Source organism: Pseudomonas sp. BN102 (assembly GCF_029871245.1).
Classification (GTDB): domain Bacteria; phylum Pseudomonadota; class Gammaproteobacteria; order Pseudomonadales; family Pseudomonadaceae; genus Metapseudomonas.
This window is the reverse complement of sequence record NZ_SSON01000030.1, coordinates 54928-109913: the sequence shown is the minus strand read 5'-3', so window position 1 is coordinate 109913 and position 54986 is coordinate 54928. Positions and strand designations below refer to the sequence as shown.

53 protein-coding genes and 1 pseudogene (2 of these 54 only partly in view) are annotated in these 54986 nt (G+C 65.8%); 29 read left to right on the top strand and 25 right to left on the bottom strand.

Annotation, left to right across the window (positions count from 1 at the left end; translation table 11 throughout):
* The 5 genes from E8F12_RS04865 to E8F12_RS04845 all read left to right on the top strand — a co-directional run.
* Positions 1–228, top strand: the final stretch of a protein-coding gene (locus E8F12_RS04865; RefSeq protein ID WP_280324157.1) for a polyamine ABC transporter substrate-binding protein. The gene continues 873 nt to the left of window position 1, outside the view; the window shows 228 of its 1101 coding nt (coding positions 874–1101); the start codon falls outside the window, past its left edge; the stop codon is at positions 226–228.
* A 158-nt stretch (positions 229–386) separates the two neighbouring features.
* Positions 387–1460 (top strand): polyamine ABC transporter substrate-binding protein, encoded by a 1074-nt coding sequence (locus E8F12_RS04860; protein ID WP_280324176.1) that lies wholly within the window; start codon positions 387–389, stop codon positions 1458–1460.
* Between the two features lie 140 nt (positions 1461–1600).
* Positions 1601–2743, top strand: a complete 1143-nt coding sequence (gene potA, locus E8F12_RS04855) for a polyamine ABC transporter ATP-binding protein (RefSeq protein ID WP_280324156.1) — start codon at positions 1601–1603, stop codon at positions 2741–2743.
* Positions 2744–2766: 23 nt separating this feature from the next.
* Positions 2767–3648 carry an ABC transporter permease subunit gene (locus E8F12_RS04850; protein ID WP_280324175.1) on the top strand — a complete coding sequence of 294 codons (882 nt, stop codon included), beginning with the start codon at positions 2767–2769 and terminating at the stop codon, positions 3646–3648.
* Positions 3645–4529: an ABC transporter permease subunit gene (locus E8F12_RS04845; protein ID WP_280324155.1), complete on the top strand. Its 885-nt coding sequence runs from the start codon at positions 3645–3647 to the stop codon at positions 4527–4529. Before E8F12_RS04850 ends, E8F12_RS04845 begins: the two co-directional genes overlap by 4 nt.
* 282 nt (positions 4530–4811) lie before the next feature.
* Here E8F12_RS04845 and E8F12_RS04840 read toward each other — a convergent pair whose 3' ends face one another.
* The gene (locus E8F12_RS04840; RefSeq protein ID WP_280324154.1) at positions 4812–7193 is read right to left on the bottom strand and encodes a penicillin acylase family protein; all 2382 of its coding nucleotides are present in this window, start codon (positions 7191–7193) and stop codon (positions 4812–4814) included.
* A 110-nt stretch (positions 7194–7303) separates the two neighbouring features.
* Here E8F12_RS04840 and E8F12_RS04835 point away from each other — a divergent pair, with 110 nt between their 5' ends.
* Positions 7304–8344 (top strand): AraC family transcriptional regulator, encoded by a 1041-nt coding sequence (locus tag E8F12_RS04835; RefSeq protein WP_280324153.1) that lies wholly within the window; start codon positions 7304–7306, stop codon positions 8342–8344.
* Here the strand turns inward: E8F12_RS04835 and E8F12_RS04830 are convergent.
* On the bottom strand, positions 8341–8916 hold the full coding sequence (locus E8F12_RS04830; RefSeq protein ID WP_280324152.1) for a DUF6436 domain-containing protein: 576 nt from the start codon (positions 8914–8916) through the stop codon (positions 8341–8343). The two genes, E8F12_RS04835 and E8F12_RS04830, sit on opposite strands and share 4 nt — an antisense overlap.
* A gap of 122 nt (positions 8917–9038) precedes the next feature.
* Between E8F12_RS04830 and E8F12_RS04825 the strand changes: the two genes are divergently transcribed.
* Positions 9039–9980 (top strand): alpha/beta hydrolase, encoded by a 942-nt coding sequence (locus E8F12_RS04825; RefSeq protein ID WP_280324151.1) that lies wholly within the window; start codon positions 9039–9041, stop codon positions 9978–9980.
* Positions 9981–10019: 39 nt separating this feature from the next.
* Here E8F12_RS04825 and E8F12_RS04820 read toward each other — a convergent pair whose 3' ends face one another.
* Positions 10020–10775, bottom strand: a complete 756-nt coding sequence (locus E8F12_RS04820) for a hypothetical protein (RefSeq protein WP_280324150.1) — start codon at positions 10773–10775, stop codon at positions 10020–10022.
* 193 nt (positions 10776–10968) lie between these two features.
* Between E8F12_RS04820 and E8F12_RS04815 the strand changes: the two genes are divergently transcribed.
* The gene (locus tag E8F12_RS04815) at positions 10969–11598 is read left to right on the top strand and encodes a 2OG-Fe(II) oxygenase (protein WP_280324149.1); all 630 of its coding nucleotides are present in this window, start codon (positions 10969–10971) and stop codon (positions 11596–11598) included.
* Between the two features lie 11 nt (positions 11599–11609).
* On the opposite strand, the gene E8F12_RS04810 is transcribed toward E8F12_RS04815, so the two are convergent.
* On the bottom strand, positions 11610–12167 hold the full coding sequence (locus tag E8F12_RS04810; protein WP_280324148.1) for a DUF6160 family protein: 558 nt from the start codon (positions 12165–12167) through the stop codon (positions 11610–11612).
* Between the two features lie 224 nt (positions 12168–12391).
* Between E8F12_RS04810 and E8F12_RS04805 the strand changes: the two genes are divergently transcribed.
* Positions 12392–12883: a DUF523 domain-containing protein gene (locus E8F12_RS04805; RefSeq protein ID WP_280324147.1), complete on the top strand. Its 492-nt coding sequence runs from the start codon at positions 12392–12394 to the stop codon at positions 12881–12883.
* Between the two features lie 4 nt (positions 12884–12887).
* On the opposite strand, the gene E8F12_RS04800 is transcribed toward E8F12_RS04805, so the two are convergent.
* Complete coding sequence (locus E8F12_RS04800; protein WP_280324146.1) at positions 12888–13424, bottom strand: transporter substrate-binding domain-containing protein; 537 nt, start codon at positions 13422–13424, stop codon at positions 12888–12890.
* A 127-nt stretch (positions 13425–13551) separates the two neighbouring features.
* Between E8F12_RS04800 and E8F12_RS04795 the strand changes: the two genes are divergently transcribed.
* The gene (locus E8F12_RS04795; protein ID WP_280324145.1) at positions 13552–13983 is read left to right on the top strand and encodes a DUF4399 domain-containing protein; all 432 of its coding nucleotides are present in this window, start codon (positions 13552–13554) and stop codon (positions 13981–13983) included.
* Between the two features lie 203 nt (positions 13984–14186).
* On the opposite strand, the gene serA is transcribed toward E8F12_RS04795, so the two are convergent.
* On the bottom strand, positions 14187–15416 hold the full coding sequence (serA, locus tag E8F12_RS04790; RefSeq protein ID WP_280289445.1) for a phosphoglycerate dehydrogenase: 1230 nt from the start codon (positions 15414–15416) through the stop codon (positions 14187–14189).
* Positions 15417–15603: 187 nt separating this feature from the next.
* Here serA and E8F12_RS04785 point away from each other — a divergent pair, with 187 nt between their 5' ends.
* The 4 genes from E8F12_RS04785 to E8F12_RS04770 all read left to right on the top strand — a co-directional run bounded on the left by E8F12_RS04785 (position 15604) and on the right by E8F12_RS04770 (position 19227).
* A complete protein-coding gene (locus E8F12_RS04785; RefSeq protein ID WP_280324144.1) occupies positions 15604–16995 on the top strand; it encodes an FAD-binding oxidoreductase in 1392 nt (463 codons plus the stop codon).
* A gap of 61 nt (positions 16996–17056) precedes the next feature.
* Positions 17057–17722, top strand: a complete 666-nt coding sequence (locus E8F12_RS04780) for a fumarylacetoacetate hydrolase family protein (RefSeq protein WP_280324143.1) — start codon at positions 17057–17059, stop codon at positions 17720–17722.
* Positions 17723–17808: 86 nt separating this feature from the next.
* On the top strand, positions 17809–18741 hold the full coding sequence (locus tag E8F12_RS04775; RefSeq protein WP_280324142.1) for an SdiA-regulated domain-containing protein: 933 nt from the start codon (positions 17809–17811) through the stop codon (positions 18739–18741).
* Between the two features lie 138 nt (positions 18742–18879).
* The gene (locus tag E8F12_RS04770; protein WP_280324141.1) at positions 18880–19227 is read left to right on the top strand and encodes a NirD/YgiW/YdeI family stress tolerance protein; all 348 of its coding nucleotides are present in this window, start codon (positions 18880–18882) and stop codon (positions 19225–19227) included.
* 155 nt (positions 19228–19382) lie between these two features.
* Here E8F12_RS04770 and E8F12_RS04765 read toward each other — a convergent pair whose 3' ends face one another.
* The 7 genes from E8F12_RS04765 to E8F12_RS04735 all read right to left on the bottom strand — a co-directional run bounded on the left by E8F12_RS04765 (position 19383) and on the right by E8F12_RS04735 (position 27489).
* Positions 19383–20414: a histone deacetylase family protein gene (locus E8F12_RS04765; RefSeq protein ID WP_280324140.1), complete on the bottom strand. Its 1032-nt coding sequence runs from the start codon at positions 20412–20414 to the stop codon at positions 19383–19385.
* 33 nt (positions 20415–20447) lie between these two features.
* Complete coding sequence (locus E8F12_RS04760) at positions 20448–21839, bottom strand: APC family permease (protein WP_280324139.1); 1392 nt, start codon at positions 21837–21839, stop codon at positions 20448–20450.
* Positions 21840–22349: 510 nt separating this feature from the next.
* The gene (locus tag E8F12_RS04755) at positions 22350–23393 is read right to left on the bottom strand and encodes an extracellular solute-binding protein (protein ID WP_280324138.1); all 1044 of its coding nucleotides are present in this window, start codon (positions 23391–23393) and stop codon (positions 22350–22352) included.
* Between the two features lie 28 nt (positions 23394–23421).
* Positions 23422–24210: an ABC transporter permease gene (locus E8F12_RS04750; protein ID WP_280324137.1), complete on the bottom strand. Its 789-nt coding sequence runs from the start codon at positions 24208–24210 to the stop codon at positions 23422–23424.
* Entirely contained in the window at positions 24207–25121 is a 915-nt protein-coding gene (locus E8F12_RS04745) for an ABC transporter permease (RefSeq protein WP_280324136.1), read from the bottom strand. Before E8F12_RS04745 ends, E8F12_RS04750 begins: the two co-directional genes overlap by 4 nt.
* Positions 25118–26167, bottom strand: a complete 1050-nt coding sequence (locus tag E8F12_RS04740; RefSeq protein ID WP_280324135.1) for an ABC transporter ATP-binding protein — start codon at positions 26165–26167, stop codon at positions 25118–25120. Before E8F12_RS04740 ends, E8F12_RS04745 begins: the two co-directional genes overlap by 4 nt.
* A gap of 305 nt (positions 26168–26472) precedes the next feature.
* The gene (locus E8F12_RS04735; protein WP_280324134.1) at positions 26473–27489 is read right to left on the bottom strand and encodes an AraC family transcriptional regulator; all 1017 of its coding nucleotides are present in this window, start codon (positions 27487–27489) and stop codon (positions 26473–26475) included.
* Between the two features lie 118 nt (positions 27490–27607).
* Between E8F12_RS04735 and E8F12_RS04730 the strand changes: the two genes are divergently transcribed.
* Positions 27608–28531 carry an SdiA-regulated domain-containing protein gene (locus E8F12_RS04730; RefSeq protein ID WP_280324133.1) on the top strand — a complete coding sequence of 308 codons (924 nt, stop codon included), beginning with the start codon at positions 27608–27610 and terminating at the stop codon, positions 28529–28531.
* Here the strand turns inward: E8F12_RS04730 and E8F12_RS04725 are convergent, their stop codons facing one another.
* Together E8F12_RS04725 and rpiA are read right to left on the bottom strand one after the other, a co-directional pair.
* On the bottom strand, positions 28532–28864 hold the full coding sequence (locus tag E8F12_RS04725; RefSeq protein WP_280324132.1) for a YegP family protein: 333 nt from the start codon (positions 28862–28864) through the stop codon (positions 28532–28534).
* 97 nt (positions 28865–28961) lie between these two features.
* Positions 28962–29633: a ribose-5-phosphate isomerase RpiA gene (gene rpiA / locus E8F12_RS04720; protein ID WP_280324131.1), complete on the bottom strand. Its 672-nt coding sequence runs from the start codon at positions 29631–29633 to the stop codon at positions 28962–28964.
* Positions 29634–29765: 132 nt separating this feature from the next.
* Here rpiA and ilvA point away from each other — a divergent pair, with 132 nt between their 5' ends.
* The 3 genes from ilvA to E8F12_RS04705 all read left to right on the top strand — a co-directional run bounded on the left by ilvA (position 29766) and on the right by E8F12_RS04705 (position 32290).
* Positions 29766–31280, top strand: coding sequence for a threonine ammonia-lyase, biosynthetic (ilvA, locus tag E8F12_RS04715; protein ID WP_280324130.1), 1515 nt, complete (start codon positions 29766–29768; stop codon positions 31278–31280).
* A 64-nt stretch (positions 31281–31344) separates the two neighbouring features.
* Positions 31345–31803 carry a DUF2269 family protein gene (locus E8F12_RS04710; protein WP_280324129.1) on the top strand — a complete coding sequence of 153 codons (459 nt, stop codon included), beginning with the start codon at positions 31345–31347 and terminating at the stop codon, positions 31801–31803.
* 19 nt (positions 31804–31822) lie between these two features.
* Positions 31823–32290, top strand: a complete 468-nt coding sequence (locus E8F12_RS04705; RefSeq protein WP_280324128.1) for a DUF2269 family protein — start codon at positions 31823–31825, stop codon at positions 32288–32290.
* An 89-nt stretch (positions 32291–32379) separates the two neighbouring features.
* Here E8F12_RS04705 and E8F12_RS04700 read toward each other — a convergent pair whose 3' ends face one another.
* Entirely contained in the window at positions 32380–33033 is a 654-nt protein-coding gene (locus tag E8F12_RS04700; RefSeq protein ID WP_280324127.1) for an HAD family hydrolase, read from the bottom strand.
* A 144-nt stretch (positions 33034–33177) separates the two neighbouring features.
* Here E8F12_RS04700 and E8F12_RS04695 point away from each other — a divergent pair, with 144 nt between their 5' ends.
* The 3 genes and pseudogenes from E8F12_RS04695 to E8F12_RS04685 form a co-directional block, all read left to right on the top strand.
* Positions 33178–33657 (top strand): RNA pyrophosphohydrolase, encoded by a 480-nt coding sequence (locus E8F12_RS04695; RefSeq protein ID WP_280324126.1) that lies wholly within the window; start codon positions 33178–33180, stop codon positions 33655–33657.
* A gap of 21 nt (positions 33658–33678) precedes the next feature.
* Positions 33679–35958, top strand: coding sequence for a phosphoenolpyruvate--protein phosphotransferase (gene ptsP / locus E8F12_RS04690; RefSeq protein ID WP_280324125.1), 2280 nt, complete (start codon positions 33679–33681; stop codon positions 35956–35958).
* Positions 35959–36303: pseudogene (locus tag E8F12_RS04685) on the top strand (diguanylate cyclase); the annotation flags it as partial.
* 27 nt (positions 36304–36330) lie between these two features.
* Here E8F12_RS04685 and E8F12_RS04680 read toward each other — a convergent pair.
* Positions 36331–37083, bottom strand: coding sequence for an NRDE family protein (locus E8F12_RS04680; RefSeq protein ID WP_280324124.1), 753 nt, complete (start codon positions 37081–37083; stop codon positions 36331–36333).
* Between the two features lie 169 nt (positions 37084–37252).
* Here E8F12_RS04680 and E8F12_RS04675 point away from each other — a divergent pair, with 169 nt between their 5' ends.
* The 3 genes from E8F12_RS04675 to E8F12_RS04665 are packed head-to-tail and all read left to right on the top strand — an operon-like array spanning position 37253 to position 39639.
* A complete protein-coding gene (locus E8F12_RS04675; protein ID WP_280324123.1) occupies positions 37253–38035 on the top strand; it encodes a sulfite exporter TauE/SafE family protein in 783 nt (260 codons plus the stop codon).
* Between the two features lie 9 nt (positions 38036–38044).
* Entirely contained in the window at positions 38045–38845 is an 801-nt protein-coding gene (gene lgt, locus E8F12_RS04670) for a prolipoprotein diacylglyceryl transferase (RefSeq protein WP_280324122.1), read from the top strand.
* The gene (locus tag E8F12_RS04665; protein WP_280324121.1) at positions 38845–39639 is read left to right on the top strand and encodes a thymidylate synthase; all 795 of its coding nucleotides are present in this window, start codon (positions 38845–38847) and stop codon (positions 39637–39639) included. Before lgt ends, E8F12_RS04665 begins: the two co-directional genes overlap by 1 nt.
* A 161-nt stretch (positions 39640–39800) precedes the next feature.
* Here the strand turns inward: E8F12_RS04665 and E8F12_RS04660 are convergent, their stop codons facing one another.
* From E8F12_RS04660 to E8F12_RS04650, 3 genes are all read right to left on the bottom strand, one after another.
* Positions 39801–41171 (bottom strand): GTPase/DUF3482 domain-containing protein, encoded by a 1371-nt coding sequence (locus E8F12_RS04660; RefSeq protein WP_280324120.1) that lies wholly within the window; start codon positions 41169–41171, stop codon positions 39801–39803.
* Positions 41164–42558, bottom strand: coding sequence for a DUF2868 domain-containing protein (locus tag E8F12_RS04655; protein ID WP_280324119.1), 1395 nt, complete (start codon positions 42556–42558; stop codon positions 41164–41166). The genes E8F12_RS04660 and E8F12_RS04655 overlap by 8 nt, the downstream gene beginning before the upstream one ends.
* 96 nt (positions 42559–42654) lie before the next feature.
* Positions 42655–44193, bottom strand: coding sequence for a nucleobase:cation symporter-2 family protein (locus tag E8F12_RS04650; RefSeq protein ID WP_280324118.1), 1539 nt, complete (start codon positions 44191–44193; stop codon positions 42655–42657).
* 343 nt (positions 44194–44536) lie between these two features.
* Here E8F12_RS04650 and E8F12_RS04645 point away from each other — a divergent pair, with 343 nt between their 5' ends.
* Positions 44537–45049 (top strand): dihydrofolate reductase, encoded by a 513-nt coding sequence (locus tag E8F12_RS04645; RefSeq protein WP_280324117.1) that lies wholly within the window; start codon positions 44537–44539, stop codon positions 45047–45049.
* 142 nt (positions 45050–45191) lie between these two features.
* Here the strand turns inward: E8F12_RS04645 and E8F12_RS04640 are convergent, their stop codons facing one another.
* From E8F12_RS04640 to E8F12_RS04625, 4 genes are all read right to left on the bottom strand, one after another.
* Entirely contained in the window at positions 45192–45659 is a 468-nt protein-coding gene (locus E8F12_RS04640) for a metallophosphoesterase family protein (protein WP_280324116.1), read from the bottom strand.
* Positions 45660–45698: 39 nt separating this feature from the next.
* On the bottom strand, positions 45699–47078 hold the full coding sequence (locus E8F12_RS04635) for a nucleobase:cation symporter-2 family protein (protein ID WP_280324115.1): 1380 nt from the start codon (positions 47076–47078) through the stop codon (positions 45699–45701).
* A 238-nt stretch (positions 47079–47316) separates the two neighbouring features.
* Positions 47317–49155, bottom strand: a complete 1839-nt coding sequence (ilvD, locus tag E8F12_RS04630) for a dihydroxy-acid dehydratase (RefSeq protein ID WP_280324114.1) — start codon at positions 49153–49155, stop codon at positions 47317–47319.
* A gap of 268 nt (positions 49156–49423) precedes the next feature.
* Positions 49424–50620: a class I SAM-dependent rRNA methyltransferase gene (locus E8F12_RS04625; protein ID WP_280324113.1), complete on the bottom strand. Its 1197-nt coding sequence runs from the start codon at positions 50618–50620 to the stop codon at positions 49424–49426.
* A gap of 232 nt (positions 50621–50852) precedes the next feature.
* Here E8F12_RS04625 and E8F12_RS04620 point away from each other — a divergent pair, with 232 nt between their 5' ends.
* The 4 genes from E8F12_RS04620 to E8F12_RS04605 all read left to right on the top strand — a co-directional run bounded on the left by E8F12_RS04620 (position 50853) and on the right by E8F12_RS04605 (position 53605).
* A complete protein-coding gene (locus E8F12_RS04620) occupies positions 50853–51665 on the top strand; it encodes an HDOD domain-containing protein (protein WP_280289544.1) in 813 nt (270 codons plus the stop codon).
* Between the two features lie 44 nt (positions 51666–51709).
* Positions 51710–52522: a bifunctional DNA-formamidopyrimidine glycosylase/DNA-(apurinic or apyrimidinic site) lyase gene (gene mutM, locus E8F12_RS04615; RefSeq protein ID WP_280324112.1), complete on the top strand. Its 813-nt coding sequence runs from the start codon at positions 51710–51712 to the stop codon at positions 52520–52522.
* Positions 52523–52597: 75 nt separating this feature from the next.
* Complete coding sequence (locus tag E8F12_RS04610; protein ID WP_280324111.1) at positions 52598–53176, top strand: lysophospholipid acyltransferase family protein; 579 nt, start codon at positions 52598–52600, stop codon at positions 53174–53176.
* A gap of 72 nt (positions 53177–53248) precedes the next feature.
* On the top strand, positions 53249–53605 hold the full coding sequence (locus E8F12_RS04605) for a multidrug transporter (RefSeq protein ID WP_280324110.1): 357 nt from the start codon (positions 53249–53251) through the stop codon (positions 53603–53605).
* A 247-nt stretch (positions 53606–53852) separates the two neighbouring features.
* Here E8F12_RS04605 and ggt read toward each other — a convergent pair whose 3' ends face one another.
* On the bottom strand, positions 53853–54986 hold the 3' portion of the coding sequence (gene ggt / locus E8F12_RS04600) for a gamma-glutamyltransferase (RefSeq protein WP_280324174.1). 525 nt of this gene lie beyond the right edge of the window; 1134 of the gene's 1659 nt are visible here — the last part of the coding sequence; the start codon falls outside the window, past its right edge; it ends in the stop codon at positions 53853–53855.

The following is a 54986-nucleotide window of genomic DNA, read 5'->3' as shown; positions in this document are numbered from 1 at the left end:
ATGAACTTCCTGATGAAGCCGGAAATCATGGCCGAGATCACCAACGAGGTGCAGTTCCCGAACGGCAACGCCGCCGCTACCGAACTGGTCGACGAGGCGATCCGCAAGGACCCGGGCATTTACCCGACCTCGGAGACCATGGCCAAGCTCTATGCCTTCCCGGACCTGCCGGCCAAGGTGCAGCGCGCCATGACTCGTACCTGGACCACCATCAAGTCGGGCAAGTAAGTACGGCTACCGTGCCCGGCGGGGAGCCCCGCCGGTGCCCGGACCGCGCTGCAGCGAACCGCGAGTTCAGTGGCCCGGGTTGCGGGATAGACCCGGGCTCCTTCCGGCAGGGCCGGACACATCAAGAGGACGAATCTGTGCACTTCCCCATCCGCAAGATGATGATCACTGTCGCCGCCACCTTGACCCTGGCCAACCAGGCTCAGGCGGATCAGACGGTGCATATCTACAACTGGTCGGACTACATCGGCGAGACCACCCTGGCGGATTTCCAGAAGGAAACCGGCATCAAGCCGGTGTATGACGTCTTCGACTCCAACGAGACCCTGGAAGGCAAGTTGCTGGCGGGCCACACCGGCTATGACGTCGTGGTGCCGTCCAACCATTTCCTCGGCAAGCAGATCAAGGCGGGCGCGTTCCAGAAACTCGACCGCAGCCAGCTGCCCAACTGGCAGAACCTGGACCCCAACCTGCTCAAGCAGCTCCAGCGCAACGACGCGGACAACCAGTACGCCGTCCCCTACCTGTGGGGCACCAACGGCATCGGCTACAACGTCGAGAAGGTCAAGGCCGTGCTGGGCGTCGACAGCATCGACTCCTGGGCGATGATCTTCGAGCCCGAGAACATCAAGAAGCTCAGCCAGTGCGGCGTGGCCTTCCTCGACTCGGCCGACGAGATGATCCCGGCCGTGCTCAACTACCTGGGCCTGGACCCCAACAGCACCAATCCCGACGACTACAAGAAAGCCGAGGAGAAGCTGCTGGCGGTACGCCCCTACGTCACCTATTTCCACTCTTCCAAGTACATCGGCGACCTGGCCAATGGCGACATCTGCGTCGCGGCCGGCTTCTCCGGTGACATCTTCCAGGCCGCCTCGCGCGCCGAGGAAGCCGGCAAGGGTATCCAGATCGCCTACGCGATTCCGAAAGAGGGCGGCAACCTCTGGTTCGACATGCTGGCCATCCCGGTCGACGCGGCGAACGCCAAGCAAGCCCATACCTTCATCAACTATCTGCTCGAGCCCAAGGTGATCGCCAAGGTCAGCGACTACGTTGGCTACGCGAACCCCAACCTCAAGGCTGGAGAGTTCATGGATCAGGAAGTACGCACCGACGAGTCCGTCTACCCGCCACAAGCGGTGCTGGACAAGCTCTACGTTTCGGCGGAGCTGCCGCCGAAGGTCCAGCGGCTGATGACCCGCAGCTGGACCAAGGTCAAGTCGGGCAAATGACGCAAGGCCGGTGGCGCCCGCCGTGTGGCGGGCCCGCCGGATCAACCAGGCGGAAGCAGGCAGGATGCCCAGCTCGCGCCCATGCTGTATTAACGCGCCCGTCCGCGGTGGTCGGGTAGCAAATTCTGGGAGTTGTGGTAATGGCAATAGCCTCCGGTGCCTACAAGAAAGCCCTCGAGGGCAACCAGCAACCCAAAGAGGTGCTGGTGAAAATCGACCGGGTGACCAAGAAGTTCGACGAGACGGTGGCCGTGGACAGCGTGTCCCTGGACATCAAGAAGGGTGAGATCTTCGCCCTGCTCGGCGGCTCCGGTTCGGGTAAATCAACCTTGCTGCGGATGCTCGCGGGCTTCGAGCGGCCGTCCGAGGGACGCATCTTCCTCGATGGCGTCGATATCACCGACATGCCCCCCTACGAGCGCCCGATCAACATGATGTTCCAGTCCTATGCGCTCTTCCCGCATATGACTGTTGCGCAGAACATCGCCTTCGGACTTAAACAAGACAGGCTGCCAGCCGCGGAAGTCGACGCGCGCGTCAACGAAATGCTCAAGCTGGTGCAGATGACCCAGTTCGCCAAGCGCAAGCCGCACCAGCTGTCCGGTGGCCAGCGCCAGCGCGTCGCCCTGGCTCGTTCCCTGGCCAAGCGTCCGAAGCTGCTGCTGCTCGACGAGCCCATGGGCGCCCTGGACAAGAAGCTGCGCTCGCAGATGCAGCTGGAACTGGTGGAGATCATCGAGCGCGTGGGTGTGACCTGCGTGATGGTGACCCACGACCAGGAAGAGGCCATGACCATGGCCCAGCGCATCGCCATCATGCACCTGGGCTGCATCGAGCAGATTGGCAGCCCGGTGGATATCTACGAGACCCCCATCAGTCGCCTGGTGTGCGAGTTCATCGGCAACGTCAACCTGTTCGACGGCGAAGTGGTGGAGGACGCCGAGGCCCACGCACTGATCGCCTGCCCGCAGCTCGAGCGTCCGATCTACGTCGGCCACGGTGTGACCACCTCGGTGCAGGACAAGCGCATCACCTATGCCCTGCGTCCCGAGAAGTTGCTGGTGACCAGCGAGCAACCCACCTGCGAATACAACTGGTCGCGCGGCAAGGTCCACGACATCGCCTACCTGGGCGGTCACTCGGTGTTCTACGTCAAGCTGCCGAACGGCACCGTCGTCCAGTCCTTCGTCGCCAATGCCGAGCGCCGTGGCGCCCGTCCGACCTGGGATGACGAAGTCTTCGTCTGGTGGGAAGACGACAGCGGAGTGGTGCTGCGGTCATGAGAATCCCCAACCTGAAAAACCTGATACCGACCGGCCGGCACCTCGTGATCGGGGTCCCGTTCTTCTGGCTGTTCCTGTTCTTCCTGCTGCCCTTCGCCATCGTGCTGAAGATCAGCTTCGCCGAAGCCGATGTGGCGATCCCGCCCTACACGGATATCTACACCTGGGCGGACAACCAGCTGCAACTCATCCTCAACCTGGGCAACTACCTGCTGCTCAACGAGGACGAACTGTACCTGGCGGCCTATTTCGGCTCGCTGAAGATCGCCTTCTTCAGCACCCTGATATGCCTGCTGATCGGCTACCCGATGGCCTATGCCATCGCCCGCGCCAGCAAGGAAGCCCAGACCGTGCTACTGCTGCTGATCATGATGCCGACCTGGACCGCGATCCTGATCCGCGTCTACGCCTGGATGGGCATCCTCAGCAACAACGGCCTGCTCAACAGTTTCCTGATGGGCATGGGGCTGATCGACGAACCGCTGCAGATCCTCAACACCAACCTGGCGGTGTACATCGGCGTCGTCTATTCGTACCTGCCGTTCATGATCCTGCCGCTCTACGCCAACCTCGTGAAGCATGACCTGAGCCTGCTGGAGGCTGCATCGGACCTCGGTTCGAGCAACTTCAACAACTTCTGGAAGATCACCGTGCCGCTCTCGAAGAACGGCATCATCGCCGGCTCCATGCTGGTGTTCATCCCGGTGGTGGGCGAGTTCGTGATCCCGGAACTGCTCGGCGGCCCGGAGACCCTGATGATCGGCAAGGTGCTCTGGCAGGAGTTCTTCAACAACCGCGACTGGCCGGTGGCGTCCGCCCTGGCGGTGGTGATGCTGGTGATCCTGCTCGTCCCGATCATCCTGTTCAACCGTAACCAGGCGAAAGAGCTGGAGGGCAAGGTATGAAGCGCTTCAGTTTCTCTTCCGTGATGCTATGGGTGGGTCTGCTGTTCATCTACCTGCCGATGCTCATCCTGGTCATCTACTCCTTCAACGCCTCCAAGCTGGTGACCGTCTGGGGCGGCTGGTCGGTGAAGTGGTACGTGGGCCTCCTGGACAACACCCAGCTGATGAACTCGGTGGGCCGTTCCCTGGAGATCGCCTGCTACACCGCGATCGCCGCGGTGGCCCTGGGCACCCTGGCCGCCTTCGTGCTGACCCGCATCCCGCGCTTCCGTGGCCGTACCGTGTTCGGCGGCATGGTCACCGCGCCGCTGGTCATGCCCGAGGTGATCACCGGTCTGTCGCTGCTGCTGCTCTTCGTGGCCATGGCCCAACTGATCGGCTGGCCCCAGGAGCGTGGCATCGTCACCATCTGGATCGCCCACACCACCTTCTGCTCGGCCTACGTGGCCATCGTGGTGTCGGCGCGCTTGCGCGAGCTGGACCTGTCCATCGAAGAGGCGGCCATGGACCTGGGCGCGCGGCCGTGGAAGGTGTTCCTGCTGATCACCATCCCGATGATCGCACCGTCGCTGGCAGCGGGCGGCATGATGTCCTTCGCCCTGTCCCTGGACGACCTGGTACTGGCCAGCTTCGTGTCCGGCCCCGGGTCCACCACCCTGCCGATGGAGGTCTTCTCCGCCGTGCGCCTGGGCGTGAAGCCGGAGATCAACGCTGTGGCCAGCCTGATCCTGCTGACTGTCTCGCTGTTCACCTTCTTCGCCTGGTTCTTCACCCGCCAGGCCGAGGAGCGCCGCAAGCGGGCCATCCAGCAGGCGATGGAAACCATGGCCGAGGAAGCCTCCGCCTCCAGCTGGAAGCCGACCTCCACCCAGGCCGCCTGATCCAGCGCTGCCAACGACAAAGGCCACCTTCGGGTGGCCTTTGTCGTTGGTGCTTTTCCGTAGGGTGGACCACGCTTCACTGGTCCACCAATCGCGGCACAGCCGGACGCCGAATGGTGGAAATGAAAAGCGATTTCCACCCTGCGCAGGTCGCCTCGCCGGTTATGTAGGGTGGACCACGCTCCACCAGTCCACCAATCGTTGCCCGGCCGAGCCGCGATGGTGGATAGAAGAGCGCTATCCACCCTACGGGACAGCCTCATTTCCGTTCAATTGCTCGCCTCAGTCAGCGGGCTTGAGCACCAGGGTTTCCCGGCTGTTGGCCTTCACCTCGTCCTCGTTGAAGTGCATCGGCAGGTACTCGCCCTTGATATAGGCCTCGGACTGGTCGGCGTAGTGGCGGTCGAAGGGCACACCACTCTGGCCGACCGGGTTGATGCCCAGGCCGTGGGCGCCATCGGCGAGGTCGATCAGGCGGCGCGTCGAGGGGCCGTAAACCACCTGCCAGGGCGCCGGGCCGACGCGGTGGGAGAGGTTGTTCGGCGTCTCGTGGCCGCCCGGTGCGGCGAATGGGCCGACGTTGAACAACCGGTCCAGCGGCTGCTGCTGGCCCAGCGGGTGGTTGTGGGTCAGGGTGTGCGCCGCTCCCCAGTTCCATTTCGCGCTGTCCTCGCCCAGGGTCTTGCGCAGGTGGGCGAGGCTCGCCTGCCACGCCGCCTTGACGATCTCGGCGCGGCCTTCGACGGGCGTCGTGCCGCGCTTGTCCCACCAGGGCGACTGCTCGTCCGCGGTCAGGCGCGGCAGGGCGACGTCGAGCACGCGGGTCTGCAGCAGGCTGTCGAAGAAGGCGTCGCCCAGTTCGTCCTGCATCGCCGCACGGGTCAGCTCATAGGCCAGCTGGTTGAACAGGGTCGCTGGGATGGAGTCCAGTTCGTGGTCGCCGTTCCAGTCCGCCAGCCGACCGACCAGCTGTTGCTCGTCCTTGCCGGTGGCCGCTGCCCGCAGCTCGTCGAGGATGGGGGCGAGCAGGCGCGGGGCGTAGCCGGTGCCGGGGTCCAGTTGCAGCGCCTGGCTGTTGTTCAGGTCCCATTTGACGCCGGGCTGGGCCAGCTTCTGGTCCAGGCGCTGGCCGCGGTCCGGCAGGTTGTAGTAGCCGGGAATGGCCACGCCCGTGGGCGACTGCGGCTGGTAGTTGGCGGAAACGATGTAGCCGCGCGCGGGGTTCTCTTCCTGCGGGTTGGCGCTGAATGGCAGGTAGCCAGGCTTGTCCGCCTCGCCCGTGCTGCCGTCGAGGATGAACCAGGGGTTCACCCCGTCGGGGCGCTGCGGCAGCCGGGCGGAGGCCCACCAGCCTATGTCGCCCCCGGCGTTGGCCCAGACGACGTTCAGCCCCGGCGCGTGGATCTTCTCGGCGGCGGCGCGGGCCTTGTCCAGGCTGTCGGCGCGGTTGAGCTGGTAGAAGGCGTCGAGGATGGGGTTCTCGGTTTCGAGGAAGGCCCACCACATGGCGATCGGCGTCTTGCCGGCGGCGGCGCCGAGGGCGTCATTGATGATCGGGCCGTGCTGCGAACGGCGCAGGGTCAGCTTCACCGGCTCGCCGTCCTTGACCTGGATGGTCTCCTCGCGGCTTTCCAGGTCCACCCACTTGCCCTGGTACCAGACCTGGCCGGGATTGTCCGGGTTGGTCTTCTCGGCGACCAGGTCGAGGTCGTCGTTCTGGAACATGGTCAGGCTCCAGGCGAACTGCTCGTTGTGCCCCAGCGACGCGACCGGGTTGAGCGCCTGGTGATGGCCGTAGAGGTTGAACCCGGGATAGCTCAGCTGCGCCTCGTACCAGACCGCGGGCACGGCGAAGCGGATGTGCGGGTCGCCGGCCAGCAGCGGTTTGCCGCTGGCGGTGCGGCTGCCGGAGACGGCCCAGGCATTGCTGCCTTCGAATTGTGGCAGGCCGGCCTCGACCAGGGCCTGCTGGCTGAGGTGGGCCAGGCGGTTGAGGTCCTGCCAGTCGGTGCTGGCCAACGGTTGGCCGACCACGCCTTCAGGATGCCAGTCGAGATCGAAGGCCTTCAGGTAGTCGGCGCCCAGTTCGTCGCGCACGTAGGTCAGCACCGGCTCGGTACGGAAGGCGGCGGCGAAGCTGTAGGCCATGTAGCCCACCACGGAGAGGGTGTCCTCGACCGTGAAGGGGCGTTTCTCGATGCCCAGCAGGTCGAACTCCACCGGCGCGGGCCGGCTGTCCTGGAACTGGTTCACGCCATCCAGGTAGGCCAGGAGGGCCTTGGCTGCCGGGCTGTCCCGGTCCAGCTTGCGTGCGTATTCGTCGGCGTGGGCGCGGATGCCCAGGGTGCGGAACAGGCGGTCGGTATCGACCAGGCGGGCGCCGAGAATTTCGGCGAGTTCGCCGCGGGCCAGGCGGCGCAGCATCTCCATCTGGAACAGACGGTCCTGGGCGTGGACGAAGCCGAGGGCGCGGTACATGTCCGTCTCGTTGGCGGCCTGGATATGCGGTACGCCGCGCTCGTCATAGCGCACCGTGACGCGCGCCGAGAGGTGCTCCAGGGCCAGTTTGCCGCTGCGTTGCGGCTTGCTGCTTTCGCTGTACCAGGTGGCGCCCGCGGCGGTAGCGGCGATGATGACGGCCAGGGCGGTCAGGGTGCGTTTCATGCACGGCTCTCCTTGTTGTAGTCGGCGCATTCTGCTCAAGAGCGGGCCGCCCAGGCATTGACCTGCGACGTGCGAGCTGGAAGTCTTCGGTCAATTCCGTGGAGCCCGCCATGTCCGATGTCCATCCCGACTCCGCACCCAGTGCGCCGCTGACCCATTCCGCCACCCTGCGCCGCCTGCTCTACGAGGCCCTGGCGGACCTCGGCCTGGACCCGGCGGAGATCTACCGCGGCGTCAATCAACACCGCCGCCTGCGCCCGCCGCCAGTGGACGGCCGCCTGCGCCACGATGATGCGCCACAGTTCTGGATGGCTGCCGAGGGCCTGACCGGCGACCCCGATATCGGCCTGCACCTGGGCGAGGTGATGAGGCCGCGCCTGCTCGACGTGGTGGGTTACCTGCTGCTGGCCAGCCGCGACCTGGGCGAAGCGCTGGCGAGTTTCCTGCGTTTCCAGCACATCCTTTCCGGTGGTTTCGTCGCCCAGCTGCAGGAGAACACCGGGCAGGCGCGGCTGGTGATCGACCTCAACTACCTGGGCTTCGCTTCCCTGCGCCAGCAGATGGAATGCTTGGCGCTGCTGCTGATCAAGCTGCTGGGGTCGATCACCGATGGCGAGTTCCGCCTGGACGGGGTGCAATTCCGCCATGCCCGGCCGGCGCGGGTGGTCGAACACAAGCGGCTGTTCGGCCTGCTGCCCGAGTTTGGCTGCGAGCACGATGTGCTGCTGTTCCCCGCGGCCTTGCTGAAACGCCCCTCGCGTACGGCCAATCCCGAGCTGCACCAGCTACTCTGGCGACACGCTGAGGAGCAGTTGGTCGCGCTGGAGGGCAACGACCTGCTCAACCGTCTGCGCTACCTGCTGGGCGTGCGCCTGGGCCAGGCGGACTGCTCGCTGGCCGCCTGCGGTGCCGAGCTGGGCCTCAGCGCCGGCGCGCTGCAGCGCGCCCTGGCCGAGCAGGGCAGCAACCTGCGGCGGGTGCGTGAAGCGCTGCAACAGGCGCGCGCCCTGGAGCTGCTGCGCGAGGGCCGGGCGGTGCGGGAGGTGGCCAAGGCCTGCGGTTTCGCCGAGCTGTCGCCCTTCTACCGCGCCTTCCGGCGCTGGTACGGCGCGCCGCCGGAGGCTTACCGGGCGCGCCTGAGCACGGGCTAGGAGGGCTCGCGCCAGGCGCAGAAACACCCGGCCGCCAGGGTGCTGCTGGCACTCACCGGGCGCTTGTCGATCAGGGCTTCGAGTATGGGTTCGATGAAGCTGTTGGCCGAATTGCACACCGCCCCTTCGCTGTAGGGGCCGAAATAGGCCAGGCGGCCGTCGCTATCCCAGATGCCGACGGCGGGGACCGCCGGCAGCTGCTCGGCGCCAGGCAGCTCGAGCAGCGGCTGCAAGGCTTCCAGGCCGGGCGGCAGCCGGCCCTTGCTGCCGGGCTTCTGTACCGCGTAGAAGGCCACGCCCTGGGGCGCGAAGCGCTGGATCAACTCGGCCAGGTGCTGCTGGTTGCCGGCGTTGCAGGGGCAGGCCGGGTCCCAGAAGTGCACCAGGCGTATCGGCCCCTGTCCGGCGAGGCTCGCCGGCAGGCGCAGGTGCTCGCCGGAGAAGACCGTGGCCTGGTCGTTGAAGGGACGGACGTAGCGCGTTTCGTACCAGCGCAAGGCCAGCAGGATGGCGCTGACGCAGGCCAGGAGGAAGAGGCTGGTCAACAGGGTCTTGAGTCGGGGTGCGCGCATGAAAAGGGGGCCTTTGCGAAGGCGCGTAGCTTGCCACGTTGCGCCGGGCAGCTGAATATCGGCAGCCGGCCAGGGACCCAGGCGGTCCTGTGGATATTCACGCTTCACCCAGGGAAAGCCCGATGCCAGACCACTTCCAGCCCGATCTCCTGCGCTCGCTGTTGCGACCCTTGGCCGCAGGCGCCCCCGACCTGAGGCTGGCGCAGAGTTATCGCGCGTTCTACCGGATGGACTTCTCCGCGCGCTACCCGGGTCTTTCGACCCGCCTGGGCTGCGTCGAGGCGGCTGGCCATACCTTGGCCACCCAGCTCTGGCTGCCGCCCGAGCCGCGCGCCAGCCTGGTGATGCTGCACGGCTACTACGACCACATGGGCCTCTATGGGCACCTGGTGGACTGGGCGTTGGGCATGGGCTTCGCGGTGATCGCCTGCGACCTGCCCGGCCACGGCCTATCCAGTGGCGCGCGGGCCAGCATCGGCGACTTCGCCGAGTACCAGGCCGCCCTCGAAGCCCTGCTGGGCGAGGCCGCGGCCCTGGAGCTGCCGCAGCCCTGGCACCTGGCCGGGCAGAGCACCGGTGGCGCCATCCTGCTGGACTACCTGCTGACCGGCACGCCGCGCCCGGGGCTGGGCGAAACCCTGCTTTTCGCGCCGCTGGTGCGACCGCGCGCCTGGGGCTGGTCGAAGTTCAGCTACCGGCTGCTGCGGCCCTTTGTCGAAGGCATTCCGCGGCGCTTCAGCGTCAACTCGAGCGACGCCGAGTTCATCGAGTTCGTCCAACACCATGACCCCCTGCAACCGCAGACCCTGCCCACCGCCTGGGTCGGTGCGCTGGCGCGCTGGGTGCCGCGCATCGAATCCGCGCCGCGCTGCAGCCGTCGGCCGCTGGTGATCCAGGGCGATGGCGACATGACGGTGGACTGGAAGCACAACCTCGGAGTGCTGGCCGACAAGTTCGATCGGCCCGAGGTGCTGATGCTGGATGGGGCCGGGCACCATCTGGTGAACGAGGTGCCGGCCTACAGGGAGCGGTTTTTCGGATTCCTGCGGGAAAGGCTGGGGTAATGCCCAGGCCGCGGAGAGGCGGAGTCGTTGCGCGACGGCTCAGAGGCCCTGCTGTGCGGACGCGTCCTGGCCCACTGCGAGGCCGGCGCGCACGGCGGCCAGGGCGGCCTGGTAATAGGCCTTGCCGTCAGCCGACTCGGCGAAGGTGACGAACTCTTCCAGCTCCGGATCGGACAGATCGCGATAGACATAGAGCAGGGTGTTGTCCAGGTCGTTGCCGATCTGCTCCATCAGGCGCTGACGCTGGCCGTCGATCATGCCCTGGGCCTGCCCGCCACCGAGCAGGCCGGGAAGCATCTGGCTCAGGCTGTCCGCGGCGACACCGGCCAGGGCCAGGCTGACTTCGGCACCGGCTTCGCGCGCCGGGATGGCCTGGGCGAGGTGGCGAATCAGCAGCCGGCGGGTGGCATCCGCTTCGATGCGCGGCAAGCCATTGGCGTGCTTCGCCAACTGGTCACGGCGGGTGGCCAGGGTTTCAGCGGCGATGATCTTGCGTCCCAGCGGCGACTGGAAGAACGTCAGGGCCGGGCGCGGGTCGTTGAGCTGGCCGCGCAGGGCGGTCTGGGCGCGCTGGTCGATGGCCTGGGGCTGGAAGCGACGATTGCTGTTCTCCACCAGCGCCTGGTAGACCGCCGGCGGCAGGGTCTGCTGGTAGCGCTGCTGGGCTGCCGTGAGGGCATCATTGAAATGCGCCCGCTGTTCCGGCCATCCGGCCGCCTGGTAAAGGCTGGCATGGTCGTCGGCCAGGGCCGGCAGGCCGAAGAGCAGGAGGGTGACGGCGAAGAGCAGGCGCATGGAGTCTCCTTGGTGATGCAGTCCGCTGTTCGTATCGGACCCACTCGGACGGCATCGGTTCGGCGGGGGAAAGCGGTGGCGGGCGGGCAGGGCGGGGTTGAGCGTGCGGCTATTCTCAGCGGACTCGGGCTTTATTGTCGAGGCTTCGGAAACGGCCTCAATTCATGTGGGAACAATCCTACGCACTGGTAGAATGCGCAGCATGAATGCCCCCGCCGATTTCCCACAACTTGCTCCGATCGTCGACGACCTGGCCAGCCAAGGCTGGTCCCATCAGCGCCTGGCCATGTCCGCCGAACTCACCGCCGCCCTGGCCGGGGAGTGCCGGGCTCGTGCCGCCGCCGGGAGCCTGGAGCCGGCCTCCGTGGGGCGTGGCGAGGGCCAGCAGATTCGTGAGGGGGTGCGTGGCGATAGTATCCACTGGCTGGAGCGCGGCCAGTCGGCCACCAGCGATGCCTACCTGGATCTGATGGACGAGCTGCGCCAGCGGCTCAACCGAGAACTCTTTCTGGGGCTGGAAGACTTCGAGTGCCACTTCGCCCTGTATCCCCCGGGTGCCTTCTACCAGAAGCACCTGGACCGCTTCCGCGACGACGATCGTCGTGCGGTGTCGGTGGTGGCCTACCTGAACGCCGACTGGCAGCCGGCGCAAGGCGGCGCCCTGCGCCTGTATCTGGAGCAAGGCGAACGAGACGTGCTGCCCGAGGGCGGCAGCCTGGTGGTGTTCCTGTCCGCCGAACTGCCCCACGAGGTACTGCCGGCCAGCCGCGAGCGCCTGTCCCTGACCGGCTGGTTCCGCCGCCGCGGTAGCGGTCCGCTCTGATCCGGCGGGCCTCAGTGGCCCCAGACCTTGAAGGTGCCGCGCAGGTCGGTGATATCGCGGATTTCCAGGCTGCCGATGCGGCTGTCGCCAATGTGCATGTCGGCGCCGACCCGCACGCGGATGCGTTGGGCTGGAATGCCGCTGCCCAGGAGCTGGTCGTTGATGGTGGTGAGGTCCGGCAGCTCCAGGCGTACCTGCTGGGTGCCGGAGGCGGATTTTGTCACGTCGAGCTTCAGGGTCGGCTGGTCGACGCCGAGTATCGGCACGGTCAGACCCAGTTGCGCCGGACCCAGGGCGAAGCTGCCGCCGCTGCCATTGGGGCAGTCGCCAGGCTTGCCGCAGCCATTGTCGATGCGGATGTTGCGCAGCGACAGGCTGCCGCCGTCGTCGTTCCAGCTCAGGCTGTCGATGCGAGCCATCACGTCCAGGCGCAGGTTGATCCCGGATTGGCCAGTGACCTGGCTCAGCGCCTGGTTATCCAGGGATTCCAGGGCGGCCTGGCCGGGACCGCTGAGCAGCGCGATGCAGCAGGCCAGGGCAAGGCGGAGGTCGATTGTTGTTATGGGCATGGCACGCTCCTGTGCGGTTGGCTCGCTGAGTCTGGAGCGTGGCGCGGGAGGCGGCCAGTGGCGCGCGGCGCTTCCCGCCTAAGGATGGGGGGGTGGCGGGCCGCGCCGCGAACGGCTTGGCAATTGCCGGCCTGCTGCCCTACCTTCGATCGGGGCGCGGTCGACGCCGGCGCCCGCCGTATTACCCGGGGTGACTGCTTGCGGCGCCCTGTGAGGAGATGAAGATGCAGAAGATCCTGGTCAGCCGTTGCCTCCTGGGGCAGCGGGTGCGTTACGACGGCGGCGCCCATGGACCGTTCGGCCTGCTGGAGCGCTGGCAGGCCGAAGGCCGTATCGTGCCGCTCTGTCCCGAGGTGGCTGGCGGCCTGCCGACGCCACGGGCGCCGGCGGAGATTTCCGGCGGCCGCGGCGCCGGCGTGCTGGATGGGGAGCTGCCGGTGCTCACCGACGACGGCGAGGATGTCACCGCCGAGTTCGTCGCCGGGGCGCGCATTGCCCTGGAGCTGGTGGCCGCCCACGGCATCCGCATCGCCCTGCTCAAGGCGCGCAGCCCGTCCTGCGGCAACCGCGAGAACTATGACGGCAGTTTCAGCGGCACCCGGGTTGCCGGCGAGGGCGTGACCGCGGCGGCCTTGCGCCGCGCGGGTGTCGAAGTGTTCAGTGAGGAAGAGCTGGCCGAGGCGGCGGCGCGCCTGGCCGAACTGGACGGCCTCTGAAGGGTCAGCGCGAGGCGGCCGCCGGCGGCTGACTGAGGTCCTTACCCAGCCATTGCTCGGAGAGGGCGCCCAGCTGGCCGTCGGTCCTGAGCTTGTCCAGGGCGCGGTTGAGGGTGTCGCGGAAGGCCGGGCTGCCTTGCTGGAAGGGAATCGCCATGGGCTGGGCGACGCCGTTATCGCCTTCGGCCTCGGCCAGAGGGAAGGCATAGGGTTCGCTGAACTCCAGCCCGTCCCGACCCTGGGCCGGCGCCGCGAACTGGTCCAGGGCGATGTCGTAGCGTCCGGCCTTGAGGCCGTCGAGCAGCTTGCCGTCCTCTTCCACCACAAATTCCGCATCGACATTCAGCGCCGCCGCCAGGGCCCGGCCCACCTCCACCTCGAAGCCAGTCAGCTTGCCGTCCGCGCGGTAGCTGTAGGGCGGGCTGTTGTCCGCCAGGGCGATGCGCAGGCTGCCGCGTTCCCAGATATCGTCGAGCAGTTCGGCCTGGGCCAGGGGGCTCAGCAGGGCGAACAGGGCGGGCAGGCAGTACAGCAAACGCATGGGGACTTCCTCGTTTCGTTATGGGTTCTTCGGCGGGCGCGGGTGAAACGTCTTGCTCGGACAGCAGATGAACCTATCTGGTTGCATAAGGTCTGGTGTCTGGCTCACAAAAACATGGAGAAGTGTCATGAGGACTTTGTCTTGCCTGAGCCTTGGCGCCCTGCTGCTCGGTGCCGCTTCCGCCACCCTGGCGGCCATTCCGCGTACCCCGGCGCCCGAAGGCGCGCAGGTGTACTTCATCGAACCGGCTGACGGCGCCACCGTCGGCCAGACCTTCACCATCAAGTTCGGCCTCAAGGGCATGGGTGTCGCGCCGGCTGGCGTCGATGCGCCCGCCACCGGCCACCACCACCTGCTGATCGACCAGGGCGAGCAGCCGGCGATGGACATGCCGCTGCCCATGACCGACGGCATCCGCCACTTCGGCAAGGGCCAGACGGAAACCCAGCTGACGCTGCCGCCCGGCAAGCACAGCCTGCAATTGCTGGTAGGCGATAGGAACCACGTGCCGCTGGATGCGCCGGTGATCTCGGAAAGGATCACGGTGATCGTCCAGTAAAGACGTGCGGAAAAGAAAAAGGGAGGCCGAGGCCTCCCTTTTTCATATCCAGCAGTTGCCTTCCAAGGGCTCGCGAGCTAGAGCGAGACAAGGCGAAACGCAGCGAAGCGGAATAACAGCCGAGGAGCGCGGAGTTTACGACTGTAAATGAGCACTCCGAGGCTGTTTCCAACGCAGTATCGCCGACGCGCAGCAGCCCTTGCTTAGAACAGTACGCGGCTGCGGATGGTGCCGTTCACGTGCTGCAGCTTCTCCAGCGCCAGGTCCGAGTACTCGGCGTCGACGTCGATTACGACGTAGCCGACCTTCTCGTCGGTTTGCAGGTACTGGCCGGAGATGTTGATGCCGTTGTCGGCGAACACCTTGTTGATCTCGCTCATCACGCCCGGCACGTTCTGGTGGATGTGCAGCAGGCGGTGCTTGCCCGGGTGGGACGGCAGCGCCACTTCGGGGAAGTTGACCGAGGACACCGAGGTGCCGTTGTCGCTGTACTTGACCAGCTTCTCGGCCACTTCCAGGCCGATGTTGGCCTGGGCCTCGGCGGTGGAACCGCCGATGTGCGGGGTCAGGATCACGCGATCCAGGCCACGCAGCGGGCTCTCGAACTCCTCGTCGTTGGACTTGGGCTCGACCGGGAACACGTCAATGGCAGCGCCGATCAGGTGTTCGTCCTTGATGGCTTCGGCCAGGGCGTCCAGCTTCACCACGGTGCCGCGTGCGGCGTTGATCAGGATGCCGCCCTTCTTGATCGCGCGGATTTCCTTCTCGCCCATCATCCACTGGGTGGACGGCAGCTCGGGCACGTGCAGGGAGACGATGTCGGACATGCCCAGCAGCTCGTGCAGGTTGCCCACCTGGGTGGCGTTGCCCAGCGGCAGCTTGGTCACGGTGTCATAGAAGAACACCTGCATGCCGAGGGCCTCGGCCAGTACCGACAGCTGGGTGCCGATAGAGCCGTAGCCGACGATACCGAGCTTCTTGCCGCGGATCTCGAAGGAGTTGGCTGCGGACTTGATCCAGCCGCCGCGGTGGCAGGAGGCGTTCTTCTCCGGAATGCCGCGCAGCAGCAGGATGGCCTCGGCCAGGACCAGCTCGGCTACCGAGCGGGTGTTGGAGTAGGGCGCGTTGAACACCGCGATGCCGCGTTCGCGGGCGGCGGCCAGGTTGACCTGGTTGGTGCCGATGCAGAAGCAGCCGACAGCGATGAGCTTCTTGGCGCAGTCGAACACCTCTTCGGTGAGCTGGGTGCGCGAGCGGATGCCGATGAAGTGGGCGTCGGCGATCTTTTCCTTCAGTTCGTCACCCGAGAGGGCGCCCTTGAGGTACTCGATGTTCGTGTAACCGGCGGCCTTCAGGGTGTCCACGGCGTTCTGGTGGACGCCTTCGAGGAGAAGGAACTTGATCTTGCTCTTTTCGAGAGAGGTCTTGCTCATCTGCGTACCTATGTATCCCGGTAAAAATGACAGAAGCGGGCCGTGGGGGAAGCGGGCTGCTACCCGGAAAATCGCCTGGAGAGCACGATTCGCGGGGTGCGTATGCTAGCATGAACTCCTTTTTCCTTGCTCGGTTGCGACCTGAATCGTTCTCAGGGCGACCATGAATGATTTGAGAGTTCCGCTGATGACCAACGCTGCCCTGATCGAAGAGCTGAAGACCCTGGTTGAACCCGGCAAGGTACTGACCGACGCCGCATCCCTGGAGGCCTACGGCAAGGACTGGACCAAGCATTTCGCCCCTGCGCCCAGCGCCATCGTCTTCCCCAAGAGCATCGAGCAGGTGCAGGCCATCGTCCGCTGGGCAAACCAGCACAAGGTGGCGCTGGTGCCCTCGGGCGGCCGCACCGGCCTTTCCGCCGCGGCCGTGGCGGCCAATGGCGAGGTGGTGGTCGCCTTCGACTACATGAACCAGATCCTCGAGTTCAACGAGTTCGACCGCACCGTCGTCTGCCAGCCGGGCGTAGTCACCGAGCAGCTGCAGAACTTCGCCGAGGACAAGGGCCTGTACTACCCGGTGGACTTCGCCTCCGCCGGCTCCAGCCAGATTGGCGGCAACATCGGCACCAATGCCGGCGGGATCAAGGTGATTCGCTACGGCATGACCCGTAACTGGGTCGCCGGCATCAAGGTGGTCACCGGCGCCGGCGACTTGCTGGAGCTGAACAAGGACCTGATCAAGAACGCCACTGGCTACGACCTGCGCCAGCTGTTCATTGGCGCGGAAGGCACCCTGGGCTTCGTGGTCGAGGCCACCATGCGCCTGGATCGCGCGCCGAAGAATCTCACCGCCATGGTCCTCGGCTCGCCCGACCTGGACTCCATCATGCCGGTGCTGCACGCCTTCCAGAGCATGCTGGATCTCACCGCCTTTGAATTCTTCTCCGACAAGGCCATGGCCAAGGTCCTGGCCCGTGGCGACGTGCCGGCGCCCTTCGAGACCGAGTGCCCCTTCTATGCATTGCTGGAGTTCGAAGCCGCCAGCGAGGAGATCGCCAACGACGCCCTGGCCACCTTCGAGCACTGCGTCGAGCAGGGCTGGGTGCTGGATGGCGTGATGAGCCAGAGCGAGCAGCAGCTGCAGAATCTCTGGAAGCTGCGCGAGTACATCTCCGAGACCATCTCCCACTGGACGCCGTACAAGAACGACATTTCGGTCACGGTTTCCAAGGTGCCGGCCTTCCTGCACGACATCGACGCCATCGTCGAAGCCAACTACCCGGACTTCGAAGTGGTCTGGTTTGGCCACATCGGCGACGGCAACCTGCACCTGAACATCCTCAAGCCGGAAAACCTGTCCAAGGACGAGTTTTTCGCCAAGTGCGCCACCGTGAACAAGTGGGTGTTCGAGACCGTCGAGAAGTACAACGGCTCCATCTCCGCCGAGCACGGCGTGGGCATGACCAAGCGCGACTACCTCGGCTACAGCCGTTCGGAGCCGGAGATCGCGGTGATGAAGGCGATCAAGGCAGTCTTCGATCCCAACGGCATCATGAACCCCGGGAAGATTTTCAACTGAGCAGGCCGGCGGTGGAGCTATCCACCGCCTGTTTCGCATGGAACCGTTCAGGAGTCGGTCAATGAGCTACCAGCACCAGTATGTCGATGGCACCCCGATCCATTTTTCCCTGGGCAAGGTGGTCTGCGTCGGCCGCAACTACGCCGAGCACGCCAAGGAGCTGAGCAACCCCGTGCCCACCGAGCCCCTGCTGTTCATCAAGCCGGGTTCCTGCGTGGTGCCGCTGGTCGGCGGTTTCAGCATTCCCCAGGATCGTGGCGCGGTGCACTACGAAGCGGAAATCGCCGTGCTGATCGGCAAGCCGCTGTCGCGCCATCCGGATGAAGAGGAAGTGCGCGATGCCATCTCCGGTTTTGCTCCCGCCCTGGACCTGACGCTGCGCGACGTGCAGGCGAAGCTGAAGGAGAAGGGGCTGCCCTGGGAAATCTCCAAGTCCTTCGACGGCGCCTGCGTGCTGGCGCCCTTCGTTCCGGGCGATGCGCCGGAACAGCTGGACGACGTCGGCATCCGTCTGACCATCAATGGCGAGGTGCGCCAGGACGGCAACAGCCGCGACATGCTCAACCCCATCCTGCCGCTGATCCAGCACATGGCCGGGCACTTCAGCCTGCAGCCGGGCGATGTCATCCTCACCGGCACCCCGGTGGGCGTCGGCCCGCTGAATGCGGGCGACGAGCTGGTGCTGGAACTGGTGGGCCACAGCGCCTTCGAAAGCCGGGTCATCTGATCCAGCCGACCAGCGGCGCGGCCTTTCACGGAACTTTCATGGCATTTTGCTATCTCTTGCCTGCTTCCTTCATCGAGTCATAGCTGATGCCATTCCGCCTCTTGCCGCTCATTCGCCGCCGCCGACTGCTGCTGGGACTGGCCGCCGTGCTCGCCGGTGCCACCGCGCTGACCCGCTACATGCACTGGGATGACCGCGCCCTGGTCTGGTTCGGCGAGCAACAGCTGAGCCAGGAGCAGCGCGCCGCCAGCATCTGGCTGCCGGGTTACAAGGCCGTCCTGCAGGGCAAGCCCCTGGCCGGTCTGGAAAACGACGAGACCTCCGACCTCGCCTACAACCCCGTCACTGGAACCCTGTTCACCGTGACCGGCAAGTCGCCGACCCTGGTGGAGCTGAGCCGCGACGGCGAGGTGCTGCGCAGAATTCCGCTGAAGGGGTTCTCCAACCCCGAAGGCGTGGCGGTACTGGAAGGCGGCCACGTGGCGGTGACCGACGAGCGCCGGCGGACCCTGTCGATCTTCGAACTGGACCCGGAAACCCGCGAGCTGAGCGCAGACAGCGTGCCCGAGTTCGACCTGGGCTTCCCCGACTCCGGCAACAAGGGCTTCGAAGGCATCGCCTGGGACCCGGTCCAGAGTCGCCTGCTGCTGGGCAAGGAGCGTGGCCCTACTGCCATGTTCAGCCTCGGCAGCGACGGCAACCAGGGCCTGGGCGCCGCCCTGCGCCCGCTGCCCAGCTACGGCCTGGGTATGCGCAACCTCTCGGCCCTCAGCATCGACCCGCGCACCGGGCATATCCTGGTGCTTTCGGCGCAATCCAACCTGCTGCTGGAGCTGGACGAACAGGGCCAGCCGGTCAGCTTCATCAGCCTGATGGGCGGCCTCAACGGCCTGGACCGCAACATCCCGCGCGCCGAAGGCGTGGCCATGGACGAGAGTGGCAATATCTACGTCGTCAGCGAGCCGAACCTGTTCTACGTGTTCCGCAAGGACCTGGTAGCCAGCGCCGACAACGGCTGAGATAGGGGCTCCGTAGGGCGAAGTGCGTCGCGGAAGGGACGGCTTCGCCGTTAAGCTTCGCTTAAGGCGCTTTTAAGCCTGGATTCAGCCAGCGGCCCTAGCCTGATCCCATCTTCACGACGAAACGGGATCATCACCATGAAAGCCAAATACCTCGCCCTGCTGGCCGCTCCGCTGTTCTCCACCGCCGTCCTGGCCAGCAGCTACACCGGCCCGGGCGCTACTGCCCAGATCAACACAGTCGCTGCCGCCCTCGAAGCCGCCGACGACGCCCAGGTGGTGCTGCAGGGCCAGATCGTCCGCCGCGTGAATGGCGATATCTACGAGTTCAAGGACGCCACCGGCACCATGAAGGTGGAAATCGACGATGAGGACTGGCCGCCGCAGACCATCGGCGAAAAGGACACCGTCAAGCTGACCGGCGACGTGGACCGCGACCTGATGGGCCGCGAGGTGGATGTGGAGTTCGTTGAGCGGGTGAATTGATTGATAACTCCCCTCTCCCGCTTGCGGGAGAGGGGCTGGGGGAGAGGGCCGGTCGATTGGATTGGCCGCGATGCTGAGATGGACTCTGTTCCCCTCTCCCCAGCCCTCTCCCTGAAGAGGAGAGGGAGCCAGTTTGTGCCCCCCAACCTCGCGCCTTACGCCACGCTCTCGAACCCCTGCAGCACATTGATCGCGTTGATGCCGATCTCCTCCACCGCGTAACCCCCCTCCATCACGAACAGCGTCTGCAGGCCGAGCTTGCCGATAATCTCGCCCATGCGCAGGTAGTCCGGGCTGTCCAGCTTGAACTGCGAGATGGGGTCCTCCTTGAAGGTATCCACCCCCAGCGACACCACCAGCGCGTCCGGGGCGTACTCGGCGATCTGCCGGCAGGCGTCGGCGAGCGCCAGGCTCCACACTGCCCAGTCGCTGCACTCGGCCAGCGGGTAGTTGAAGTTGAACCCGGCCCCGGCGCCCACGCCCTTTTCGTCGGCGAAGCCGAGGAAGTAGGGGTATTCGAAGCGCGGGTCGCCGTGGATCGAGGTGAAGAGCACGTCGGCGCGGTCGTAGAAGATGTCCTGGGTGCCGTTGCCGTGGTGGTAGTCCACGTCCAGCACCGCGATGCGTTTGGCGCCGGCGTCCAGCATGGCCTGCACGGCGATGGCCGCGTTGTTCAGGTAACAGTAGCCGCCCATGTAGTCGGCGGCGGCGTGGTGGCCCGGCGGGCGGCACAGGGAGAACACGCCACGGGCGCCCTTGCGCAGCTCGGCCTGGCCGGAGAGTGCGACGTTGGCCGAACTGGTGATGGCCTGCCAGGTGCCGGCGGTGATGGGCGCGCCGGCGTCGAAGGAGTAGTAGCCGAGGCGGCCGTCGATATCGGTGGGTTCCACCTGGCGCAGGCGCCGGGTCGGCCAGGCGATGGGCAGCATGTCGTGGCTGCGGCCCTTGGCCTGCCAGTCGCTCCAGGCGTGCTTCAGGAAGTTGACGAAGCCTTCGCTGTGCACCCGCAGGATAGGCGACAGGCCGAAGTCGGTGGGTGCCTGGATGGCGCCCAGCTTCACCGCCTTGGCGCGGTCCAGCACCATGTCGGCGCGGCTCGGTTTCTCGAAGCAGGGGGTGAACTGGCCACCGATCAGTTCGTGCTTGCCGTGGTGCAGGTGGTGGTCGTCGGTATAGATCGTCAGCATCAGCGTCTCCTTTCGGCTAGCGGGTCAGCGGGTTCATTCGTATTCGGAAAACTGCACCTGCGGCGCCTTGCGGCGGAAGCCGCCGGTCTGCACGGCGAGATAGGCCAGGCCCACGGCGAACCAGCCCAGGCCGATGGCCAGGGTCAGGGCCGACAGGCTGGTCCAGAGCCAGGCGATCAGGGCGAAGCCGATCAGCGGGACCAGGCCGTAGCGCAGCAGGTCGAAGGGTGTGTGCGGGCGGCCGTCGAACAGGTAGGTGCGGATCACCGCCAGGTTCACCGCGGAGAAGGCGACCAGGGCACCGAAGCTGATCATCGATGCCAGGGTGGCGAGGTCGATGACCACCGCCAGCAGCGACACCAGGGAGACGATCAGGATGGCGATGGTGGGCGTCTTGAAACGCCGGGACAGGGTGCCGAACAGGCGGCGCGGCAGGATGCCGTCGCGGCCCATGCTGTAGAGGATGCGCGACACCGAAGCCTGGGACGCCAGCGCCGAACCCGCCGCGCCGGCGACGTAGGTGGCGGTGAAGAAGGCGGCGAGGAACTGGCCGCCGACGGTCAGCATCACCTCGTTGGCTGCGGCATCCACGTCCTTGAAGCTGCTGCCGGGGAACACCAGTTGGGCGACCAGTGCCAGGACGAAGAACAACACGCCGGCGATGAGGGTGGTGATCACGATGGCGCGGGGGATGTCGCGCTTCGGATCGCGCGCCTCCTCGGCCAGAGTGGACACGGCGTCGAAACCGAGGAAGGACAGGCAGAGCACCGCGGCCCCGGCCATCAGCGGCACCAGGCCAGGCTGGCTGCCATCGCCGAGGAAGGGTGCGCTGAAGTCGATGGGCGCGCCGAGCAGGCTCTTGCCGGCCATGGCCAGGAACACCGCGACGAAGACCAACTGGGCGATGACGATCAGGTTGCTCATGCCCGACACCGAGCCGATGCCGAGGATGTTCAGCACCGTCACCAGCCCGATGGAGGCGACCACGAAGACCCAGGCCGGCACCTCGGGAAAGGCGATGTTGAGGAACAGGCCGATCACCAGGTAGTTGATCATCGGCAGGAAGAGGTAATCCAGCAGCAGCGACCAGCCGGCGAGAAAGCCGACACCGGGGCCGAAGCTCAGGCTGGTGTAGGAGTAGGCCGAACCGGCGATGGGGTAGCGGCGGACCATGAAGCTGTAGGACAGGGCGGTGAAGATCATCGCCAGCAGGGTGACCAGGTAGGCCGGGGCAGTGCGCCCGCCGGTCATCTCGGTGACCACGCCGTAGGTGGTGAAGATGGTCAGCGGCACCATGTAGACCAGGCCGAAGAACACCAGGGCGGGCAGTCCGAGTATCCGCCGCAGGGCCGTGCCCTGGGCGCTGTGGGTGTAGTCGTTGGGCAGGCAGGTGCTGATATCGAGGCTGGTGGAAGGGGTAGCCATTGTTCTTCTCTCCGGTTTACTGCGCGCCGCTGGGCGGCGCCTGGGTCGCGGTGCGAGCCATCCTTGCGCGTGCGATGCCGGGTCCGGTGCGCATCCGGCTGTGCGCGGGCAGTCAGTCAGGGTGGAGGCGGGGTGTCCGCTGGAAGGACGGAGGAAGAACGGTGTGAAGCGCAAGCGCACGGGACATCTTCATATCTCTCTAGCCATTGTTCTTGTTGGATCGGCACCCGTCTGTGGGGCGCCCGCTAGTTGCATGCGCTTCGATTCTGTCAGTGGAATACCGGGGGCAGAACCCCGCAAAGGGTCAAAAAGGGATCAAGATGGCCAACTTCAATGGCCGGTTGATGGGGTAGGGTGCGCCGTGCGCACCGTGATTTCCGCGCGATCCGGCTGGTGCGCGCGGCGCACCCTTCTGGGTCTGGTCGGCTTTGTGGATGTGGCGGGCGGCGTTCCGCTAGAGCGAAGCGAAACCCATCAGCGATGGTTAGATGGGTTTCGCAAGCTCCCTGATTATTTCTTCAGCTTGGTCCACACCTTGCTGCGCAGGTTCAGGGCCTTGGGCGAGCAGAGCTTGAAGGTCTTGAGGCGGCCCAGCTTGTCTTGCGGGGTGTTGATGGCCGGGTCGTCGAACAGCTCCTTCTCCATGAACTTGTCCGAGCCCTCGATGGCGTTGTTGTACTTGGCGAAGTTGGAGGCGGCGGCGATGTTCTCCGGCAGCATCATCCAGTTGATGAAGGCGTGGGCTTCCTTGACGTTCACCGCGTCCTTAGGGATCACCAGGTTATCGATGAAGACGTGGATGCCTTCCTTCGGATAGACGTAGACCAGGCTGTCGCGCTGGGCGTGGGCGCGGTGGAATGCGCCGTTCCACTGCTGGTGCATGGCCACTTCGCCGGCGGCCATGCGCTCGATGGTGCCATCGCTGTTGTACATGGCGAGCAGCGGTTTTTGCGCCAGCAGCAGGTCCTGGATCTTCTTCGCGTCCTTCGGGTCCTCGGTGCACTGGTCGATGGACAGGTAGTGGGACGCGGCGATGTACAGGTCTTCGATCGAGTTCAGCGCCACCACCTTGCCCTTCAGCTCGGCCGGCGGCGCGAAGAAGGGCTTCCAGCTCTCGTCCAGCTTGCCGCCGGGCACCTGCTTGCTGTCGTAGCTGTAGCCGGTGGTGCCCCAGAGGTAGGGCACGCTGTAGTCGTGGCCGGGGTCGAAGCCCAGGGTCTGGAAGTTGGGCTTGAGGTTCTTCAGGTTGGGCAGCTTGCTCTTGTCCAGCTTCTGCAACAGGCCGTCGCCGGCCATGATCTGGATGAAACTGTCCGACGGCACCACCACGTCATAGGCGCCACCGCCGGCCTTGAGCTTGGCCAGCAGGGTCTCGTTGCTGTCGTAGGCGTCCAGGGTGGCCTTGATGCCGGTGTCCTGCTCGAACTTCTTCAACAGCTCCGGCGGGTAGTAGTCCGACCAGTTGGCGAAATGCAGGGTGCCTGCAGCCTGGGCGGAACCGGCCAGGCCGGTGGCAAGCAGGATGGCAAGCGCGAGCGGTGTACGACGGGTCATGGTCAAGCTCCTTGCTGGTCGTGGCGGGTCAGCGCTTGCGCTGCCCGACGTAGTAGGACAATGCAACGAAGGCTATTGAAATCACGAGGATTATCGAGGAGATGGCGTTGATCTTCGGCGAAATGCCCATCCGTATCGAGCTGAAGATGTACACCGGCAGGGTGGTGGCGCCGGCCCCGGCGACGAAGTAGGTGATGACGAAGTCGTCCATCGAGATGATGAAGGCGAGCATGGCGCCGGACAGGATGCCGGGCGTCAGCAGCGGGAAGGTCACCTTCCAGAAGGCCTTCCAGGGGGAGGCATAGAGGTCGGCGGCGGCTTCGGCCAGACGCGGGTCCATGCCTTCCAGCCGGGCGCGGATCGGCAGGTAGGCGAAGGGGATGCAGAACACCACGTGGGCGATGAGGATGGTGAAGAGCGAGAGCTTCAGGCCGATGAAGGCGAAGAACATCAGGGTGGCCACCGCCGTGACGATCTCCGGCACCAGCAGCGGCAGGCCGAGCACCCCGTTCATCAGCGTCTGGCCACGAAAGGCGCGGCCGCGCATGCCGAGCGCCGCGAGGGTGGCCAGGGAGGTGGCGATCAGGGTGGCGAAGGTGGCGACTATCAGCGAGTTCTTCGCCGCGCGGACGATCTCCGGGTCGTTGGCCACCACCGCGTACCACTTGAGGCTGAAGCTCTCCCAGATGGTCGCCGACTGTCCGCCGTTGAAGCTCAGCGCCACCAGCACCAGGATCGGTACATAGAGGAAGGCGAAGAACAGCCAGGCGGTGGGGCGTACGCCGGTGAAGCGCCAGAGCGGGTTGTGCAGGTTCATGGGTGGCCCCCGGCGGTGGGCTGCTTGAAGCGCAGGCTGTAGAGGAGCATCGCCAGCAGCACGAAACCGAGCAGGGCGAAGGACAGCGCCGCGCCCAGCGGCCAGTTGTGCGAGGCGCCGAACTGCAGCTGGATAAGGTTGCCTATCATCAGCGCCTTACCGCCCCCCAGCAGCTCGGGGATGATGTAGTTGCCGAGCGAGGGGATGAACACCAGGATGGCGCCGGCCACTATGCCCGGCATGGCCAGCGGCACGATCACCCGGCGCAGGGCCTGGAAGCGGTTGGCGCCCAGGTCGAAGGCCGCTTCCACCAGGCGCCAGTCGAGTTTCTCCAGGCTGGTGTAGATGGGCAGCACCATGAAGGGCAGGAAGGTGTAGAGCAGGCCGATCACCACTGCCACATCCGTGTAGAGCAGGCCCAGCGCGCCGTCGGAGAGGCCGAACACGCCGAGGCCGCTGTCCACCAGGCCGCCGTTGCGCAGCAACAGAATCCAGGCGTAGACCCGCACCAGCAGGTTGGTCCAGAAGGGTACTGTGACCAGGAACAGCAGCAGGTTGCGTTTGCGCTCGCTTTGCAGCGCCAGGTAGAGCGCGGTGGGGAAGCCGATCAGCAGGCAGCCGAAGGTGGTCAGTACCGAGAGCCAGAAGGAACGCTGGAAGATCTGCAGGTAGTCGGTATTGAACACCAGGCTATCGTCCAGGTCGCGCTCGTAGAGGAAGTTGATGTAGGCCTCCAGCGAGTACTGGTCCCACTTCACGCCGCCGTAGTCGCCGGGTGCGAGCACCGAGACCAGGAACATGATCCCCAGCGGCAGCACCAGGAACACCAGCAGGGCGAGCATGGCCGGGCTGGTGAGCAGCAGGCGCCGGCGCAGCTGGCGGCGTTCAGCCTGGGCGCGCAGGGTGCTCATTCGGCCAGGACCCGGATGGCTTCGCTGGGCACCTGCACCCGCACCTTCTCGCCGGCGGCGTAGGCGTTCAGTGCGCCGTTGCGATTCTGCTGGCGCACGCGGAAGCCGCTCTGCCCGGCGATTGTGAGGTGGTAGACGGTGTCGGTGCCGACATAGACCACGTTCTCGACTTCGCCGGCGAGGTTGCCCTGCTCGTCGAGGCTGGTGCGTTCCGGGCGGATCGCCAAGGTGACGGCGCCGCGCCTGGGGCTGAAGGCGCTGAGCAGTTGGCCGTCGGGCAGCAGCACGCCACGCTCCAGGGCCTCGCCCTCGAGGAAGTTGGTCTCGCCGATGAAGTCCGCCACCGTGCGGTTCAGCGGCGCCTCGTAGATTTCCGTCGGCGTGCCGACCTGGAGGATGCGGCCACGGTTCATGACCGCGATGCGGTCGGACATCGTCAGGGCTTCTTCCTGGTCGTGGGTGACAAAGATGAAGGTGATGCCGGTCTCGTGCTGCAGGCGCTTGAGTTCGATCTGCATGTCCTTGCGCAGCTTCTGGTCGAGCGCCGAGAGGGATTCGTCGAGCAGCAGCACCTTGGGCTGGTTGGCCAGGGCGCGGGCCAGGGCGATGCGCTGTTGCTGGCCGCCGGAGAGCTGGTCGGCGCGGCGCCGGCCGACGTCCGGCAGCTTCACCAGCTCCAGCATGCGCTGCACCGTGCGCTCGATCTCGTCGCGGGCCAGGCCGCGCATTTCCAGGCCGAAGGCGATGTTCTGCGCCACCGTCATATGGGGGAACAGGGCGTAGCTCTGGAACACGGTGTTGACCGGCCTGCGGAACGGCGGCAGGCCCTGCATGGGCTCGCCATAGAGGCGGATGGCCCCCGAGCTGGGCTGCTCGAAGCCGGCGATGAGCCGCAACAGGGTGGTCTTGCCACAGCCGGACGGGCCGAGGAGGGTGAAGAACTCGTTGGCGCGGATTTCCAGGGAAACATCGTCGAGGGCCTTCACGCCCTGCCCCGGATCACCGAACTCCATGCAAACACGGTCGACACTGATCGCGCTGGTCATGCTGATCACAAGCTCTAAGGATTTGTTTTTATTGGGCTTTTATTTTTCTGCTGGTGAAGCGGCCCTTGTTTATCCCGATTCTGTCAGCAGCCTAGTAGGTGCAGAACGATAGATCAGGTCAAAAGGAGATATTTTCGGCCAAGTTGTAAACCGTGGTGAAGTTTGCAGAGAGGACGGGAAACACCTGTGGGGGCGAATTCATTCGCTAAGGGCAGCGAAGCTGCCCCTTGGAGTGTCGATGGGCAGACCTGCGGTCTGCTCAGCGATTGAAATCGCCCCCACAGAAGAGCAGTTCGGGGAGATGGCTAGCGCCGATACAGGCTCGGCGACTGCCCGCTCCAGCGCTGGAAGGCGTGGCGGAAGCTGGCGGTCTCGCTGTAGCCCAACTGCTCGGCGATCAGGTAGATGGGCAGGTCGGTCTGGGTCAGCAGCTGGCGCGCCTTGTCGTAGCGCACTTCGTCCAACAGGCGCTGGAAGCTGGTGTTCAGCTGCTGCAGGTGGCGGCGCAGGGTTCGCTCGGACCGGTGCAGCTGGCGCGCCACGCTGTCCAGGTCGCGGGCCTCGCGCAGGTTGCCGGCCAGGTGCTGACGGATCTGGTCGAGCACGTCGTGGCGGCTGTTGAGCTGGGCGTCCAGTTTCAGGCATTGCTGCAGGCCATAGTGGCAGGTCACCGGGTCTGCCAGGGGCAGGGAGTGGTCGAGCAGCCCGGCGTCGAAGCAGAGGGCATTGCGCGAGGCGCCGAATTCCACCGGGCAACCCAGCAGCTGTTCGTAGCCGGCGGCATGCAGCGGTGGTCGGTAGGACAGGCAGACCCGCGTCGGGCCTATGGCCATGCCCAGAAGGTCCTTCACCACGGTCAGCAGCGATGTCAGGCAGAGCTCGCTGTTGAATACCGTCAGTTCCGGTGCGTAGCGGTAGCCACCGGCCACCAGGCGCGCCTCTTCTCCGTCCTCTTCCAGGCTCAGCTTGAAGTAGGTGCCGAGCAGTGCCGAATGACCCAGGGCCAGGGTCAGGGCATCGCGCAGGGTGCGGCTGGCGAGCATGGTGTAGCCGAGGATGCCGTAGGCTGAGACATGCATGCGCAGGCCGAGGGACAGGCCGAGGGCCGGGTCCTGGGTGCAGGTCAGGGCATTGGCGAAGACGCGCAGTTCCTGGGCATGGCTGATCAGCTTGTCGGGGGTATCGAGGTCGGCGCAAGCGACGCCGCTTCCCTCCAGCAGGCACTCGCGGGGAATGCCGCTGCTGGCCAGAGTCGCCACCGCCAGGGCAATGGTATGCAAGGTGGTGAGCGCGCGCTCTTCCGGTAGCAGTGCAGTGGCCATTTCCGTCCCCTTTTGTAACGCCCGAGATGTCCGGTTTCCGGGTGTTAAGCTTCAATTCAGGTAGAAGTCCCGCGCGCTCTGTATCCTCGTCGCGCCCTGATCTCCTGAGTCCCTGTCGATGCGTTCACTTCTGACCCCGTGGCGGCTGGTCGTCGCTCTCCTGCTCCTGGTGCTGGTGCTGCTTGGCGTCGCCGCCCAGCAGTTCCGGTTGTTCGAGCGGGGCTTCTTCAACCTGCAAGAATGGCGCCATGCGTCGGAGTGGCGGGAGCGTTCCATCTGGCTGCCCGACTACCAGGTAGTCATCGAGGCCAAACCCATCGAAGGCCTGTCGGACGATGTTTCCGCCCTGACCTATGATCCGGACCGCCACAGTCTCTTCACCGTCACCAACCAGCGCCCGGAGCTCATCGAGCTGTCCCTGGACGGCCACCTGATTCGCCGCATCCCGCTGGTGGGCTTCGGCGATCCCGAGGCCATCGAGTACATCAGCAAGGGCGTCTACGTCATCACCGACGAGCGCCTGCAGCGCCTGATCAAGGTGCGCCTGGATGAGAACACCACGTCCATCGATGCCGACGAAGCCCAGCAGCTGTCCCTGAGCATTGGCCTTTCCGGCAACAAGGGCTTCGAGGGGCTGGCCTACGACACGGCCGGGCAACGGCTGTTCGTGGCCAAGGAGCGCGATCCGGTGCGTATCTACGAGATCCACGGCTTCCCCCACACCAACCCGGACAAGCCGTTCGCCGTGCATGTGGTGGACGATCCCAAACGCGATGCCCGGCTCTTCCTTCGCGACCTCTCCAGCCTGCAATACGACGACCGCAGCGGCCACCTGCTGGCGCTGTCGGACGAATCCAGGCTGGTGCTGGAGCTGAACGCCGATGGCCGGCCGATCAGCACCCTGTCGCTGCTGCGCGGCATGCATGGCCTGCAGCGCGCGGTGCCGCAGGCCGAGGGGGTGGCCATGGACAACGAGGGGAACCTCTACCTGGTCAGCGAGCCGAACCTGTTCTACGCGTTCCGCAAACAGCCCCGCGACTGATCAGCTGTCGTCGTCGAGGGTGGCGTTCGGGGCATTGTTCTTCACCGACTGGATGCCCGCGATGGCGCTGTCGGCGCTGGCGTACATCTGGCTCTGGCCGATGACCTGGCCGTTGCCGGCCTTGAGCACGAAGTAGAACTTGCCGTTGCTGGCGGTCTTGCTTTCGAAGGCGCCTTCGCGAATGGCGTTCTTGCGCACCGAGTCGATGCCGTTCAAGGCGGAATCCTTGGCCTTGTACAGTTCGCTGGTGAGGATGGTCTCGCCGTTGCCGGCGTTCAGGTTGAAGTGGAACTGGCCATCGTTGGCCTTCTTCAAATGGAATTTCCCGGCCATGGGGTTTCTCCTGATTCTGTGGCGGAAGACGGCGCCGCATGTGGCGCCGTAGCCATAAAATCTAGACGTTTTCCGCAAAGCCGGGAGGCAGGCAGCGTCAGAGGCTGATGCTCTTCACGCCGTCCTTGGTGCCGAGCAGCAGCAGGTCGGCCGGGCGGGCGGCGAACAGGCCGTTGGTGACTACGCCGACGATGTTGTTGATCTGCGCTTCCAGTTGTACCGGGCTGTCGATGAGCATGTTGTGCACGTCGAGGATGATGTTGCCGTTGTCGGTCAGCACGCCTTCGCGGTAGACCGGGTCGCCGCCCAGCTTCACCAGCTGGCGGGCCACGTGGCTGCGGGCCATGGGGATGACTTCCACCGGCAGCGGGAAGGCGCCGAGCAGCGGCACCAGCTTGCTCTCGTCGGCGATGCAGATGAAGGTCTTGGCCACGGCCGCGACTATCTTCTCGCGGGTCAGCGCGGCGCCGCCGCCCTTGATCAGTTCGAGACGCTCGTTGCTCTCGTCAGCGCCGTCCACATAGAACTCGAGGTCGCTGACGCTATTCAGGTCGTACACCGGGATGCCGTGGCCCTTCAGGCGCTGGGCGGTAGCTTCGGAGCTGGCCACGGCGCCATCGAAGGCCATCTTGTGCTTGGCCAGCAGATCGATGAAGAAATTCGCGGTGGAGCCGGTGCCTACGCCAACGATGCTCTTCTCATCGAGCCTGGGGAGGATGAAGTCGATGGCGGCCTGGGCAACGGCCTGCTTGAGCTGGTCCTGGGTCATGCTGGGGGTCCGAATGGAGGAGTGTCGAGGGCGCGGATTATAGCCGCTAAAGCCCGCAATCCATGTGGTCGCCCGACGAATCCCTGGGGTAGACTCCGCCCATCCCGCGAAATGCCCGCCAGTGAAGCCCAGATGCTCGAAGAATATGTGAAGAAGACCCTGACCTCGCGCGTTTACGACGTCGCGGTGGAAACGCCCCTGCAGCCCGCCCGCCAGCTCACCGAACGCCTGGGCAACCAGATCCTCCTCAAACGCGAGGACCTGCAGCCGGTCTATTCCTTCAAGATTCGCGGCGCCTACAACAAGATTGCCCAGCTGTCCCCCGAGGAACTGGCCCGCGGCGTGGTCACCGCCTCGGCCGGCAACCATGCCCAGGGCGTGGCCCTCGCGGCCCGCGAGCTGGGAATCAAGGCCACCATCGTGATGCCGCGCACCACCCCCGATCTCAAGGTGCAGGGCGTGCGCGCCCGCGGCGGCAAAGTGGTGCTGCACGGCGACGCCTTCCCCGAGGCCCTGGCCTATTCGTTGAAGCTGGTGGAAGAGAAGGGCTTCGTCTACATCCATCCCTACGACGACCCGGAAGTGATCGCCGGCCAGGGCACCGTGGCCATGGAGATCCTGCGCCAGCACCCGGGCCGCCTGGACGCCATCTTCGTGCCGGTGGGCGGCGGCGGCCTGGTGGCCGGGATCGCCGCCTTCGTCAAATACCTGCGCCCCGAGGTGAAGGTAATCGGCGTCGAGCCGGACGACTCCAACTGCCTGCAGGCCGCCATGGCCGCCGGCGAACGTGTGGTGCTGAACCAGGTCGGGCTGTTCGCCGACGGCGTCGCCGTGGCCCAGATCGGCCAGCACACCTTCGATATCTGCAAGCGCCATGTCGATGAGGTCATCACTGTCAGCACCGACGAGATCTGCGCGGCGATCAAGGATATCTACGACGACACCCGCTCCATCACCGAGCCGGCCGGCGCCCTCGCGGTGGCCGGGATCAAGCGCTACGTGGAGCGCGAAGGCGCCCGCGACCAGACCCTGGTAGCCATCGATTCCGGCGCCAACATCAACTTCGACCGCCTGCGCCATGTGGCCGAGCGCGCCGAGCTGGGCGAGAAGCGCGAAGCCATCATCGCTGTCACCATCCCCGAGCGGCCGGGCAGCTTCAAGGCCTTCTGCGAGGCCATCGGCAAGCGCCAGATCACCGAGTTCAATTACCGCTACAACACCGATGCCGAGGCGCACATCTTCGTCGGCGTGCAGACCCACCCTGACACCGACCCGCGCGCAGCGTTGGTGGAAAACCTGCGCAGCCAGGGCTTCCCGGTGCTCGACCTGACCGACGACGAGCTGGCCAAACTGCATATCCGCCACATGGTCGGCGGCCATGCCGTGCGCATCAGTGACGAGATGGTGTTCCGCTTCGAGTTCCCCGAGCGCCCCGGGGCGCTGTTCAACTTCCTCAACAAGCTCGGCGGGCGCTGGAACATCACCATGTTCCACTACCGCAACCACGGCGCCGCCGACGGTCGAGTGGTCGCCGGCCTGCAGGTGCCGGCCGAGGAGCGCGCACTCGTGCACGCTGCCCTGGAGGAGATCGGCTACCCGCACTGGGATGAGAGCGGCAATCCGGCCTATCAACTGTTCCTCGGCTGAGAACACCGGAAAACGCGGCTGCTAGGCTTTGACTCAGCCGCACACGCTGACAAGGACGCGTTCGATGGAAAACTACCTGCTGCTGAGAATCCTTCACGGCCTGGCCACCTTGCTGTTCTTCGGCGGCCTGGCGGGGCTGGGCTGGTACGGCTGGCGCAACTTTCGCGCTGGCGATGTCGCGCTGGTCGACCTGAGCTTGCGGCGCATTCTCCTGTTCGGTGTGCCGCTGCTGATTCTCAGTGCCGTGGCGCTGCCGGTCAGTGGCTGGTGGATGGTGGACATGGCCGGCCTCCCCCTGGGGCAGACCTGGCTGCTGGGCGGCGCCATCCTCTACCTGTTCGGCTGCATCGCCTGGTTGCTGCTGTTCGGCCGCCTGTCACGGCTGCGCGAGCAGGCCCAGGCCGAAGGTGGGCCGGGCTCGGCCCAGGTCCGGCGCAGCCTCAAGTTCGGCGCCGCCTATGGCCTGGTCGGCCTGCTGCTGTTCCTTTCGGTGCTGGCGCTGATGCTGGCCAAGCCGCTCTGATGCGGCTGCCGCTCCCGGCATGACCTTCTACCTGTCGCTCAGGATCGCCCATGGCCTGCTGGCCGCCGTGCTCTTCGGCACGGCGCTGGGCGGGCTGTTCTTCGCCCGGCGCGCCTGGAAAAGCGGCGATTTGCGGCAGATTGACGCGACCTTCGCCTCGCTGGTTCGGCTGGAGCTCTGGTTCGTCGCCAGTTCGGCCCTGCTATTGCCGCTGAGCGGCCTGGTCCTGGCCAAGGTAGCAGGCTGGCCGCTGGGGCAGCTCTGGCTGCTGTGGAGCGCCGGGCTCTACCTGCTGGCGGCGTTTTGCTGGCTGCCACTGCTCTGGCTGCAGGTGCGCATCCGCAACCTGGCGCGGCAAGCCCTGCGTGACGGCACGCCCCTCGCGCCGCGAGCGGCCGGCCATGTGGCATTGCACTCGCGGCTGGCCGTGCTGGCGCTGGTCCTGCTAACGGCGGTCTATACGCTGATGGTGGGGAAGCCGCTCTAAGGTCAACCGGAGGGTGCGCTGTGTGTGCGCACCGACACCCGTTACCTATGTCCCCCGGCTGAACACATGGCGCACCCTACTGTCATGTCCTAGCGCAGGGAAATGACCGGCCAGCCGCGCTTTTCCGCTTCGGCGCGCAGTTTCGGGTCCGGGTCCACCGCGACCGGGCGAGTCACCTGCTCCAGTAGCGGCAGGTCGTTCAGCGAGTCGCTATAGAAGCTGCTGTCCTCCAGGCTCAGGCCGCTTTCTTCGAGCCAGCGCGCGAGGCGGGTCACCTTGCCTTCGCGGAAGCAGGGCACATCGGTGGTGCGGCCGGTGTAGCGCCCGTCCTGCATCTCGCATTCGGTGGCGAGCAGGGTTTCGACGCCCAGGCGCCTGGCGATGGGGCCGGTGACGAAACGGTTGGTGGCGGTGATGATCAGGAGCTTGTCGCCGGCGTCGCGGTGCTCGGCCAGCAGCGCCTCGCCCTTGGCCAGGATGATGGGCTCGATGCAGTCGCGCATGAACTCGCGATGCCACTGGTCGAGTTGCAGTGTTTCGGTGCGGCCGAGTATTTCCAGGCTGAAGTTGAGGTAGTCCTGGATGTTCAGGCGCCCGGCCAGGTAGTCCTGATAGAACTCGTCGTTGCGGGTCTTGTAGGCGATCCCGTCGAGGATGCCGCGTTCGCACAGGTAGTCGCCCCAGGCGTGGTCGCTATCGCCGGCCAGCAGGGTGTTGTCGAGATCGAAAAGAGCCAAACGCACGTCGTTTACCTTGTTGCTGAGCTTCGGAAGGTGGCCAGAATAGCGGCTTTGCGCAGGTCTGCCCATTGCGCGAAAGGCTCGGATTGCCGCATTTACGGGCTTTATGGAACAATGCCGGAACATGCGTTTGCGAGGTTGTGTGCCGTGATCGATTCCGATGGTTTCCGCCCGAATGTCGGCATCATTCTCGCCAATGATGCTGGGCAGGTGCTTTGGGCGCGGCGTATCAATCAGGATGCCTGGCAGTTCCCTCAAGGTGGGATCAATCCGCGGGAGACGCCGGAAGAGGCCCTTTTCCGGGAATTGAACGAAGAAGTCGGCCTCGAACAGCAGGATGTGAAGATTCTTGCCTGCACTCGCGGCTGGTTGCGCTATCGTCTGCCCCAGCGTCTGGTTCGCACCAACAGCCAGCCGCTATGCATCGGCCAGAAACAGAAGTGGTTCCTGCTGCGTTTGCAGTCGGACGAGAACAAGGTACGGATGGACCTGACCGGCAAGCCCGAGTTCGACGGCTGGCGCTGGGTCAGTTACTGGTACCCCTTGGGTCAGGTGGTGACCTTCAAGCGTGAAGTCTATCGCCGAGCCCTCAAGGAATTAGCACCGCGCCTCCTGGCGCAAGACTGACCGGAGAAAGGCTGCCTAGCCATGCTCAATACCCTGCGCAAGATCGTCCAGGAAGTGAACGCCGCCAAGGATCTGAAGGCGGCGTTGGCGATCATTGTGCAGCGGGTCAAGGAGGCCATGGGCAGCCAGGTCTGCTCGGTCTACCTGCTGGATCCAGAGACCAACCGTTTCGTGCTCATGGCCACCGAGGGCCTGAACAAGCGCTCCATCGGCAAGGTCAGCATGGCTCCCAACGAAGGCCTGGTGGGCCTGGTGGGCACCCGCGAAGAGCCGCTGAACCTCGAACACGCCGCCGATCACCCCCGTTACCGCTACTTCGCCGAAACCGGTGAAGAGCGCTTCGCCTCCTTCCTCGGCGCGCCGATCATCCACCACCGCCGGGTGATGGGCGTTCTGGTGGTGCAGCAAAAGGAGCGCCGTCAGTTCGACGAGGGCGAAGAAGCCTTCCTCGTCACCATGAGTGCGCAACTCGCCGGCGTCATCGCCCATGCCGAGGCGACCGGCTCCATTCGTGGCCTGGGCCGCCAGGGCAAGGGCATCCAGGAAGCCAAGTTCGTCGGCGTACCGGGTTCTCCCGGTGCGGCCGTGGGCAAGGCCGTGGTGGTGCTGCCGCCAGCTGATCTCGATGTGGTGCCAGATCGCACGGTCGACGACATCGAGGCCGAGGTTGAACGTTTCAAGCAGGCCCTGGAAGCCGTGCGCGCGGACATGCGTCGACTCTCGAGCAAGCTCGAGACCCAGCTGCGCCCCGAAGAGCGCGCGCTGTTCGACGTCTACCTGATGATGCTCGACGACGCCTCCATGGGTTTGGAGGTCAAGCGCGTGATCCGTACCGGCCAATGGGCCCAGGGTGCGTTGCGCCAGGTGGTGTTGGAGCACGTCACCCGCTTCGAGTTGATGGACGACGCCTACCTGCGCGAGCGTGCCTCCGACGTCAGGGACCTCGGTCGCCGCCTGCTCGCCTACCTGCAGGAAGAGCGCAAGCAGAACCTGGTCTACCAGGAGAACACCATCCTGGTCAGCGAGGAGCTGTCCCCGGCCATGCTCGGCGAAGTGCCGGAAGGCAAGCTGGTGGGCCTGGTCTCGGTGCTGGGTTCGGGCAACTCCCACGTCGCCATCCTCGCCCGCGCCATGGGGATCCCCACCGTGATGGGCGTGGTCGACCTGCCGTATTCCAAGGTCGACGGCATCGAGATGATCGTCGACGGCTACCACGGCGAAGTCTTCACCAACCCCTCGACCGAACTGCGCAAGCAGTACAGCGACGTGGTCGAGGAGGACCGCCAACTGGTCAAGGGCCTGGAAGCCCTGCGCAGCCTGCCCTGTGAGACCCTGGACGGCCAGCGCATGCCGCTCTGGGTCAACACCGGCCTGCTCGCCGACGTGACCCGCGCCCAGGAGCGTGGCGCCGAGGGCGTGGGCCTGTACCGCACCGAAGTGCCGTTCATGATCAACGAGCGCTTCCCCAGCGAAAAGGAGCAGCTCGCCATCTACCGCGAGCAGCTCGCCGCCTTCCATCCGCTGCCGGTGACCATGCGCACCCTGGATATCGGCGGCGACAAGGCGCTGTCCTATTTCCCGATCAAGGAAAGCAACCCCTTCCTCGGCTGGCGCGGTATCCGCGTCACCCTCGACCACCCGGAGATCTTCCTGGTCCAGGTGCGTGCCATGCTCAAGGCCAGCGAAGGCCTGGACAACCTGAAAATCCTGCTGCCGATGATCTCCGGCATCCAAGAGCTGGAAGAGTCGCTGCACCTGATCCACCGCGCCTGGGGCGAGGTGCGCGACGAAGGCGTGGACATCCCCATGCCTCCTGTCGGAGTAATGATCGAGATCCCCGCGGCGGTCTACCAGACCAAGGAGTTGTCGCGCCAGGTCGATTTCCTCTCGGTGGGGTCCAACGACCTGACCCAGTACCTGCTCGCCGTGGACCGCAACAACCCGCGCGTGGCCGACCTCTACGACTACCTGCACCCCGCGGTGCTCCAGGCCCTGAAGAAGGTGGTGGACGACGCCCACGCCGAAGGCAAGCCGGTGAGCATCTGCGGCGAGATGGCGGGCGACCCGGCGGCCGCCGTGCTGTTGCTGGCCATGGGCTTCGATAGCCTGTCGATGAACGCCACCAACCTGCCCAAGGTGAAGTGGCTGCTGCGCCAGGTGACCATGAGCAAGGCCAAGGAGCTGCTGGAACAGCTGCTCGCCATCGACAACCCGCAGGTCATCCACAGTTCGCTGCATCTCGCCCTGCGCAACCTCGGCCTCGGCCGTGTGATCAACCCGGCGGCCACCATCCAAGCCTAACTGGACGGCGAAAGCCTGATCCATGCCGAGGACTACCGCTGCCGAGATGGCGGTTACCGGTGGGGCAGCGACCAGGGCCGCTTCGCCGCGTTGCTGATGTTCGACCAGGAGCACTTCAAGCGCATCAACGACGAGCACGGCCACCGGATCGGTGACCGCGCCCTGGTGGCGGTCAGTCGTGCGCTGCGTTCGGCGTTGCGCGATGAGGACTGCCTCACCCGCTGGGGCGGCGAGGGGATCAAGTCCATGCTCAAACAGCGCGATGATGGGTTCTATCGCGCCAGGCAGAAGCGCAACTGCATCGAGTCCTGCCAGGCGTTCATCCGCAAGGAGGCCGGGCGGAGCGTCGCCTGCTCCGCCCTCGGCAACGGGTCAGTCGCGCAGCTCCATGCGTACATCCCCCAGCTTGGCGCCATAGGGGCCATAGCTGCGCTCCACCAGTTCGCGGCTGCCGTCGGCGCGGACGATCAATGCCGAGCTGGCGCGGGTGCCGTAGGTGCGGGTGGCGATGAACACGCTGGAGAGCATGCGCTCGGTGTTCAGCCCCACGCCGGTCTCCGGCAGGATGTGGTCCGGAGCCTGCTCCGGGTCATGCAGCAGGTTCAGCAGGGAGTCGGTGGACGGCGGGTCCAGGCATTCGGCGAGGGCCGCCTTGCCGCGTTCCACCTTGGGCCAGGGCGTGTCCAGGTCGGCGTTGGAGATGCCGTAGATACCCGCCTTGAGGTTGATCGGCCCACCGCTGCGCGGGTTGAGGAACCAGAGTTCGCGGTCGTCGCCCACCAGCAGGTTGAAGCCTGAATAGTCGCCGGCCCGTCGCAGCGCATCGGCGAGGAACTCGCCCGGCCCCATCTCGCCGCGCAGGAACTGCACGCAGAGTTCGCCACGGGTACGACCGACCGGAGGCGTTCGCGGATCGCGGATATTGGTGAGGGCGGCGAAGCGGCCTTTGGGGCTAGCGCCGAGCCAGGTACCTCCGGCTTCCAGGTCTCGGCCTGCAAGTACACCGGGCGCGTCTTCCCACTTCGCGAGGGGGAGGGTGGGACGTGCGTAGAATTCATCGCGGTTTGCAGCGAGCACCAGCGGGACTTCGTGTCCGGGGCGCCATGCGAATACGATCAAGCACATGGAGTCGTCTCCTTTTTATGAGCCGGAGTGTAGCAGCCTGTAGGAAAACTACATCAGCTGCGAAAGGTTTTCCTCTGGGTTATCGGCAGGTTTTGGCGAGCGTACATCGTCCCAAGTGGAGCGTAGAACGGCCTTCCGTTAACATGCCGCTTTGTTTTTGGGGGTGTCCATGGAATTCCTGCTCTATCTGGTGCTCGGCGCCTGCGCTGGAGTACTGGCCGGGCTGTTCGGCGTCGGCGGCGGCATGATCATCGTGCCAGTGCTGGTGTTCAGCTTCACGGCGCAGGGGTTCGATTCCAGCATCCTCACCCACCTGGCCGTCGGCACCTCACTGGCGACCATCATCTTCACCTCGATCAACTCGGTGCGCGAGCACCATCGCAAGGGCGCCGTGCGCTGGCCGATCTTCGCCTGGATGGCCCTGGGCATCCTTCTCGGTGCCGGCCTCGGCTCCCTCACGGCGGCGGCCATCCAGGGGCCGATGCTGCAAAGGATCATCGGGGTTTTCGCCATACTGGTAGCCTTGCAGATGGGGCTGGACCTGAGGCCAAAGGCGAGCCGCGACGTGCCCGGCAAGCCGGGGCTGACCCTTGCAGGTGCGGTGATCGGCTGGGCCTCGGCCATCTTCGGTATCGGCGGTGGTTCGCTGACCGTGCCCTTCCTGACCTGGCGCAGCGTACCGATCCAGCAGGCGGTGGCCACCTCCGCCGCCTGCGGGCTGCCGATCGCCGCGGCGAGCGCGCTGTCCTTCATGGTGCTGGGCTGGAGCGAAACCCACCTGCCGCCCTGGAGCCTGGGGTTCGTCTACCTTCCGGCGCTGGTGGGCATCGCCGTCACCAGCATGTTTTTCGCCCGTTTCGGCGCGCGCCTGGCCCATCGGCTGTCGCCGCGCCTGCTGAAACGCCTGTTCGCCCTGCTGCTGCTGGTAGTGGGCCTGAACTTCCTGATCTAAGGAGTTGTGATGCTGGCTTATCCACAGATCGACCCGGTGGCCCTGGCCATCGGCCCGCTGAAGATCCACTGGTATGGCCTGATGTACCTGATCGGCATCGGTGGCGCCTGGTGGCTGGCGTCGCGCCGGCTCAAGGCCTTCGACCCGACCTGGAGCAAGGAGAAACTCTCTGACCTGGTGTTCTGGGTCGCCCTCGGCGTGATCGCGGGTGGCCGCCTCGGTTACGTGCTGTTCTACGACCTGTCGGCCTACATCGCCAATCCGCTGCTGATCCTCGAGGTCTGGAAGGGCGGGATGTCCTTCCACGGCGGCCTGATCGGCGTGATGCTGGCCACCCTCTGGTTCGGCAGGCGCAACAACAAGAGCTTCTTCCAGCTCATGGATTTCATCGCGCCCCTGGTCCCGATCGGCCTGGGCGCCGGGCGCATCGGCAACTTCATCAACGCCGAGCTTTGGGGCAAGGCCACCGACCTGCCCTGGGCGATGATCTTCCCCACCGATCCGGCCCAGCTGCCGCGCCACCCGTCGCAGCTGTACCAGTTCGCCCTGGAGGGTGTGGCGCTGTTCGCCATCCTCTGGTTTTACTCGCGTAAACCCCGTCCGACCATGGCCGTTTCCGGCATGTTCGCGTTGTTTTACGGCATTTTCCGCTTTGCGGTGGAGTTCGTCCGCGTACCTGACGCCCAGCTCGGTTACCTGGCCTTCGGTTGGCTGACCATGGGCCAGGTCCTCTGCCTGCCGATGATCATCGGCGGCATCGCCATGATCGTCTGGGCCCACCGCCGTCACGCCGCCCAAGGAGCCATCTGATGAAACAGTATCTCGACCTGATGCGCCGGGTGCGCGAAACCGGCACCTTCAAGAGCGACCGCACCGGCACCGGCACCTACAGCGTGTTCGGCCACCAGATGCGCTTCGACCTGGCCGATGGCTTCCCCATGGTGACCACCAAGAAGTGCCACCTGAAGTCCATCATCCATGAGCTGCTGTGGTTCCTGCAGGGCGACACCAACATCAAGTACCTGAAGGACAACGGCGTCTCGATCTGGGACGAGTGGGCTGACGAAGAGGGCAACCTGGGTCCTGTCTACGGTTACCAGTGGCGCTCCTGGCCGGCCCCGAACGGCGAATCCATCGACCAGATCGCCAAGGTCGTGGACATGATCAAGAAGAACCCGGACTCGCGCCGGCTGATCGTCTCCGCCTGGAACCCGGCCCTGGTGGACGAGATGGCCCTGCCGCCCTGCCATGCCCTGTTCCAGTTCTACGTGGCCGACGGCAAGCTGAGCTGCCAGCTCTACCAGCGTTCCGCGGACATCTTCCTCGGCGTGCCCTTCAATATCGCCAGCTATGCACTGCTGACCCTGATGGTGGCCCAGGTCTGCGACCTGCAGCCGGGTGAGTTCATCTGGACCGGCGGTGACTGTCACCTCTACGCCAACCATATCGAGCAGACCGACCTGCAGCTGTCGCGCGAGCCGCTGCCGCTGCCGACCATGAAGCTCAACCCGGCGGTGAAGGACCTGTTCGCCTTCACGTTCGAGGACTTCGAGCTGGTGGGCTACCAGTCGCACCCGCATATCAAGGCGCCGGTAGCGGTTTGATAGAGCGAAGGGGGCGCTGCGCGCCCCTTGGCGAATGAATTCGCCCCTACAGGAATGAACCAGGGTTGCCCGATTGTGCGGACGGCCCTATCTCCCTCCGGGAGAGGGGTGTTTCAGGGACCACAAGATGCCCTCCCGCCGGATCAGGCCTGGCTTGGCGGCTAAGGCTCCAGCCCCTTCGCCAGGCTTGCCACCCAGCCCTGCCGCTCCGCCTGCTCCAGGTCCGCCCTCGGATTCAGCGACGACCATTCCGGATGCGCGCGGGCCTTGGCCAGGACCGCCGGGAGCTTGCCTTCGCGCCATTGCTTCTCTTCCGGCGTATCCACCCGGATCGCTTCGAACGCTGCATGCCCACGGGCGTCCAGCGCTGCCAGCAGCTTGCGTTGGCGCAGGGCCAGCAGGCGCAGGATGGCGTCGTCCACCGTCAGCTCCCGCTGTCCCTTGATCTTGCCCAGCAAGCGTTCGCCGTAGTGGCCGACGGTCTGCCAGGCGCCGCCGGCCAGGGCGCCCAGGGCTGCCGCCGCGCCCAGGGTAAGGCCACCCACCAGCAGGTCGACGCCGGCGCCGGCGGCCGCGCCAGCCGCCATGCCGCCGCCCAGGCGTACGCCCAGTTGCTTGATGGTTTCCGGGTTGAACAGGTCATCGCCCCAGCGTCCGCCCAACAGGGGCAGTTCGCCGGCGGCGGCATCCTCACGGCTGAAGGCGTAGAGCCGCAGCAGGGCTTCCACGCAGCGTTGCTCGCGCTGGCGCACCTGCTGGCGCAGCGCCTCGGTGGCGGCCTGCAGGGCGGCATCCTGGGCCGGCACGCTGCGTCGGGAGGCGGCCACGTCGAGCAGGAGTTCGGCGATCAGCCGGCTACCCGTCTCCAGGCGCAGGCGCCGTTGCGCCTGGTGATCCTCCACCAGCCGCTGCAGTTGCGGGCGCGCCCGCTCCAGCAGAAGGGCCAGGCTGTCATAGAGACGTTGTTCGCCGTCCAGCGGCGGCGCCACGCTGTCGAAACGCACCAGGGCGTGCAGGCCCAGGCGGGCCAGGGCCTCGCGCCAGTCCGCCTCGCGATGGCCCTCGCTGGCGACGAAGTTCAGCACTGGCAGCAGCGGCCGGCCGCACATGGCCAGCACCGCCAGCTCGTCGCGGTACTTGGCCAGTACAGGCTCGCGGGCGTCGATCACGTAAAGCCCGGCATCCGACACCAGCAGCTGGCGCAACACCTTGGCTTCCTGCTCGAAGCGCTGGCGCGCCTCGCTGCCGTCGAGAAAGCGGGCGAGGCGGGCCGGGCCGTCCATTCGCTCACCGGGGCGTTCCAGGCGCTCCAGGTGGTCGAGCAGGGCGATGGCGTCTTCCAGGCCCGGGGTGTCGTAGAGCTCCAGCAGCGGCTCGCCGTCCACCGACAGCCGCGCGCCTTCCACATGGCGGGTGGTGCTGGGACGGTGGGACACCTCGCCGAAATCGCGGTCGCGCAGCAGGGTGCGCAGCAGGGAGGTTTTGCCGACATTGGTGTGGCCGACCACGGCGAGTTTCAACGGCTTAGTCATGGCCGGTCTCCAGCCAGGTCATGGGAGCGCCCTGGGCGTGAGGCAGAGCCAGGCGGTCCAGGGCCTGGTGCCAGTCCTCCAGGCGCTGGCCGTCCAGGGCTTCGCCGGGTGGGGCGGGCAGCAGCCAGACGCGGGTCTGCGCGGCGCTGCGGGAAAGCTCGCCGATCAGCGCCAGGGTGCCGCGGTCCGGCGAGCGGCGGGGATCGCAGGCCACCGCCAGGCGCTCCGGCGGAAAGCGGCTGAGCTGGTCGAGCAGGTGTTGGCGCTGTTCACGGCTGTCGAGCACACCGGCGTCGCCCACGCCCTTGGGCAGGGCGGGCGGCCAGTGGCGCCGGTCATCCAGTTCGATGGCCACCAGCAGCGCGCCCTCGCTGCGGCCGTTCTGACTGCCGGCACGTGGTTCGACCCGTTCGGCGGGCGCGGCATCGCAGACGCCCAGGCGCTCGCTGGTCGGCTGCAGGCGTTCGCGCAGCAGGCTGTAGCCGGGCAGGCCGAGATCCAGGCCGAGGCTTGCCCGCCCTTGCAGCCAGCGCCACACGCAGAAGAGCCCGAGCACCAGGCGCGGCACCAGGCCATAGGTGAAGGTGACGCCCAGCAGCCAGCCCGACCAGGCCTGGCGCGCGGAGTCGTCGGCCAGCACGCTGCTGCTGGCGCGGATGGTTGCCGCGTCCGGCAGGCTGAAGCCGAGCAGCGCGGGCAGGGCGCCCAGGGCCCGGGTGAGGAAGACGAAAGTGTCGCTGCCGAGGATTGTGGTTTCCCAGACGAAGCCGTAGCGCCGGGTGGCGAGCAACAGCAGCAGGACCAGCAGGGCGCTGCCGAGGGTCAGGACCCAGGCACCGTGGACCAGGGCGCCCATCCCCCAGCGCGTCAGGCCCCGGCGTTGCAGCAGCAGGAGCAGGGCGGGGGCCAGGTGTGCGGCCTGGGCGTCACGGGCCAGCCTGGCGCTGAGCCAGAGCCAGGTGCGGCCGAGCAGGCTGGTGCTGCCGCCGAGTCCGAAGGAAAGGGCCCAGCCCAGCAGCATCAACAGGTGCAGCCCGAGCAGGCTGCCCAGGGCCCAGAACAGGTTGACCGGACGTTGGCCATCGCCCAGGGCGGCGAAGGCCAGCCCGGCGCCGCCCAGCAGGGCCAGCAGCACCAGAAGCAGGCCGGCCCATTGCGCACCCTGGCGCCAGTGCTGCAGCGCCTGCGACTGGCCGTCGCGCTCGGCGAGCCAGAGGGCGCGGGCCTGGATGCGTTGCGCCAGGTCGCCGCCAGCGGCATTGGCTCGGCGATTGGTTTCGGCGTCTTCCAGGGGGCCCGCGTGTTCCTCGCGCAGGCGGATGGCTTCGGTCAGCCAGAGCCGATCGAGCCGGGAGAGGGGGGTAGGGATAGGGTTGGTATCGCTCACGAAGGGCCTCTTGGCCGTGGGTGAGCCCAGAGGATAGCCGTTGCGGCCTGGCCCTTCATCAAGAGAAGGCCGGCGCTGGGCGCCGGCCTTGTCGAATCAGCCGCTGGTGGAGCCGGCTGTCGCCACCTTGGCCCGCGGCGCTGGCGGCGCGCCGTGGTGGTCGTCGTGGCCGGTGACCGGGACTTCGTTGCCTTCGGCGTCATAGAGCTTGCCGTCGCGGAAGTAGTCGCCTTCGTGCAGCGCAGCGATGTCCTGGTAGCGCAGGGTGCGCTCACTGGCCGCGACGAACACCGACTGCTGGTCCGAGTTGCCGGCTTTCAGGTGGTTGAACACCAGGTTCAGCAGGATCGCCATGATCGCCGCCGAGCTGATGCCGGAGTGGAAGATGGTCTCGAACCAGGCCGGGAAGTGGTGGTAGAAGGTCGGCGCGGCGATCGGGATCATGCCGAAGCCGATCGAAGTGGCGACGATGATCAGGTTCATGTTGTTGCGGTAGTCGACCTGGGCAAGGGTGCGGATGCCCGAGGCGGCCACGGTACCGAACAACACGACGCCGGCGCCGCCGAGCACCGAGGTGGGTACCGCGGCGATCAGGCGGCCCATTACCGGCAGCAGGCCGAGGGTGACCAGGATCAGGCCGGCGGTGGCCACCACGTAGCGGCTCTTCACGCCGGTCACGGCCACCAGGCCGACGTTCTGGGCGAAAGCGCTCTGGGTGAAGGAGCCGAACAGTGGTGCCAGGGAGCTGGAGATCATGTCGGCGCGCAGGCCGTTGCCCAGACGCTTGGAATCGACCTTGGTGCCGATGATTTCACCCACGGCGAGGATGTCCGCCGAGGTTTCAACCAGGGTCACGATGATCACGATCAGCATCGACAGGATCGCCGCGACATGGAACTCCGGCATGCCGAAGTGCAGCGGCGTGGGTAGGGCCACCAGCGAGCCTTCGAGCACCTTGGAGAAGTCCGCCATGCCGAAGAACACCGCCACCAGGGTACCGATGACCATGGCCAGCAGGATCGACAGGCGCGAGATGCTGGCGCTGCCCAGCTTGCTCAACAGCAGCACGGTTCCGAGGGTGAAGGCGGCCAGGCTGACGTTGGCCACGCTGCCGAAATCCGGCGACTGGCTGTTGCCGCCCATCGCCCAGCGCGCGGCGACGGGCATCAGGGTGAGGCCGATGGTGGTGATGACGATGCCGGTCACCAGGGGCGGGAAGAACTTGGTGATTCGCGAGAACACCGGGGTGATCAGCAGGCCGATCAGCGAGGCGGCGATTACTGCGCCGAGCACCGCGGGGATGCCGCCGGCGCCGTTGCTGCCGATGATCGCGATCATGGTCGCCACGCCGGCGAAGGACACGCCTTGTACCAGTGGCAGCTGGCAGCCGAAGAAGGGCAGGCCGATGGTTTGCAGCAGGGTCGCCAGGCCTCCGGCGAACAGCGAGGCGGCGATCAGCAGGCCGATGTCCGCAGGCGATAGCCCGGCTGCCTGGCCGATGATCAGGGGTACTGCGACTATGCCGCCGTACATGGTCAGTACATGTTGCAGACCGTAGGCAAGGTTTGCGCCTATGCCGAGGTTTTCATCTTCCGGACGTTGCACCGAAGACGGACTTGCGGATGGGACTGTCATGGGAGGGCTCTCGCTTTTGTTCTTGTGCCGAGCACTGTAGACAATTTTTGGCTTTACTGGCTAGTGGATTGTATACATTTTTACTCGCTAGTTTTTTCGTCAATTTTCATGAATAAATCGCCCAGATTCGGAGATATTCGGCAAAACCTGATTTGACCTATTGGTCAGTAAATCCAGGGCGACGAATGGCGTCAGGAAAAAACAGGATGCACCCGGAAGGAATCTGCTGGTTCGCCGCGCGCCGGACGGCATTGCGACTTGGCCAGGAAACCGGAGAAAGGCCGCCGTTGGCCCATCGGTCGTCGGCTTTCTCTCGACTCCGGCAGCCGGTATCCTCGCCGCCATGAACAAGACCCTGCCCCTCTGCCTGATTGCCGCCCTCGCGCAGAACCGCGTGATCGGCCGCGACAACCAATTGCCCTGGCACCTGCCGGCGGACCTCAAACATTTCAAGGCCATGACCCTCGGCAAGCCGATCATCATGGGCCGCAAGACCTGGGACTCCCTCGGCCGCCCGCTTCCCGGCCGGCTCAATCTGGTGGTCAGCCGCCAGAGCGACCTCGTGCTGGAGGGGGCGGAAGTCTTCCCCAGCCTGGAAGCCGCGATCGAGCGCGCCGAAGCCTGGGCCCGCGAGGAAGAGGCCGAAGAAGTGATGCTGATCGGCGGTGCCCAGCTTTATGCCGAAGGTCTGGCCCAGGCGGATCGCCTTTACCTGACCCGCGTGGAGCTGGCACCGGAGGGGGATGCCTGGTTCCCCGAAGTGCCCGAGCAGGACTGGCGCCTCGCCTCCAGCATCGAGCATGAAACCACGGCCGAGACGCCGGCCTACGCCTTCGAGGTGTGGGAGCGGCGCTGAGCTTCTGCGCCATTTGCTCTTGTTGTGGGGGCGAATTCATTCGCTATGCAGGCCGAAGGCCTGCCTGATGAACACAAGGGACTGCTGCGCAGTCCTTAACGAATGAATTCGCCCCCACAGGAACGCTTGTCCCTGCGCTGCATCAGGCCTGCAATTCCATCAGCTCCACCCGCACTTCGCCCCCCTCCACCGTCAGAAACCCCACCGACACCGGCAACTTGAAGCGCCGTGGCCCGGCGCTGCCCGGATTGACGTGTAGCAGCCCGGCGCGCTCGGTGACCAGCGGCTTGTGGGAATGGCCGGTGACCACCACCCCGAAGCCACGCCCGGCGAGTTCATCGGGGATGTCCGCTTGGTCGTGCACCAGGTAGATGCCGAGTTTCCCCAGCCACAGTTCTTCCACTTCCCGAACGGCGTCCGCCCAGGCATCGCGGTCGTTGTTGCCGCGCACGGCGGTCAGCGGCGCCAATTCGGCAAGGGCGTCGAGGATTTCAGGTTTGCCGATGTCGCCGGCGTGGAGGATGTGGTCGCAGCCTTGCAGCGCCGCGAGGGCCTGGGGGCGGAGGAGGCCGTGGGTGTCGGAGATCAGGCCGATACGGAGGGAAGTCATGGAGTGGGCCCCATCAGGTGATGAGGCCCATTCTGCCACTCAGCGAGGCTGCGCCGGAGTTTCCGGCAGGAACCAGTTCAGCAGCAGTGCGCAGAGGCCGCCGGTGGCGACGCCGGATTCGAGGATGTTGCGCAGGGCGGCCGGCATGTGGGCGAGGAACTCCGGCACCTGGGACACGCCCAGACCCAGAGCCAATGACACGGCTATGATCAGCAGCGCGCGGCGGTCCAGGGTGGTGCCGGCGAGGATGTTGATGCCCGATGCGGCCACCGCGCCGAACATCACCATGGCGGCGCCGCCCAGCACCGGCTCAGGGATGGCCTGGAGCACACCAGCCACCGCCGGGAACAGGCCCAGCAGCACCAGCATCAGGGCGATCCACAGGCCGATATGACGGCTGGCGATGCCGGTCAGCTGGATCACGCCGTTGTTCTGCGCGAACACCGAGCTGGGGAAAGTGTTGAACAGGCCAGCCAAGAGCGAGTTGGCGCCGTTCACCAGTACGCCGCCCTTGATCCGCTGCATCCACAGCGGGCCTTCCACCGGCTGGCGCGAGACCTTGCTGGTGGCGGTGACGTCGCCGATGGCTTCCAGGGAGGTGACCAGGTAGATCACCAGCATCGGTACGAACAGCGACCAGGAGAAGCCCAGGCCGAAATGCAGCGGCACCGGAACCTGCACCAGCGGTGCGTCATGCAGCCCGCTGAAATTCAGGCGGCCGAGCCAGGCAGCCAGGGCGTAGCCCACCAGCAGGGCGATGACAATGGCGCAGCTGCGCATCCAGATCACCGGGATGCGGTTGAGCAGCAGGATCACCGCCAGCACCGTGCCGGACAGCAGCAGGTTCTCACCGTTGGCGAAGGTGCCGTTGGCCATGGCACCGAAGCCGCCACCCATACTGATCAGGCCGACTTTGATCAGGGTCAGGCCGATCATCAGCACCACGATGCCAGTCACCAGCGGATTGATCAGCCGCTTGATGAACGGCAGCACGCGGGAAATGCCCATTTCAACGAAGGCGCCGGCCATCACCACGCCGAAGATGGCGGCCATCACGCCTTCCACCGGAGTGCCCTGCTTGACCATCAGCGCGCCGCCGGCGATCAGCGGGCCGACGAAGTTGAAGCTGGTGCCTTGGACGATAAGCAGGCCGGCGCCAAAGGGCCCGAAGCGCTTGCACTGGACGAAGGTGGCGATGCCGGAGACCACCAGGGACATGGAGACGATCAGGTTGGTGTCCCGCGCCGACACGCCCAGTGCCTGGCAGATCAGCAGGCCGGGAGTGACGATGGGAATGATGATGGCCAGCAGGTGCTGCAGCGCGGCGAGCAGGGCGGCCAGCGGGCGAGGCTTGTCGTCCAGGCCGTAGAGCAGCTCGTTGCGAGCCTCGATGACGGGGGGCTTTTCCAGTGAAGTCATGGCGATCGACCGCAAAAAAAGCGGCGATTCTACCTGAGCCACACGCAGGACGGTTGGCGCTGGAGTTGTAGGGGCGAATTCATTTGCCAAGGGCGGCGAAGCTGCCCCGCGGGGCTCCGCAGGGCAGACCTTCGGCCTGCTTGGCGAATGAATTCGCCCCTACAGTGATTGCACCTCGCACCCCTGGCCACAAAAAGAAAGCCCGGCGCCAGGCCGGGCTTTCTAGTCAGGGCGGCGATCAGCCTTCGAGCATCGCCTTGTTGCGCACCGCGCCCTTGTCGGCGCTGGTAGCCAGCAGGGCGTAGGCCTTGAGGGCGGTGGTCACCTTGCGCGCGCGCGGTGCGGCGGGCTTCCAGCCTTTCTTGTCCTGCGCGTGGCGGCGGTGCGACAGCTCTTCATCGCTGACCAGCAGCTGGATGGTGCGGTTGTGGATGTCGATGTGGATCTTGTCGCCGTCTTCCACCAGGCCGATGGCACCGCCGGCTGCGGCTTCCGGTGAAGCGTGGCCGATGGACAGGCCCGAGGTGCCGCCGGAGAAGCGGCCGTCGGTGAGCAGCGCGCATTGCTTGCCCAGGCCCTTGGATTTCAGGTAGCTGGTGGGGTAGAGCATTTCCTGCATGCCCGGGCCGCCTTTCGGGCCTTCGTAGCGGATGATCACTACATCGCCAGCCTTCACTTCGTCAGCGAGGATGCCCTTCACGGCGGCGTCCTGGCTTTCGAAGATTTTCGCGGTGCCTTCGAAGACATGGATGGACTCATCCACGCCGGCGGTTTTCACCACGCAACCGTCGAGGGCGATGTTGCCGTAGAGCACCGCCAGACCGCCTTCCTGGGAGTAGGCGTGCTCGACGCTGCGGATGCAGCCTTCGGCGCGGTCGTCGTCCAGGGTCGCCCAGCGGGTGCTCTGGCTGAACGCGGTCTGGGTCGGGATGCCGGCCGGGCCGGCCTTGAAGAAGGTGTGCACGGCTTCGTCATTGGTCTGGGTGATGTCCCACTGGGCAATGGCATCGGCCATGGTCGGGCTGTGCACGGTCGGCACGTCGGTGTGCAGCAGGCCGCCACGGGCCAGCTCGCCGAGGATGCTGAAGATGCCGCCGGCGCGGTGCACGTCTTCCATGTGGTACTTCTGGATGTTCGGCGCCACCTTGCACAGTTGCGGCACCTCGCGCGACAGGCGATCGATGTCGCGCAGGTCGAAGTCGATCTCCGCCTCCTGGGCGGCGGCCAGCAGGTGCAGGATGGTGTTGGTCGAGCCGCCCATGGCGATGTCCAGGGTCATGGCGTTCTCGAACGCCTTGAAGCTGGCGACGTTGCGCGGCAGCACCGATTCATCGCCTTCGCCGTAGTAGCGCTGGCAGAGCTCCACGGCCAGGCGGCCGGCGCGCAGGAACAGTTGCTCGCGGTCGCTGTGGGTGGCCAGGGTGGAGCCGTTGCCCGGCAGCGCGAGGCCAAGGGCCTCGGTCAGGCAGTTCATCGAGTTGGCGGTGAACATGCCGGAGCAGGAACCGCAGGTCGGGCAGGCGCTGCGCTCGTACTCGGCGACCTTCTCGTCGGAGCAGGAGTCGTCGGCGGCGGCGACCATGGCGTCGACCAGGTCCAGGCCGTGGTTGGCCAGCTTGGTCTTGCCAGCTTCCATCGGGCCACCGGAAACGAACACCACCGGGATGTTCAGGCGCAGGGCGGCCATCAGCATGCCGGGGGTGATCTTGTCGCAGTTGGAGATGCAGACGATGGCGTCAGCGCAGTGGGCATTGACCATGTATTCCACGGAGTCGGCGATGATCTCGCGGCTCGGCAGGGAATAGAGCATGCCGTCGTGGCCCATGGCGATGCCGTCGTCCACGGCGATGGTGTTGAATTCCTTGGCCACGCCGCCGTGTTTCTCGATTTCGCGGGCGACCAGTTGACCCAAGTCCTTCAGGTGCACGTGGCCGGGCACGAACTGGGTGAAGGAGTTGGCGATGGCGATGATCGGCTTCTTGAAATCCTCGTCCTTCATCCCGGTGGCGCGCCACAGTGCACGGGCGCCGGCCATGTTGCGGCCGTGGGTGGAGGTTTTCGAACGGTAATCGGGCATGACGGTTTCCTGCGGCTAATCAGGTATCGGTTGTAAGCGTATGGTGAGCGCCGCCTGTGCCGGTTGCAAACGGCAGTTGGCCGTGCGTTCGGAAGGGGCCGGGAGACGAGGCGGGGTCACCGCTCGTTCGGCCTAGGCTCACTCAAGCCCGCCGGAGGATGGTTGGCGAGGAATCGCCCGATTCTACGCCGGGCCCGGCCGGCAGGGAAAGGCTGGCGGTCGGGCCGGCGATGGTGCCGGCCCGGGCGCTGCGAGGCGGGACGCGCGCTTAGCTGTTGGGCAGCAGGCGGCAGGTCAGGCTCTTGATGTAGCGGGTTTCGGCAATGGCCGGGTGCACCGGGTGGTCCGGCCCCTGGCCGCCGCGCTCCAGCAGGAGGATGTTGCGGTCCAAGTGGCGGGCGCTGTTGAGAAGGATGTTCTGCAGATCGTCTTCCGGCAGGTGCATGGAGCAGGAGGCGCTGACCAGGATGCCGTCCTTGTTCAGCAGGCGCATGGCCTGCTCGTTGAGGCGGCGGTAGGCGGCCTCACCGTTCTTCAGGTCCTTCTTGCGCTTGATGAAGGCGGGCGGGTCGGCGACCACCACGTCAAAGCGTTCTTCGGCGGCTTTCAGCTCCTTCAGGGCTTCGAAGACATCGCCCTCGACACAGGTAACCTGCTCGGCCACGCCGTTGAGGGTGGCATTGCGTTCCACGCCATCCAGGGCGAAGCCGGACGCGTCTACGCAAAACACTTCGCTGGCGCCGAAGGCCGCTGCCTGCACGCCCCAGCCGCCGATGTAGCTGAACAGGTCGAGGACACGCTTGCCTTTCACGTAAGGCGCCAGGCGAGCGCGGTTCATGCGGTGGTCATAGAACCAGCCGGTCTTCTGGCCTTCCAGTACCGGGGCTTCGAACTTCACGCCGTTCTCTTCCAGGGCGACCCACTCGGGCACCACGCCGAACGCAGTGTCGACGTAGCGCTCCAGGCCTTCGGCGTCACGGGCGCTGGAGTCGTTTTTCCAGAGCACGCCGCGGGGTTTCAGCACCTGCACCAGGGCATCGAGCACGGCGTCCTTGTGGCGCTCCATGGCGGCGGAGGCGAGCTGCACCACCAGGATGTCACCGAAGCGGTCCACCACCAGGCCGGGAAGCAGGTCGGAATCGCCATAGACCAGGCGGTAGAAGGGCTTGTCGAAGAGCCGTTCGCGCAGGCTCAGGGCGACGTTGATGCGGTGCACCAGCAGGGACTTGTCCAGCACGTGCTTGATGTCACGGGAGACCAGGCGCGCGCAGATCAGGTTGTTCGGGGAGAGGGCGACCACACCCAGCGGCTTGCCGCCGGCAGCTTCGAGAATGGCCTGGTCGCCCGGCTGGAAGGCGTTCAGCGGGGTGGCGACCACGTCCACTTCGTTGCTGTAGACCCACAGGTGGCCGGCGCGCAGGCGTCGATCGGCATTGGCTTTGAGGCGCAGGCTGGGCAGGGACATGAGTCGCTCTCCGGAAAAAAGGCCGGGATTATACCCTAGCCCGCACCGGCTCCGGGGGCCGCCCGGCGGTGCTCACGGCGACCTGGGACGAACGAACGGAAGCTGGCCTGAAATCCCGCGCAACAGGCCGGCGCATCCGGGTAGACTGTCGCCTCGGTCAACCTTTTCCCTCATCCCCATGGCTCAAGAACTTTCCGCAGAACAGATTCGCCAGGTCCTGCAGGGCATCAGCGTGCCGCCGCAACCGCAGATCATGGTCGACCTGCAGATGGAGCAGGTCATGCCGAGCCCGGACCTCAAGTCCATCGCCCGGCTCATCAGCCAGGACCCGGGACTGTCCGGTGCCCTGCTGAAGATCGTCAACTCGCCGTTCTTCGGCCTGACCAACCGCATCGCCTCGATTCAGCAGGCGGTGAACCTGCTCGGCTGCAACACGGTGATCAACCTGATCAACGCGCAGTCGATCAAGGGCGAGATGAGCGACGAGACCATCGTCACCCTGAACCGCTTCTGGGACACCGCCCAGGACGTGGCCATGACCTGCCTGACCCTGGCCAAACGCATCGGCTACCAGTCGGCGGACGAGGCCTATGCCCTCGGCCTGTTCCACAATTGCGGCATCCCGCTAATGCTCAAGCGTTTCCCCGACTACATGACGGTGCTGGAAGAGGCCTATGCCAGCGCCGGCCCGGAGCGTCGGGTGGTGGACACCGAGAACCGCCTGCTGAACACCAACCACGCCGTGGTTGGCTACTTCACCGCGCGCTCCTGGCGCCTGCCCGAGCACCTCTGCGAGGCCATCGCAAACCACCACAACGCGCTGTCCATCTTCAGCGACGACTCCGGCCGCGACGCGCAGCTGAAGAACCTGCTGGCGATCCTCAAGATGGCCGAGCACATCTGCGCCTCGCACCTGGTGCTGGGCAACCAGGCCGAGGACCATGAGTGGCAGAGCATTCGCGCCCAGGTACTGGACTATGTGGGGCTCTCGGAGTACGACTTTGAAAACCTGAAGGAAAGCATCCGCGAGCTGGGCGCCCACTGACGCCGCTCCTACAAATCCTGGCCCTACCGAGCCCGAGACACGCAATGCCTGAACTACCCGAAGTCGAAACCACCCGTCGGGGCATCGCGCCCTTCCTCGAAGGCCAGCGCGTCAGCCGGGTGATCGTGCGCGAGCGCCGCCTGCGCTGGCCCATTCCCGAGGACCTCGACGTGCGCCTCTCCGGCCAGTGCATCCTCAAGGTGGAGCGTCGCGCCAAATACCTGCTGCTGCAGGCCGAGGCCGGTACCCTGATCAGCCACCTGGGCATGTCCGGCAGCCTGCGTCTGGTGGAAGCCGGGCTGGTGGCGGCCAAGCACGAGCATGTGGATATCGAGCTGGAGTCGGGCATGGCCCTGCGCTACACCGACCCGCGCCGCTTCGGCGCCATGCTCTGGAGCGACGACCCGCTGAACCACGAGCTGTTGCGCCGACTCGGTCCCGAGCCGCTTGGCGGCCTCTTCGACGGCGAGCGCCTGTTCCAGCTGTCCCGTGGCCGCAGCATGGCGGTCAAGCCCTTCATCATGGATAACGCGGTGGTGGTCGGCGTCGGCAATATTTACGCCACCGAGGCACTGTTCGCCGCCGGCATCGACCCGCGCCGCGAGGCCGGTTCCATCTCGCGGGCGCGCTACCTGGCGCTCGGCGAGGAGATCAAGCGCATCCTCGCCCAGGCCATCGAATGCGGCGGCACCACCCTGCGCGATTTCGTCGGCGGCGACGGCAAGCCGGGCTACTTCCAGCAGGAGTTGTTCGTCTACGGCCGTGGCGGCGAGTTCTGCAAGAACTGCGGCTCGACCCTGCGGGAAATCCGTCTCGGCCAACGCGCCAGCGTCTACTGCCCGCGCTGCCAACGCTGAATCCTCGCCGGGCCGCGAGGTCCGGCGTCTGCCATCCAGCTCTCAACCTCCAAGAGCAACAAAGAAGTCTTCCCCATGTACGGTAACTACCTGCCCCGCAATCCTTTCTCCGAGGCGGTCGGCCATGGCGTGCTCAAACTGATGGGCTGGCGCATCGAAGGGCGCATGCCGGACCTCGACAAGTTCGTGGTGATCGGCGCCCACCACACCTCCAACTGGGATTTCGTGATCTTCCTCGCGGTGAAGTTCGTGCTGCGCTTGAACGCCCGCTGGTTCGCCAAGCACACCCTGTTCCGCCGGCCCTTTGGTGGGCTGTTGAAGCGCTGGGGCGGGGTGCCGATCTACCGCCACCTCAAGCTGAACATGGTGGAGCAGGCGGTAGAGCAATTCCGCCAGAGCCGCGAGTTCATGCTGATCATCTCGCCGGAAGGCACGCGCAAGCGGGTGGAGCGCTGGAAGATGGGCTTCTATCACATCGCCCGAGGCGCCGACGTGCCCATAGTTCCGGCCGCCCTGGACTACGCCAACCGCCGCGTTGTCATAGGTCAGCCATTCTTCCCCAGTGGCGACGAGCAGGCCGACCTGCGCCAGTTGCTGGCCTTTTACCGTCCGTACGTGCCGAAAAAACCCGACTACGCTTTCCATGGCGATTGAAGGCCGTCACGGTGTCAATCTGCCATGCGCTGTTATAGTTTTTCGCACACTCATCGTTGAAGGATCGCCCTCATGAACCTGTTCCGCTCCACCGCTGCTGTCCTGGCGCTGACCACTGGCCTGCTGGCGCTGCCGGCTGGCGCGGAAGTGGTACAGGAGAATGCCAGCGGTGACCCCATGTACACCGTTGAGGCCCCCAGCGGCTACAGCATGGCCGGCGACGTGCTGATCGCCCGGCCGCTGTTGATCGGCGCCACTGTGATTGGCGCCGGCCTGTTCATCATCAGCCTGCCCTTCTCGGCCCTGGGCGGTAACGTCGAGGAAGCCGCCAACGAGCTGATTGGCGTGCCGGGCCGGGAAGCCTTTGTGCGCTGCCTGGGCTGCACCATGAGCGGCTACCGGCACGACAAGGCCAGCGAAGGCTACTGAGCCTCTACCCCTCACCAGGCCGACGGCCCCATCCCTTCCGGGATGGGGCCGTCGGTGTTTTCAGAGAAGGCGCGGGTTGCCGGACGGGGAGTCGTTGATCGTGTCCTAGGGGACCGTCTCTGGCGGATGGATTTCGGGATAAGGATCAAGTCTGTGGCACGGACAGCCCCCTCTCCCTCTGGGTGTACGGCCCGGAGACATGGTGGACCGGTGGAGCGTGATCCACCCAACGGGCGCGAATTCGCCTCTACTTCACCTTCTCGACGTCGAATAATTCGGACAGGCCCAGGCCGCGTGGATCACTGGCGGCTTCGAGGCTGCCCTTGGCCTTGTTCCAGAACAGCACCTGCTGGTTGCCATAGTTGCGCTCAAGCAGCTTGAGTCTGTAGCCGCGGGAGCGCAGTTCGGCACTTTCGGCGCTGCTGAAGGCGCCCGGTTCGTGCTCGATCTGATCGGGCAGGTACTGGTGGTGATAGCGCGCCACCGAGGGCCAGCGATTCACGGGCTGGCCGTCCAGGTACTCCAGGATCGAGAGCAGCACCATGCTGGGAATCCGACTGCCACCGGGGGTGCCGAAGGCGGCGAACTCCTGGTCGTTTTCGATGAAAGTGGGGCTCATGGAGGACAGCGGGCGCTTGCCCGAACCCACCGCGTTGGCACGGCTGGCGGCAAGGCCGTAGGCGTTGGACCCGGACGGGTCGGCGGCGAAATCGTCCATCTCGTCATTCAGCAGCACGCCGGTGCCGGGCACGGTGAAGGCGGCGCCGAAGGGCAGGTTGATGGACAGGGTGGCGGCCACCGCGTTGCCGTCCTTGTCGATCACCGCGAAGTGGGTGGTGTGGTCGCCTTCACGCCAGGGCGGCGACGGAGGCAGGCTGCTGCTTGGGGTCGCGCGGCGGGCGTCGATACCCGCGGCAAGGTTCTTCAGGTAGCCGGCATCGAGCAGCTTCGCCTGGGGAATGGCGACGAAATCCGGATCGCCCAGCAGGCCGCGGTCGCGGTAGGCCCGGCGTAGCACTTCCACCACGTAGTGGGTGCGTTGCACACGGTCAGCCTTGCGCCAGGGCAGCTCCTGCAGCATCGCCAGGCTCTGTGCCAGGGCAATGCCGCCGGCAGAGGGCGGTGGTGCACCGATCAGCTCGCGGCCATCGGCGAGGCGAAAGCGGATCGGCTGGCGTTCCACGGTCTTGTAGTCGGCCAGGTCACGCAGGCTCCAGATGCCGCCAGCGGCGTTCACGCCTTGCACCAGTTTCTCGGCGGTGAGGCCGCTGTAGAACCCGGCCTTGCCGTAGCGAACCATGCGTTCCAGGGTGTTGGCCAGTTCCGGCTGGCGCAGCAGGCTGAACTCTTCCGGGATCTCGCCCTTGTGGTCGAGGAACAG

Coding starts and splice junctions, on each gene's coding strand:
- E8F12_RS04860 (WP_280324176.1), top strand. CDS start 387: ATGATGATCACTGTCGCCGCCACCTTGACCCTGGCCAACCAGGCTCAG.
- potA (WP_280324156.1), top strand. CDS start 1,601: ATGGCAATAGCCTCCGGTGCCTACAAGAAAGCCCTCGAGGGCAACCAG.
- E8F12_RS04845 (WP_280324155.1), top strand. CDS start 3,645: ATGAAGCGCTTCAGTTTCTCTTCCGTGATGCTATGGGTGGGTCTGCTG.
- E8F12_RS04840 (WP_280324154.1), bottom strand. CDS start 7,193: ATGAAACGCACCCTGACCGCCCTGGCCGTCATCATCGCCGCTACCGCC.
- E8F12_RS04835 (WP_280324153.1), top strand. CDS start 7,304: ATGTCCGATGTCCATCCCGACTCCGCACCCAGTGCGCCGCTGACCCAT.
- E8F12_RS04830 (WP_280324152.1), bottom strand. CDS start 8,916: ATGCGCGCACCCCGACTCAAGACCCTGTTGACCAGCCTCTTCCTCCTG.
- E8F12_RS04825 (WP_280324151.1), top strand. CDS start 9,039: ATGCCAGACCACTTCCAGCCCGATCTCCTGCGCTCGCTGTTGCGACCC.
- E8F12_RS04820 (WP_280324150.1), bottom strand. CDS start 10,775: ATGCGCCTGCTCTTCGCCGTCACCCTCCTGCTCTTCGGCCTGCCGGCC.
- E8F12_RS04815 (WP_280324149.1), top strand. CDS start 10,969: ATGCGCAGCATGAATGCCCCCGCCGATTTCCCACAACTTGCTCCGATC.
- E8F12_RS04810 (WP_280324148.1), bottom strand. CDS start 12,167: ATGCCCATAACAACAATCGACCTCCGCCTTGCCCTGGCCTGCTGCATC.
- E8F12_RS04805 (WP_280324147.1), top strand. CDS start 12,392: ATGCAGAAGATCCTGGTCAGCCGTTGCCTCCTGGGGCAGCGGGTGCGT.
- E8F12_RS04800 (WP_280324146.1), bottom strand. CDS start 13,424: ATGCGTTTGCTGTACTGCCTGCCCGCCCTGTTCGCCCTGCTGAGCCCC.
- E8F12_RS04795 (WP_280324145.1), top strand. CDS start 13,552: ATGAGGACTTTGTCTTGCCTGAGCCTTGGCGCCCTGCTGCTCGGTGCC.
- serA (WP_280289445.1), bottom strand. CDS start 15,416: ATGAGCAAGACCTCTCTCGAAAAGAGCAAGATCAAGTTCCTTCTCCTC.
- E8F12_RS04785 (WP_280324144.1), top strand. CDS start 15,604: ATGACCAACGCTGCCCTGATCGAAGAGCTGAAGACCCTGGTTGAACCC.
- E8F12_RS04780 (WP_280324143.1), top strand. CDS start 17,057: ATGAGCTACCAGCACCAGTATGTCGATGGCACCCCGATCCATTTTTCC.
- E8F12_RS04775 (WP_280324142.1), top strand. CDS start 17,809: ATGCCATTCCGCCTCTTGCCGCTCATTCGCCGCCGCCGACTGCTGCTG.
- E8F12_RS04770 (WP_280324141.1), top strand. CDS start 18,880: ATGAAAGCCAAATACCTCGCCCTGCTGGCCGCTCCGCTGTTCTCCACC.
- E8F12_RS04765 (WP_280324140.1), bottom strand. CDS start 20,414: ATGCTGACGATCTATACCGACGACCACCACCTGCACCACGGCAAGCAC.
- E8F12_RS04760 (WP_280324139.1), bottom strand. CDS start 21,839: ATGGCTACCCCTTCCACCAGCCTCGATATCAGCACCTGCCTGCCCAAC.
- E8F12_RS04755 (WP_280324138.1), bottom strand. CDS start 23,393: ATGACCCGTCGTACACCGCTCGCGCTTGCCATCCTGCTTGCCACCGGC.
- E8F12_RS04750 (WP_280324137.1), bottom strand. CDS start 24,210: ATGAACCTGCACAACCCGCTCTGGCGCTTCACCGGCGTACGCCCCACC.
- E8F12_RS04745 (WP_280324136.1), bottom strand. CDS start 25,121: ATGAGCACCCTGCGCGCCCAGGCTGAACGCCGCCAGCTGCGCCGGCGC.
- E8F12_RS04740 (WP_280324135.1), bottom strand. CDS start 26,167: ATGACCAGCGCGATCAGTGTCGACCGTGTTTGCATGGAGTTCGGTGAT.
- E8F12_RS04735 (WP_280324134.1), bottom strand. CDS start 27,489: ATGGCCACTGCACTGCTACCGGAAGAGCGCGCGCTCACCACCTTGCAT.
- E8F12_RS04730 (WP_280324133.1), top strand. CDS start 27,608: ATGCGTTCACTTCTGACCCCGTGGCGGCTGGTCGTCGCTCTCCTGCTC.
- E8F12_RS04725 (WP_280324132.1), bottom strand. CDS start 28,864: ATGGCCGGGAAATTCCATTTGAAGAAGGCCAACGATGGCCAGTTCCAC.
- rpiA (WP_280324131.1), bottom strand. CDS start 29,633: ATGACCCAGGACCAGCTCAAGCAGGCCGTTGCCCAGGCCGCCATCGAC.
- ilvA (WP_280324130.1), top strand. CDS start 29,766: ATGCTCGAAGAATATGTGAAGAAGACCCTGACCTCGCGCGTTTACGAC.
- E8F12_RS04710 (WP_280324129.1), top strand. CDS start 31,345: ATGGAAAACTACCTGCTGCTGAGAATCCTTCACGGCCTGGCCACCTTG.
- E8F12_RS04705 (WP_280324128.1), top strand. CDS start 31,823: ATGACCTTCTACCTGTCGCTCAGGATCGCCCATGGCCTGCTGGCCGCC.
- ptsP (WP_280324125.1), top strand. CDS start 33,679: ATGCTCAATACCCTGCGCAAGATCGTCCAGGAAGTGAACGCCGCCAAG.
- E8F12_RS04680 (WP_280324124.1), bottom strand. CDS start 37,083: ATGTGCTTGATCGTATTCGCATGGCGCCCCGGACACGAAGTCCCGCTG.
- E8F12_RS04675 (WP_280324123.1), top strand. CDS start 37,253: ATGGAATTCCTGCTCTATCTGGTGCTCGGCGCCTGCGCTGGAGTACTG.
- lgt (WP_280324122.1), top strand. CDS start 38,045: ATGCTGGCTTATCCACAGATCGACCCGGTGGCCCTGGCCATCGGCCCG.
- E8F12_RS04665 (WP_280324121.1), top strand. CDS start 38,845: ATGAAACAGTATCTCGACCTGATGCGCCGGGTGCGCGAAACCGGCACC.
- E8F12_RS04660 (WP_280324120.1), bottom strand. CDS start 41,171: ATGACTAAGCCGTTGAAACTCGCCGTGGTCGGCCACACCAATGTCGGC.
- E8F12_RS04650 (WP_280324118.1), bottom strand. CDS start 44,193: ATGACAGTCCCATCCGCAAGTCCGTCTTCGGTGCAACGTCCGGAAGAT.
- E8F12_RS04645 (WP_280324117.1), top strand. CDS start 44,537: ATGAACAAGACCCTGCCCCTCTGCCTGATTGCCGCCCTCGCGCAGAAC.
- E8F12_RS04640 (WP_280324116.1), bottom strand. CDS start 45,659: ATGACTTCCCTCCGTATCGGCCTGATCTCCGACACCCACGGCCTCCTC.
- E8F12_RS04635 (WP_280324115.1), bottom strand. CDS start 47,078: ATGACTTCACTGGAAAAGCCCCCCGTCATCGAGGCTCGCAACGAGCTG.
- ilvD (WP_280324114.1), bottom strand. CDS start 49,155: ATGCCCGATTACCGTTCGAAAACCTCCACCCACGGCCGCAACATGGCC.
- E8F12_RS04625 (WP_280324113.1), bottom strand. CDS start 50,620: ATGTCCCTGCCCAGCCTGCGCCTCAAAGCCAATGCCGATCGACGCCTG.
- mutM (WP_280324112.1), top strand. CDS start 51,710: ATGCCTGAACTACCCGAAGTCGAAACCACCCGTCGGGGCATCGCGCCC.
- E8F12_RS04610 (WP_280324111.1), top strand. CDS start 52,598: ATGTACGGTAACTACCTGCCCCGCAATCCTTTCTCCGAGGCGGTCGGC.
- E8F12_RS04605 (WP_280324110.1), top strand. CDS start 53,249: ATGAACCTGTTCCGCTCCACCGCTGCTGTCCTGGCGCTGACCACTGGC.